The following is a 57,671-nucleotide window of genomic DNA, read 5'->3' as shown; positions in this document are numbered from 1 at the left end:
GCGACGTTCGAGGTACTCGGTGAGGCCAAGGATCTTGGCCACCTCATCGATGGACTTGGCAATCTCGTCCTTGGGCACCTTCCGGATGCGCAATCCGAAAGCCATGTTGTCGGCCACGTTGAGGTGCGGGTAGAGCGCATAGTTCTGGAACACCATCGCCACGTCGCGGTCTTTCGGGGCGACACGGTTCATCGCCCTGTCTCCGATACGAAGCGTGCCGTCAGAGATTTCTTCGAGTCCGGCAATCATTCGCAGCGTCGTGGATTTTCCGCAGCCCGACGGGCCAACGAGCACGACGAACTCCTGCGGTTTGATTTCGAGGTCGATTCCATGAACGACCTCCACGGCACCGTATCGCTTCACGATACCTTCGAGAAATACGCCAGACATCTTTCCTCCCGTCCCGGAGTTGATGCGCGTCGAGCGCGCAAGGGTTACGACCGCCGGACAGCGGCGTTGAGTGTTTCGATATGATCAAGAAGCCCGGGCTGGCGAGAGAGAGTCTCGATCTCGCTTCCGAGGCCGCCGATGTGGTTCAGCAGGGCAGTCTCTGCCGCTGCCGGGTTGCCACCGCAGATGCTGGTGGCGATTTCCCGATGCTCCTCGATGATTGCCGGCCCACGGCGGATCTTGTTGATCCTCTTCAGGTGGCGGATGCGATCGACATCCGATTGCACACCTTTCACCGTCCACCAGACACCGGGAACACCGGCGAGTTCGTAGAAGCTCCGGTGAAAGGCTTCGTCAAGCTCGAAGAAGGCGTCGTAGTCGTCATTGGCGATCGCGGCTTCCTGCTCCTCGATGCTCGAATGGAGGCGTTTGCAATAAGCATCGGGCGTCAGGTGGGCCTTCTGTGCCGCCTTCCGGACGGCGCCGATTTCGAGATTGATGCGGATGAAGCAGGCTTCGAGAAATCTGTCGACGCGAATTGGAGTAACATATGTGCCGCTCTTCGGGACGATGTTCACCAGGCCGGCATCGTCCAGACGTATCAGTGCCTCGCGCACCGGCGTCTTGCTTGTCGTGAGCGCGTCCGCCACTTCCATCTCGGAGATCTGCTGTCCGGGCAGAAGGCGGATTTCGACGATCAGGTTCCTGAGGGCTTCGAATATCTGTGCGACCTTGCTCTCATGCGGCGAGAGCGTGATCCCCGCCAGCAGTTCAGAGACGGACTTGCGCCGCTCCGCACGCATCTGAGTTTGAGTTGCCTCCACGAAGATCCCCCTCCCAAGGGTCTGCTTTGCGGGCAATCTAATATCTCAGTAGCGTTATTTGTCTATATAAATCTTTACAAATTGTGAAAATTGATACGGTAGTTCGGTTCGTGAGGGTCTGGAAGTGTCCTTATTTTCAGCGATTTGAATTGGATTTCAACCGACTTGAGGGGTCCCAGATTTTACACTGGCATATTAGCCCGCCTTGATGGCGCCGGAATTTGCAAACGTTTTCGTGAGGTCTTGCATCTTGCCCGGCGCCATTGCGGGGGCGACTCACTCGCCTTCGAACACCCGCTTGCGGGCGTTTTCGACATGTTCGCGCATGACCCTGCGCGCCATTTCGCGGTCCTGGCGCTCGATGGCATCGACGATTTGGTAGTGCTCGTTCTGCACTAGATCGAGCCGTTGGCGTGTCTTTGTCAGCGACAGGTTCCGCGTGAGACTCATCCCGGTGAGGATGTTCTCCCGCATGGACGCGCGGGCCGCCACGAAATACTGGTTGTCGGATGCCCGGCAGATCGCGGCGTGCAGCATCTCGTCTGCATCCACTCCAAGAAGGTTCTCCCGGATACACCGATCAAGCTCGTCGATCGCCGCGCGAATGGCTTTCAGGTCGTCTTCCGTTCGACGCTCAGCGGCCAGGAAGGCGGCCTCCCCCTCGATCGCGGCGCGGAACTCGAAAGTTCGCTGAATATCCGCGATCGACCCAACCGGGGCAAAATCGAGCGCCGCGCCTTCCGGGCGCCGCTTCACGAAGGATCCCGAGCCTTGCCGGGATTGAATCACGTCGTCTTCACGCAATTGCCGAAGGGCCTGGCGGAGAACGGGACGGGAGACACCGAATTCTTCGCAAAGCGCGTGTTCGGTAGGGAGTTTGCTGCCAACCGGATAGGTATCGTCAGAAATGGCCGACAGGATCCTTTCGTATATCTGATCGGACAGCGTTCCCGGACGCACCGGTCTCGGTGCCGCCTGCTTCGGGGCTTCGCTCATGACATACCTCCCTGCTCCTCCTGCGTGCGCCGCCTCCTTCCGATGGAAAACTCCCAAGAAACCAAGGTGGTGACGCGACGGAAACCGTCCGTCGTTACACGACGCAATCGAGTTGGTAGCACCACTCATGAAATTTGTAAAATTTGTTCACGCTATCGGCACAACTTTTTTCAAGGGGTGCGTGGTGGGGACGAGCGCTGCGTCGGGCTGTCGGCGCGCGGGGGTCGTCCTTGGCTGGCAAAATCGTCTCGGAGATCGAGGCCGCCCAGATCGGAGGAAACGCCTCGCTCTGTAGGTTGGCGAGCCGAACTGATGGATATGGAGTGCGGCGAGATCGGCCCGCCGCCGAGGGCAATCGCAACGAGGGCGGGCGGCGTTCCTGACGCCAGAGTTGTGACGGTTCCGGTGGTTCCGCCGGATGGCCGGTATTTGGACAGGTTGCGGGTAGCTGTCCGCTGCGGTTTGCAAACCGGCGCGTCTAGATGGACAGGTTGGGTGAATACCTCGATGACCGTCGGTGGTTTATGCTGCCGAAGTACTTCGGTTCCGGAAGTCCGGAGCACGATCCTCACGATATGCAACGCTTGGACGTGCGATCCTGTCGGCGACGTCGGAAAGGTCGCGGTGGCGAGGTCGCGGCGCGCTGCGCTGGATCGTGGTCAATCGACTCGATCCCACGGAGTTTCAGGCTCGGATTCGGCGCCAAAAACGTGGCATGGGCTGCGCACAGCCGTGTCGATGCGCAAAGGGATTGCTTCGGTGGTTTCGAGAAAATGATGCGGTTTCAGCGTCTTACCTGCTACGCAACACCTTCCAGTGAGGGTTGAATCTGATATGCCAAAAGTGTCGCACAACTTGATATTGTAAATATTTGTAATGAAGCTAGGGTCGCGCCACCAAATCCTAATGACTGAAGGGAGGATTTCATGGCATTTAGAGGTTTCGGGGCAACCGCCTTCGCGAGCGCAATCGCTCTTGCTGCCGTTGTTGCAGCGCCGATGGCGGAGGCCAAGGACTGGCGTGGTTGGAACATCCACGTCGAAGACTATCCGGTTTCGCACGGTATGGAGGCCTTCATGGCCGAAGTCACCGAGAAGACCGGTGGAGAGATCAAGGGCAAGGTGTTCCACAACGGCGTTCTCGGCTCGCAGCCCGACGCCATCGAGCAGGTACGCCTCGGCATCATCGACTTCGCTGAGTTCAGCCTTGGTCCGTGGGGCCCTGTGGCTCCCGAAGCCAACGTTGTGTCTCTGCCGTTTATCTTCAAGAGCATCGATCAGATGCACCGTGCCATGGACGGCGCGCCGGGTGAGGCACTCGCCGCCGGTCTTGAGAAAAAAGGCGTGATCGCACTTGGTTACTATGACGCCGGCGCGCGTTCCTTCTACAACTCGAAGGGCCCGATCAACACGCCGGAAGACATGACCGGGATGAAGGTTCGCGTCATGAACAACGACCTGTTCGTTGACATGATCGCCGCCCTCGGTGGCAACGCAACGCCGATGGCCTTCGCTGAAGTGTACCAGTCGATCAAGACCAACGTGGTCGACGGCGCCGAGAACAACCCGCCGTCCTACGAGTCGACCGCTCACTACGAGGTCGCTCCTTACTACTCGATCTCTGAACACCTGATCATTCCGGAAGTCCTGGTCATCGCCAAGAAGACCTGGGACACGTTGACCCCGGAACAGCAAGAGATCGTCAAGGAAGCTGGCAAGAACTCGACCATGCTTCAGCGCGAGCTCTGGGCCGAGCGCGAAGCCAAGTCGATGGAAGTCGTCAAGGCCGGTGGCGTCGAGGTCAATATGATCGAGGACAAGACACCGTTCCAGGAAGCCATGGCGCCGGTCTATGAAAAGTACCTGGCCGAGAACCCGGACATGAAAGAGATCGTCGAGCTGTTCCAGAACTTCGAGTGATCAATACCTGAACCTGCGGCGCCCCGGGTCGTTCCGGGGCGCCAGCCACTAAAGAAAGTCAGGGGCATGTCAAACAGCCTAGCCTTCGTGCAGAGGATCGAGGGGTGGCTAGGCCTCCTTTCAAAGCTCTGCCTCATTATCTGCGCCATCGCACTCACCGTCCTCGTTGCCTCCTTCGGTTGGCTCGTCTGGGGACGCTACGTGATGAACGTGACTCCGACGTGGGTCGAGCAATTGGGCCTCCTTCTGGTTGCCTACATCGCCTTCCTTGGAGCTGCCGTCGGCATCCATGAGCAATTCCACCTTGGCGTAACGCTGTTCCGCGACGCGCTCGGACCGAAAGTCTCCGGCTTTCTCCGTTTCATCATCGACATTATCCTCGCCAGTTTCGGAGCCGTCATGCTCTACGGCGGGATCGTGCTGTTCAACTTCGGCTGGGACACCCTGTTGCCGATGCTGAATATTCCCGAGAGCTTCCGGACCCTTGCAATGGTTTGCAGTGGCGGCCTGATCATGCTCTTCGCCGGCTGCCGGGCAGTCTTTCGAGTCATTTACTGGCGGAACGGTGAACGCTATCCCGATCCCGTCCACCACGAGGAGAGCTGAACTATGGGACTTGGCATTCTCCTTGGAATCTTCTTCGGAAGTGTAGTTATCGGTGTCCCAGTGGCCTTCGCCATGGGTATTGCGGCAGCCTCAGCAATGTGGTTCGAAGGGTTCCCGCTTCTGCTGACCTTCCAGCGCACCATGGCTGGGATCAACGTCTTCGCGCTGCTGGCAATTCCGTTCTTTGTCTTTGCCGGCGAGATCATGTTGCACGGCGGCATCGCGATCCGGCTTGTCAAGTTCGCCTCGACCCTTGTGGGTCACATCCGGGGCGGACTGGCGACGGTGAACATCCTGTCCTCGATGCTCTTTGGCGGCATCTCCGGCTCGGCCATCGCCGACATCTCGGCGCTCGGTTCGATCCTGATCCCGGTGATGAAGCAGCGCGGCTACCATGCCGACTACGCCGTCAACGTGACAGTCACATCGTCCATTGCCGGTATCGTAATCCCACCCAGCCACAACATGATCATCTATGCCGTGGCGGCAGGCGGCGGCATCTCGGTATCCAAGCTCTTTCTGGCCGGTGTCGTGCCGGGCGTGATGATGTGTCTGTGTTTGGCCGTGGCGGCCTATTTCATCGCCATCAAGCGCAAGTACCCTGCTGAACCGTTCCCCGGGTGGGGAGAGGTTGCGCGCACGGGTGCAACCGCTGTTCCCGGGCTGATCACTGCAGTGATCATCGTGGGCGGTGTGCTTTCGGGTATCTTCACGGTGACGGAATCGGGCGCTTTCGGAGCGATCTACGCGGTGGTCCTCACTGCCTTCTTCTACCGGACGCTCGGCTGGAAGGAGTTCACCACGGCGCTCACCTCCGCGGTGCGTACAACGGCCATGGTGATGATCCTGATCGGCTTCGCCGGTGCATTTGCCTACCTTCTGGTCATCTATCAGGTCCCCGACAAGCTCTCCAACCTGTTGGTCAGCATCTCCAGCAACAAGATCATGATCCTGCTCATGATCAACATGATGCTGCTGGTTCTGGGTATGATCATGGACATGGCGGCGCTGATCCTGATCTGCACGCCGATCTTCCTGCCCATCGCCAAGGACCTTGGAATGGACCCGATCCAATTCGGGATCATGATGCTGGTGAACCTCGGCCTCGGGCTTTGCACCCCGCCGGTTGGGACCTGTCTCTTCACGGGATGCGCCGTGGGCAAGATCCGGATCGAGGACACGTTGAAGTCCATCCTTCCCTTCTACCTGGCCATTCTCGTGGCGCTGATCCTCGTGACCTACGTGCCGGCAATCTCCATGACCCTGCCGAGCGTGCTTGGTGGGTAACACGGTCTACCCGGCCCGCCACCGGGCCGGAGAAACACCTGCGCCGCATCCGGAAACGGGTGCGGCTTTTTTTGTGGGGGGCAACGTGTCGTCAGCCTTGCCGATCTTCGGAGGTCTGGGACGGCGACCCGCAACACCCGAACGCGCGGTCAAGACGCTTCCACCTGCGGTCGCTCTCTATTCGAGTTCGCCGGTCCTGCGCTTCGGATCTGGGTTGCTGGCTCTCGGCCAGCGTTGACGCAGGCACGTGCGCGCCACGCCATTGGGGGCTTCACCCTCAGAAGGAGAGATCCGGGATGCCGGCCACGCGTCGCATCGCTTGCAGGCCACTGAAGGACCCTGAAACCGCTTTAAAAGTGGCGCCTCAGATCCCCGTGCAACGCAGAACCACACCGGCGGTTTTTGCCAGCAATCGAACGTCATGCGAAAATGACAGGTCGCGTTCATAGGCGGCATCGTAGGCCGCGCGGGCAGAGAAGCTCGTTTCGTGCCGATCCGATACCTGCCAGGGTCCGGTGATGCCCGGCCGCAACCGGCGATAGGCCGTGCCGGGGTAAAGCTCCGTCTGGTCCACCATCATCGGGCGGGGACCGACCAGCGACATGTCCCCGATCAGAACGTTCCAGACCTGCGGCAACTCGTCGAGGGATGTGCGTCGCAAGACCCGCCCGACGCGGGTGATTCTGGGATCGTCCCGAAGTTTCTGGCAGTGATCCCATTCGGCCTTCGCTGAAGGCGTTTGGGCAAGGTAGGCCTCCAAGTGTTCTTCCGCGTCCGGCACCATCGTGCGGATCTTGACCATCTGGAAGGTCTTTCCGTCCTTGCCGATACGTTTCTGACGATAAAATGCAGGCCCGTTCTCAAGACGTACTGCAATGGCGGCGGCGGCCACGATGGGGATGACCACGGGAGAGAACAGGAGCACCGCAAGGATGTCGAACGCGCGCTTCCCAAAGCGGCGGTAGATCGACCGGGAGTGCCTGCTTTCAACGGGATCGGACTCCGAAATCGGGACCCTGTGTCGATTATGTTCTGTCGGATCGTTGGATAAAAACGCCATTGCACCTGACTACGCCGCCGTCGGTCACCACCTGGTTTCCGCAACACGATCCACAGTAGCAGCTTTTGCTGTGGGGGACAGGACAGACCAGTCAATTTTAGTGAAATCAGTAACACTTGGTTAACCGAATTGGCGTTCATTGCCGAGTGTCCGAAGGCGACCGCCGGCGAACGGTGGGACCTTCCTGGCGCCGCAATCGGCGGGGCTTTGGGCAATTGTGACGGCAGGGCCGGTCTCCAGCACTCAGAGGGAGGTTCGGTGTTGCCTCGGTGCGATCGAGAACACGCATGGTAGCTGCCTTGCGCCGTCGCCCCTGATGGAGGCTCTTGATGTCGCAAGACATGTATGCGGGCTACTTCGGATTGTCCCGGCGACCCTTTACTCTGGTGCCGGATCCCGACCTTCTGTTCTGGTCCCCGCAGCACAAGCGCGCCTTCGCGGTACTCGAATACGGGGTGATGTCGCGGGCGCCGATCACTCTGATCACGGGCGAAGTCGGGGCCGGCAAAACGACCTTGTTGCACGCACTGCTCGGACGGATGACGAGCGACCTGCGCGTTGGACTCGTGGCCAATGCGCAAGGCGATCGCGGCGAGTTGTTGCAATGGGCGATGAACGCGCTGGGAATGGACCTGCACGAGGGCGAAAGCTACGTGCAGATGTTCCGCCGCTTGCAGGACCTGTTGGTTGCCGACTATGCGGCCGGGCGTCGGGTCGTCCTGATTTTCGACGAGGCCCAAAACCTGTCCAAGGCCGGGCTGGAAGAGCTGCGGATGTTGACCAACATCAACTCGAACCAGGATGAACTGGTACAGTTGATCCTCGTCGGGCAACCCGACTTGCGCCGGATGGTGACCGACACCGACATGCACCAACTTGCGCAGCGTGTTGCTGCGAACTTCCATCTCGACGCGCTGGACCGCCAATCCACGGTCGCCTTTATCGTGCACCGTCTGAAGCTCGCCGGTGGGTGCGGCGCGGAGATCGACCTGACGGCGGCGGAGATGGCGCATGACATTACCGGCGGTGTTCCACGGTTGATAAACCAGCTGTGCGATCTGGCGATGCTGTACGCATGGAGCGATACCGAGGCGGTTGTCGGCACATCCGTGATGGAGCGGGTTCTGGACGATGGCGTCTTTTTCGGCGGTGGGCTGATGGAATGCGAGGCCGGGTGAATGACTGACCTCAGCTACTACGCCTCCCGATTTGCCCGGCGGTTCCCCTGGTTTCTCATCGTGGCAATGTCGGTCACGACATTTGCAGTCGGGTTGGCGATGACCTTGCCACCGGTTTACCGTGGCGAATTCCGTGTTGTTGTCGAATCCAAGCAGATCCCGGACCGGCTGGCGGAGTCGACTGCCTACACGCCCGCCCCGGAACAGCTTCAACTGATCGAACAACGGCTTCTCACGCGCGGCAACCTACTGGATATCGCGGCGACCCTGACCGCTGTGCGAGATCAGGAGGACCTGACCCCGGGAGAGATCGTGTCGGCGATGCGGGCCAACACGACGCTGAGGCGCTCCTCGGGTCGCGACCTGGCAGCAGTCATGAAGATAACCTACGACGCCCCCACGCCCGAGGCAGCGTCGGCGGTTCTGAACGCCTACCTGACGTTTATTCTGCAACGCGACGCGGAACGTAGGACCGAACGGGCAGTCTCCACCCTGGAATTCTTCGAGCAACAGGTCGCGCGACTTGGCGAGGAGCTGGAAAAGAAAAGCGCGCAGATCCTCGCGTTCAAGACGTCCAATTCCGACAATCTCCCGGAGACGCTGGATTTCCGGATGTCCCGGCTGGCGCGCCTTGAGGAGCGCGTGAGCCGCGGTGAGGCGGAGATTGCTGATCGGCAGACCCAAAGGGATCAGGTCATTCGGATGGCCGAACTTGCAGACAGGCTTGAAAGCAGTGCCGCGATGGGCCGAAGGCAGATCTCACCACGGGAGGCGCGACTCGAAAAGGTGCATGCGGAGCTGGATGCCGCCTTGACGGTCTATTCCGAACAGAGCCCGCAGGTGCAGAGGCTTCGATCCCATATTGCGCAGATCGAGGGCACGTTGGACGCCGAGGCCGCTGTACGCGCCCGGGAAATCGCGTCGGCGACCGGCGCGGAGACCGCAGCATCCGACCCGCTGGTGGCCATGCAGGTCCGCGAGTTCGATGACGAGATCTCGATCCTGTCGACACGAAATGCGGAGCTTGAGGCGGAAGTCACCGCCTTGCAGGCGTCTATCGCGAGGACGCCGGCAAATCGGATCGTCCTCGACGGCCTGCTGCGAGACCTCAGGAACATTCAGGACCAATACAACACGGCCGTGGACAGGGTCAGCCGCGCGAGTACCGGCGAACGGATCGAACTGCTGTCCCATGGGCAGAGGATCACCGTTGTCGAACCGCCTGTCGAGCCGACGAAACCCGTCAAGCCCAACCGATTTCGGCTGGTGCTGGCGGGACTCGCTGCCGGGATCGCGGCCGGTCTCGGTCTGGTGTTCCTGATCGAGTCCATTAACCGGTCGCCCCGCCGACCGGATGACATTGTCGCCCAGTTCGACGTCATGCCGATCGCAACGATCCCCTACATCCGCTCGCGGCAGCAGGCAGTTGCCGACCGCGGCGCGAAACTCCTGACAATACTGGCAATCCTCGTGGGCGTGCCGGCAGTCCTGTACCTCGTGCACGACCGCTACATCCCATTGGAGGTTGCTGCCCAGACGTTCCTCGACCGGTTCGGAATGCATTGGTGAGCAAAGTGTTTGGAAGCAAACCGGAGAACCGTTGAATGGACAGGCTGCAGGCCGCCATCGAAAAGGCGCGAGAACAACGTGCAGAGGTGCTGGGACAGCCTTTGGGCCAACCGCTTCAGCAGCCCACGGGCCTCCTGGAACCCGGCGATCCTCAGCCTGCATCAGGGGCCGTGGATGCCAATTGGAGTCGTTTACCGCCAATTAACGAAAATGCTCCACAACTTGGAAATAACCGGATGATAGCCGTCAAGGGAGGCTCGAGCGCATTGCCATATGACATGCTTCGCACTCGTATTCTCCAGCAGGCGCGACAGAATGGCTGGCGTCGGGTGGGGCTTGTTTCGCCGACTGCCGGGTGCGGAAAGACCACCACCGCCGCCAACCTTGCATTTGCCTTCCGGCGGCAGCGGGACGTGCGGTCGATCATCCTCGATCTCGACCTTCGTCGCCCGTGCCTGAACGTTGTCCTTGGACAAGACGCGAGGGGCAACATCGGTGATGTCATCGAGGGCAGAAAGGACTTCCGGGATCTGGCACTGCGGCTTGGCGACAATGTCGCGCTTGGATTGAACGATAGTGCGACGGAGACTTCCTCGGAGATCCTTCAGAGCCGTCAGGCCCAGGCACGCCTGGCGGAGGTGGAGGCGCAGCTGGACCCCGATATCGTGCTGTGCGACCTGCCGCCGATGATGGCGACGGACGACAATTTCGGGTTCCTGAGCAATGTCGATTGCGTGCTGCTCATGGTGGCCGCCGAAGAAACCCAAACTGCGCAGATAGAGGCGACACTTCGCCATTTGGGAGACCTCACCACGGTGATGGGCATCATACTCAGCAAATGTCGCCACGTGGCGGGTGCCTATGGATACGACGACCAGTACCACTACGCCTAGACGTGTGACGGATGACACGCCTGGGACGCGAAAGAGTCCAGAGGACGCCAGCTAGCCTGGCAACAGTTTCAGAGCTTTGGTGAGAATGACGCATCTAGACTATCCGCGCGGGTACGCCCGCGCGCGGTTGCCCAATGGCAATCGCCAGAGCCCGGCGCACGCGTCCCGAAGCGCTGTTCCCGGGTGGCTTGACCCCGAAGATCGTCCAGTGTTTGTCACGGCACACCCTCCGTACTTTGCCAGGATCTATGTCCCCCCGGCCGGTAAGGGGCTCGCCGGGCACTACGAGATCGGGCTGACACATCAGTCCCGCCGGGATCTTCTGACCGACCTCGAAGCCCGTATCGGTCGTGGGCGCGGGTTTGCCGTCGCTACGCTGAACCTCGATCACGTGGTAAAGTTGCGCCATTCTGCGCGTTTCCGCGAGGCCTATGACGCGCACAGCCACATTGTCGCGGATGGGAATCCCATTGTCTGGCTGGCAAGAATGGCCGGTCAGGACGTCAAACTGACCCCCGGATCGGAGCTTGTCCTCCCAGTTGCGGAGATGGCCGCAAGGACCGGGGTGTCGCTTGGCCTGTTCGGCGGAACGCCGGAGAGCCTAGCACAGGCCAGGACCGCCATCGAAACCCACGCGCCAGATGCTCGTGTGGCGAACTGCCTTGCGCCCCCTGTTGGGTTCGACCCCGACGGTACGGACGCCGAAGTGTTTATTTCGACGATGCAGGAGTCCGATGCCGCGATCTGGTTGCTCGCGCTGGGCGCTCCGAAGCAGGAAATCCTTGCGTCCCGGGCATTTGCGCGGATGCCGGACCGGGGGTTCCTGTCCGTGGGAGCCGGGCTCGATTTCATTGCCGGATGCCAGCGGCGTGCGCCCGGTGTGGTGCGTTCACTGGCGCTGGAATGGGCTTGGCGGATGGCCGGCGATCCGGCCCGGCTCGCGCCGCGCTACGGAAAATGCATTGCGATCCTTCCGAAACTGGCTGAGGCGGCGCTCCTTCAGCGATCGGAGTTGCAAGGAAGATGAGACACGCGGCAGTGCACTCGGCGCGCGAGCGGAGAGGCAATGAAGCGTCGCGGCAGGTGCGACGGTGAACGCTTTCGCCTACGGTGTGCTGCTCCTTTGGCCAGCCGTTGCGCTGCTGGTATTCCGGCGCTTGCCGCTCGGGCCGGGGATTGCGGCGGCCATCCTCGGGGCTTTTCTGGTGTTGCCCGCCGGGGGACACGTCGATCTTCCATTGCTGCCCGTCTACAACAAGTCATTCGCCGGGCTGCTTGGAGGCGTGCTCCTGATCTGGTCCGACGCGCGGTTGCGCCGGCAGTTTCCGAACGGGGCGCGGGCCGCCAGCTATCGCACACCGGGCTGGTTTCCGCGAAGTGTCTGGGTGCGCGTGTGTCTTCTGGCAGTGTTCTGCGGAGTTATTGGCACGGTTGCGGCCAATGGTGACACGTTTGTCGTCGGGCGTCGGGTTCTCAGGGGCATGACGTCATATGACGGCTTTGCCGCGATCCAGTCCCAGATCTTGGTACTGCTTCCGTTCTGGCTCGCATGGAAATACATGGCTGACCCGCAAAGCCAGCGTGGTTTGCTCTACGTACTTGCGATCGGCGCTGCCTTCTACATCATGCCGGTCCTCTACGAAGTTCGAATGTCACCGCAACTCAGCCGGGCAATCTACGGTTTTTTTCCGCATTCCTTTGAACAGCACATTCGCGGGGGCGGGTTCAGGCCGATCGTGTTCATGTCGCATGGCCTCGTTGTCGGCTATGTCCTGATGTTGGGCGGACTGGCGAGCGTCGCCCTGATCCGTCTGTCGAGCGGTGCACGGTCTGTCGGCTTCCTGGTGTTGTCGATCGTCTTCCTGACGACGATCGTCCTGTCCCGGAATCTTGGAGCGACATTGATTTCACTGGTTTTTGCGCCGGTCATGCTTCTGTGTTCACGACGTCTCCAGCTGATCGCCGCATCTTGCGTGGCGCTTGCTCTTCTTTGCTACCCGGTGATCAGAAGCACCAACCTCATCCCGTTTCAATCCTTCGCGAATGTCGTTTCCTCTCTGGACCCCGGTCGCGCAAGCTCGCTCATGTACCGCGTTCATCAGGAGGAACAGCTTCTGGAGCGGGTCAGGGAGCGACCGGTTCTTGGTTGGGGCGGCTGGGGTCGCAACAGGGTCTATGACGCGGATGGCAGGGATGCGTCTGTCACAGATGGTGTCTGGATGCTGTTGCTGGGCTCGTTCGGTTGGGTCGGCTACCTGTCGCGGGTCGGTTTGATGGTCCTTCCTGTCGTTCTTACGACCCTTCGGCAAAGAGCGTTGGCCATCGACGCGACGGCCGTGTCGCTGTGTGTGATCCTTGCCGCCAATCTGGTGGATCTGGTTCCGAACTCCAGCCTGACGTCATTGACCTGGCTTGTTGCCGGGTCGCTGGCCGGTCGGCTCGAATACCGCGCTTCGGCAACGGTGACTCCGGATGTCGATCCCGCCGCTCCGAGACCTGCCTGGAGGCCGGCCAGCGTCACCCGGGCCGCGTCACCCTATATGCCAGTCCCGCGGGACAGAGGGGCAGGGGCGACTCCATCGACAGCGAGAAGTCCGTTTCGATGACCCGCCGCCCAGATCCCGTCCCGGCTGAAATCGCGGTGATAACCGTCAACTACGGCACTGCCGCACTGGCACTGGAGGCCGTCGAGAGCGTTCTGGCTGCCGACCATGGCGGGCGCGGAATCGAAGTGCACCTTGTCGACAATGCCTCTCCCGACGACGATGCGCAGGCCATTCGCGCTGCGGCGGGGCAGCGCGGATGGGGCGACCGGGTCCACCTGTACTTCGAGGAGGAGAACCACGGATTTGCGCGTGGCAACAACCTCGTGTTTCGGGCCTTGGAGCAACGGGACACTCCTCCGGACAAGGTTTTCCTGCTCAACCCGGATGCTCGGTTGGGCAACGAGGCGATGGAGCGCCTTGCGGACTACCTTGATGAACACCCGCAAACCGCAACGGTTGGGGCGCGGATCTCCATGCCTGGTGGACGAGCAGTGACATCGGCATTCCGCTTTCCCGGCATGATCTCGGTTCTGGCCGAGACGGCAAACTTCGGTCCGATCAGCCGGTTATTCGAAAGATATGTCGTGCCCCTGCGTCCGGAGCAGCCGACAGGCCCGGTGGACTGGGTCTCCGGCGCGGCGGTGATGTTCCGCTTTGCACCCATCAGGGAGGCAGGGTTCTTCGATCCCGATTACTTCCTCTATTTCGAGGAGGTCGATCTTCAGTGGCGACTTGCGCGGGCGGGTTGGGGCAGTGCGCTCGTCGCCGAGGCACATGTCATCCACGAAGAAGGGGCCGCGACCCGGATCCGCAGCGACGAGAGCCGGACGGCCCGACCGGACTACTGGTACAACTCTCACCGGATCTTCCTGCGCACGACCCTCGGCCGCTCGCGTGCGGCGCTCACGGCCGCGGCGATGCTCCCGGCGGCTTGGATGAACCACCTTCACAGCGCGGTTCGGGGGCGGACCGTCCACCTGCCCGCCGACTTCATCAGGGATCATTGCCGCGTTGTGCTGAAGCCGTTGCTCCTCGGGGAACGATCAGAACCACCGGGCCGGATTGGCGGGGCGGGGGGCCATGGCTGAGGTGCAATGCGTCGGGGGCGTGGTGATCGGGCGCAATGAAGGTGAACGACTTGAGCGCTGTCTTGCGTCACTCGGTAACGCAGTCGAAAGCGTCGTCTACGTGGATTCCGGGTCGAGCGACGACTCGGTCGCGATTGCACGGCGGCTTGGCGCCGATGTCGTGGAGCTCGACGCTGGAACGCCCTTTACCGCAGCGAGGGCCCGCAACGCTGGTGTTGATCGCCTTGTGGAACTGGGCCTGCCGGAGTTCGTTCAGTTTGTCGACGGCGATTGCGAGATCCTGCCCGGGTGGATCGCGAAGGGATGCGAGGCCCTGCGCGCGGACGGTGGACTTTGCGCGGTAAGTGGCCGCCTGCGGGAACGGGATCCGCAGGCGAGTCTCTACAATCGCTTGCTTGATGCCGAGTGGGATGGACCTGTTGGTCCCGTGCCGGCCTGCGGGGGAAATGCGCTGTTTCGCTGTTCCGCCGTTCGTCAGGTTGGCGGCTTTGATCCAAACCTGATCGCCGGAGAAGAGCCCGAACTCTGTTTTCGCCTTCGCCAATCGGGGTGGGCGATCATGCGTATCGATGCGGAGATGACCCTTCACGATGCCTCCATGACGCGGTTCTCCCAATGGTGGCAACGGTCGCGACGCGCCGGGCACGCCTTCGCCGAAGGGGCAGCGATGCATGGAAGGTCGGGGGAGCACTTCAATGTGCGCGAAACCCTGCGGGCTCTTGCATGGGGGGGGCTGTTGCCGTTCGCGCTGATAGCGCTCGCTCTGCTTTTGAGCCCCTGGTGGCTTTTGGGTGGGCTTATCTACCCGGCTCAGGGCCTGCGGATTTCGCGTCGGGTGGGGGCGATACCGGCAGTATTCATGACACTGGGGAGATTCGCCGAGGCGCAGGGTATCGCCGGTTTCCTTTGGAACCGCCGTCGCGGCACGCGGCAGTCCTTGATCGAGTACAAGTAGCTCTCGGCTAAGGGAAAAGCGCCACTATTCGCTCCGCATGGAGCAGGACGGCAGCTCCGCAAAGCACAATGCCAAGGCACGTGAGCCCGAATTGTGCCACCGGGTCGAAGGCGACGTATTTCCGGCAATAGGAGATTGCCAGAGGCCATGTCCCGAGCGCCGCGAGGCCGGGTGCAAGGATCGCGCCGGCCACGCCCGCCACATGAATTCCGGCGAACAGGATCGCGGTTTGCAGAACTGCGGTGGAGACTTGCAGGATGAGGAGACGCTTGGAATCACCCATCGCCGGAAGCAATGCCTGTGCCGATCGAAGTGTGAGCAGCGGAATCACCGAAAGGCACTGCAGCGTCACAATCGGGCCGGCCAGCGCATAGCGAGGATCGTAGAGGACATCGACGAGTGCCGGCCCGGCAAAAGCCAGCGCGGAGGTGATCGTGAGCGCGCAAAGCCCGACCAGCCGTTGCGCCCTGAAAATGGCGGATCGGTTGCTGGCGGAAGCGTTCGGAGGCGCCATAGAATAGAGGGGAAACAGGATGCGGCCGCCCAGCATATTGTTCAACTGGACTGCAACCGTCGCCAACACGAAGCCGACACTGTAGACCCCAAGCTCGGCACGGGAGATGTAGAGCCCGAGGATCACGCGATCGCCCTGGCTGATCACGAAGGCCGCTGCAGTGCTCAGCAGAATGAATTTGCCAAAGGTGACGATGCTGCGGAGCGCCTCTGGTTCGAGCCGAAGCCTGTTGCGGTTGTCGGGCAGGAACAGGCGGCGGGCCACCAGCAGCAGGATTTCGTTCACAAGGTTTCCGATCACCAGCGCCCAGACCGAGCGCAACACATAGGCGGCGATGATCGTCACGATGATGGAGATCAGTTGAACCGAAAGGCTGATTGCGGTCAACCGACCGATCCGCAGGTGCCGCTCGGCCCGGTGGACCGCTGTCGGCGTAAAACCCGCGACGAAGACCCCCAAGCCGATCACCGGCAGGATCGTCGCCAGTTCCGGAGCGCCGTAGATCTGCGAAACCGGTGCCGCGCATGCAAGGATGACCAGCCACAGCAAGCCGCCTCGGATGATCTGGATCGTCCACGCCGTGTTCAGGAAATCGGGGTCGTCGCCGCGCGCGTTCTGGATGATGGATGCGCGCAGGCCGGTGTCGGTGAAGAGAGCCAATCCAGTGATGAGCGCGTTCACGATGGCCATTGTGCCGAAAGCTTCGGGGAACAACAGCCGTGTGAGGATGAGGTTGGATGCAAGCCTGAGGAGTTGCGCCGTCCCGAACTGGAACGTTGCGAAGGCCGAGCCGCGCAGCGCGCGCGCGCCGCGCCCGTCACCCCTGAACCGTCTGGCCAGCGCTCTCACCGGCGTCTCCTGCCCCGTTGTGGATCGGGCTGGCCCGACCGCATCTGGTTTTCCGTCCGCACGTTAGCGCGATACTCTGCCCGTCGGTGACACTTTTGAATCGATAGATCAAAGAGGCTTGCCCAGCCGCAACAGCGTATGGCGAGTTGCGTTGGCCAGGACGGCGATGTGATCGGAATCGGTCGCCGTTTCGGAGGCCGCGGGGCCTGGGCGCGCAGGTCTCGATGGGTGTGCAGCGGGCGAACCGGTGTCCCCCGGCCAGTCCGCCGGACAGCGTGAACTCTGGATACCGCTTGCCGAACGGAGGTTTGAGGACCGCGCGGTTTTCCCAAGGCGCCAATTAGGCCGAAGGCGTCGGCAAATGACACGGTTCTCCAACCACACTGTTTTCTCTGCCGTGTTGGCCTGGCGCAGCCACGTCGGACCATGGGTCCGGTGAGGGACTGTCGGGGCCTCGGCTGGTCATTGGGGGAATGAAGGGGGAGGCGACGATCCCGCAACGGCGGGGCGACGCGGGAACCAGTGAAGCCGAGACTGCACCTGCGTGGTCGCCGTCGTGCGCGCTCCTGTTTTCCGGCTCTTAAGGGCCGATACCTAGGGGGATAGGCCCTCGAATACGTACATATGGGCGGTGGCTCCCGGCATGTTCGGAACGATCAGGTATGGCAGCGTGTCGGGAACCGTCAGGTCGATCTTCTCGATCCTTGCCTGCTGACCGGCTGCGTTCTGACTGTCGAATTGGCCGCTCATCCGGTAGAAAGCAGCCCTTCCGACCTTTTCAAAGGGCAGTTCGATTGTCACGTCGGTCGTGCCTTTGTCTCCGGGTGCCGACGCGTCCGGCACCTTGCGGGAGATCACCACAAGCGTCAGGCGATCATCATTTCGCGTGGCATAGACTGCCAGCAGGGGACCATTCCGGATCGCTTCGGAATACTTGCGCCTCGGTATGTCGGTGCGCGGCACATCGACCGTCTTGACCTCCAGCATGTCGCCGGTGCCGCTACGGTTGAACTGTGCGAGCCAGTCCCATGCCGGGTAGCTTTGCCCACCTTGGTACCACCGCGCGTGGGAAGCCCAAGTGCGGCCGCGCCCAAACGTGAAAAAGCTCTGAAGCCGAAAACCTGCCCGTGCATTGGCCAGGAAGGTATCGAGGGTCGCCGCACCTGCTGCTGCGCTTTTCATCGCACGATCCTGCGCGTCCGATTCCAGCCGACCAAGGCGGCCCCAATTCGCCCTGGAGAGCACATAGCCAGGACCCGCCTCGTAGGTCCCGGCATGGATTGGCGTGTCCCGCATGCGGGAGAGATCTGCCAAGTCCTTCACCAGGGCCTCCGCGCGAGGGATCGTTGTCCGCAGCACGTTGGCCATGATCGCCGAGAAGCCGAGCGGCGTGGGGGCCACCGGCCCCTCTCCCTCGTCCCAACCACCAATGTAGCTGGTGATCGTCATGTATCGGGATCCGGGCGAGTGTTCCGCGGCCAGGGTGCCGAAGTCGTTCAGGCTCCAGCCACCAAGAACGGGAACCATCCGGGCGGATAGGTCGGTCCAGTGCGGGCTGTCGCGCAGAATGGACAGGACATGGTGCTGGTAGAGCCCATAGACTTCCCCCGGTCGGTATTGGCGCCCTGTGGACGCGTCGTTCATGGCCGGAAACACCCATGGGGCGAAAATGCGGTTCCAGGTTTCGTTACCCAGTTCGAAGAGGATCTTCCGGAAACGGTCTACCGGGCGGCTTTCGCCTCTTGCCGACCGCGCGGCCGCCCAGGGCATGTCGGCGGGGTCATCGGATTGCGCATCATAGCGCGCCGCGAGGTACTCGGCCAACCCCAGCCACTCCTCGCGCGACAGGTGTGGTTCGATCTGAAGCCACGGCTGCGCCCCGACGTGCTCGATAGCGGCGAGGAGCTGTGGCAGCGTGGTGCCGTTCAGCGCGCTGGTTGCGCCGGCCGGCGCCACGAGAGAGCCGATGTCATAAGTCCTGTGACCGGTCTTGATCAGCCCATGCGTCCGCAGTGCCGCCATCGCGGATGCCTTCAGCGCGTCCGCATTTTCCGGCAGGACCGCCATGTAGGCGGTGTCGTCCCGATAGATACGGAAGTTGTCGACGTCGAACTCTCCCGGGCCCGACAGTATCAGGTTCATCCGCCCCACGGCGTCCTCCGTGACCAGTCGCGGCGGGCGGAACGTGAAGGAGTAGCGCTTCCATTCGGGCGTCACCGAAAATCGGATTGGTTTGAGACCCTCGGGTTGCTCCGCGCCGAGTGGACCCGTCACCCGAAACTCCGCCGGTCGGGTTGTACGCCCGCGCATCCAGACCTCGAAACGATAGTCTGCGGCAGGATCGAGGACGCCATACCAGGATTGTGCCGTGCCGGAGTGAACGGCGCGTCCAATCGTGAACGCTTCGCCTTCCTTCAATGTCACACGGAGGTAGGTTTCCCCGGACTCAGGGACCGGTGTGTCAGGCAAGTGAGGTAGCAGGTGCCAGTCACCGCCTCCGACGGCATCCGACCACACCTGAACCCCGCCGGGAAGGAACTGGCGTGCGGCTTCCTGCGCGGCCCAGTTTCCGGGCGCGACCAGGTCCCGCCGGTCCGCCCGGAACAGTCGCTGGCGCAGGATGACGAGGTCGCCTGGCCGGATACGCTCCCCCTTGTTCCGCAGTCGGATGGAGCGAGGCTGCATCCGGTCGGGCGGCAGCGGCGCGCGAAACACCATGTACCCCGCAGCTCCGGGAACCGACGACCATTCCAGAACGCGTTTTCCGGCATCGGTCTTCACGGCGCGGAGGGTCTCGGGTCCGGGCAGATTTCGGGTTTCCTCCCACATGTCCGGCCGTTTGATCAACGCTGGATTTGAGTTTGGCAAATCCGGCATTGGCGCGGGCGGGCTCTTCAGGGCAACACTGGGGGAGGGGGCCGACAGGCGCCCGTGTCGGTCGATTGCCCGTATTCTGAAATGCCACTCCATCCCCCGCTTCAACTCCTTCGCCCAGGGAACCGTCAGACGCGTTGCTTCCGGGGCCAGCATCTTCACGGGGTCAAGAACCGACCGCCAGCCGAGGGCATGGAACCCACCCGGTGCGACCCGGTCCCGCCGGACGCTTCGGAACGCGCCATCCTCGATCCGCAGAACCTCCACATCCGCGCCATCGAAGGCACCATTCCCCCACAGGTGGTTCCCGGTCAGATGGGCGGCCGCGGCCTCGATCCTGTCCCGGGTTCCGTCGCGAGCGGGGAACATCGTGCGCAGGACAATCGGCTCGAAACCCCCGGCACCGGACAGCCCGCGACCGTTGCCGATGGAGGTGATGGTGGCGGCAAACGGGGAGATGTCCGGAACTAGGACCTTGTCCGTGACAACGAAGTGCGCGGTGTCGCCCTTGGCGGCGGGCAGGAGGGGCATGGCAAGCGCGGCTCCGAGCGCAATGGCCCGGGCAAACCGGCGGACTGGCTGTGTCGGAACATGCATCCGTGTTTTTCTCACCAGGCGATTGCCAGATCGGTTCCCAGAGGCCCCAACCAGATGTCGTCGGAGCCGGCATGACACGCGAGGTATTGCGGAAATGTAATGGTTTCGCAAAGCGATATGATTTGCGGGTGACAGGCCTTCAGTTAGCAGACAGTAAGGAAGGGACATGAGGGCCCACGCCATTCCGGGCCCTGCCGAAGGAGGTTTCTCATGATTCACCCGGTAATCCTCTGCGGTGGCTCCGGCACCCGGCTGTGGCCGACGTCGCGAAAGGCCTACCCCAAACAGTTTGCCAAACTCTTGAGCGATGAGAGCCTTTACCAGACAACGCTGCGCCGATTGTCGGGCCCGATGTTTTCCCGCCCGATCGTGATGACCAACGAGCTTTTCCGCTTCCTGGCCTCGCAACAGGCCGGGCAGATCGGCCTGACTGACGCGCGGGTTGTGGTGGAGCCGATCCTCCGGGACACCGGCCCTGCCATCCTCGCGGCTGCGATGATCGTTGCGCAGGATGAGGGCAAGGATGCCTTGATGCTGGTTGCGCCGTCCGACCATGTCATTTCCGATATCCCTTCCTTTCTGGCCTCCGTCGAAGCCGGCGTGAAGGTCGCGGAGACGGGCGCGTTGGTCACCTTCGGCATCGTGCCGACGCGACCCGAGACGGGATATGGCTACCTGGAGCTTTCGGCCCAGCCCAATGGCTCCGGTGAGGCCATTTCGCTCACGAGCTTCCGGGAGAAGCCGGATGCAGCCACCGCGGCGGAGTTTCTTGAGGCAGGCAACTACCTCTGGAACGGCGGGATCTTCCTTTTCCGCGCCGGTGACGTGATCGCGTCTTTCGAAGCGAACGCGCCGCAACTGATTGCCCCGGTCCGCGCAGCTCTGGACCAGGGGGAGGACGATCTGAGCCTTTTTAGGCTCGGGATCGAGGGCTTCGGTGCCGCCGAGTCGATCTCCTTTGACTATGCCGTCATGGAGAAGGCCGACAAGGTCGCGGCGGTCCCGCTCACTTGTCCTTGGTCGGACCTCGGGTCCTGGGACGCTCTCTGGGCAGAGGAGCAACCGGACGCCGAAGGCGTTGCCACCCGTGGGCAGGCGACGGCGGTGGATTGTTCGGACAGCTACCTGCGCTCTGACGACGACAATATCCACGTCGTGGGGCTGGGTCTGAACGATACGGTCGTGGTGGCCATGCGGGATGCGGTTCTGGTTGCCGACAAGGATCGCGCGCAGGACGTCAAGGCGCTGGTGAATACCCTGCGCGAGGTCGAGGCACCCCAGGCAGATGACTATCCCCGTTTTCACAGGCCCTGGGGCTGGTACGAGACGCTCTGCATCGATTCCCGCTTCCAGGTGAAACGGATCATGGTGCATCCCGGTGGCATTCTCTCCCTGCAGAGCCATCACCACCGTTCAGAACACTGGATCGTGGTCTCCGGAACGGCAGAAGTGACCGTGGGCGAAGAGGTGAAGCTGGTGACGGAGAACCAGTCCGTCTACATCCCCGTCGGGGCGGTGCATCGGATGGCGAACCCGGGCAAGCTGCCGATGTACCTGATCGAGGTTCAGACCGGGTCCTACCTCGGGGAGGATGATATCGTACGCTACGAAGACGCATACGGGCGCGGCTGACCCTGCACCGCGCTGATGCGGGGGGCGGGTGAGCGACATGACTCCCATGCCGGACCGCCCGGGGGGCTAGCCGTAGTCGCGCGCACCAAAAATGGCACTTCCGACGCGGACGTGGGTGGCGCCGAGGGCAATCGCCCGCTCGAAATCGCCACTCATTCCCATGGAGAGGCCGTCGATACCGTTGCGTTCGGCGATCTTTGCAAGCAGGGCGAAATGCAGGGCCGGTTCTTCCTCCACCGGGGGGATGCACATCAGGCCAACGACCGGCAGATCCATCGCCCGCGCATCGCGGATGAATGTGTCAGCCTCCACCGGAAGAACGCCGGCCTTCTGCTCTTCTTCGCCCGTGTTCACCTGTATGAACAGCGGCGGGCAGGCCCCGGTTTCTTGGGCCAGGCGCGCCAGAGTGGTTGCCAGCTTGGGGCGATCAAGCGAATGAATCACGTCGAATAGCTCAAGCGCCACACGGGCCTTGTTGGTTTGCAGCGGGCCGATAAGGTGAAGCTTGACACCTTCGAACCGCTCCCTGAGTGCCGGCCACTTTCCCTGCGCTTCCTGAACACGGTTTTCGCCGAAGACACGGTGCCCGGCTTCCAGCACCGCTTCTACCCGCTCCAGGGGTTGGACCTTGGACACCGCAATGAGTGTCGTATCCCCCTCGGGGCGATCGGCGGCCCGCTCGGCCCTGGCGATGCGGTCACGGATTTCTGTCAGGCTCATTTCAGGCAACCCCTTCTCGCTCCAGCGCCTCGATCAGCGGCGCGAGCTCTGCTTCGTACTTTTTCCAGGCCGCGGCGGACGAGCGATAGATTGGCTGTCGGACCTGTTGAACCGAAAGCGTCTTAACCTCACGCTTGGCGGCATGGAAGCTCAGACACTGATCTTCCCAATCGAGTCCCACGGCATCGACAAGCGCCCGGGACCGTGTCTCCGGATCCTCGACCAGATCCTCGTATGCGATCTCGTAAAATCCGCCCGGAAGGGCATCGCGCCAGAAGTCGATGATCTTCACGAAACTGGCGTAGTAGGCAGCGAGATCGGCGAGATCATAGGCATAGCGATGCGTGCCCGGCGCAAAGTGGTTCTTGTAGATCGAGTACAGCAGGTCGCGCGGATCGCGGCGCACGACGACAAACCGCGCCAAAGGGATGGCCTGTTTCAACAGGCCCATGACCAGATGGGACTGGATGCCCTTGTCAGTGACAACCCGGCCGAAGGAAACGGCCTTGCGAATGGCATCCTGGTAGGACCGGCCCAGCCCGGCCAGCGCATCCTCGGTCACCTCGTTCATGGAACGGAAACTGCCGGGCCTGCCGATCACGTCGTAGCTCAGGCGGAGCGCAAAGGGCTGCTCCCCGCCGCCAGTAACCTCCGAGTGGCTTGCGAGGATCTGTTCCACAAGGGTCGTGCCCGATCGCGGCAACCCGGTGACAAAGATCGGCGAGAACTCGTCGCTTGCCGGAAGGGATGGCGTGAAGTCATGACCCGAGAATGCCGCAATCAGGCCGTCGACCTCGTCGCGCCGCTCCGAGATGTCGTAACGATAGGCCGCCTTCGTCGCGCGGTTGGCCGGGGTGAGGTAGGCAAAGACCCGCGCGGTCTGGCCGGTGTCTTCCATGGCTTTCGCCAGCGCAAATTCGAGTTGAACCCGGTTCTCGCCCTTCACCCGTGGATCGGCGTGGGCTTTCTCCATCATGCCGATCAGGGGATCGTCGGCCTTCACCTTCTTGGTGACCATCAGCATGCGGTAGACGTCGCCCCGTAGGGGGGACGCTTTCAGCACACGCCGAAGCTCGGTTTCCGCGCGCTCGAACGCGCCCATGCGCTGAAGCAGGAAGGCCTTGTCGATACGTAGGTTCGAGAGTGTTGGGTTTTTCGCGATGGCCTTGTCGTAGAATTCGATAGCGTCGTCTTCACGACCTGCGGCAGACAGGACCTCTGAAAGCGCGGTGAGGATCTTCGGCTCGGCCGGCTTCAGGCGCAGCGCCTTGGCGAGTTGCCGGGCGGCCTCGTCCAGATCGCCGGTGTCAAAGGCGATGCGGCCAATATGGAACGGAATCTCCGGAAGCCTCGGCGCGACGCGCCCGATGGCTTCAAAGAGGGTTCGGGCTTGCTCCAGTTGCCCGCTGCGCTGCAGAGCAACGGCTCTTTTGAACTCGGCAGGGACCTGGGAAGGGTTGATGGGGAGCATCTATCGATCCGTTTGGCTTCTTCGACAGCTATCGCCCGTAAGCCCAAAAAAGAAAAGAGCGGGCCGTGGCCCGCTCTTTCCGAGATAGATCTGATCGGAGATCAGAAGGACATGGACAGACCCAGCGAGTAGGTGTCGGATGCATCAAAGTCGAAGTCACGGCCACCAGTGGAGAGGGTGCCTTCGGACTTACCGTAGCCGGCCAGAACCGAGAGACCGCCACCGAGGTCGTAGCCCATGGCCAGGCCGTAGCCTTTGGCCTTCAGCTCGCCGCCGGCTTTGCCTTCGAACTTGTGCTCACCGTAGTTCAGGTGGATCGAGAAGGCTTCGTAGGCGTAGCCACCACCGATACCCCAGTAGGAACCCTCGTCGAGCTCATCGCCGGCCCAGTCGGAGTAGACGGCGCCGATGGAGATGCCGGAGTCGGTCACGTAGCCCGCGGACAGAGCCCAGATGCTGGCGTCGTCACCGAGGGCGACGGCGATCTTGTCAGCTTCGTTGTTCTGCGGGATGTAGCCGAAGTTGGTTTCGAGGAACTCCAGGTCGTCCTGGTCCAGGTCGCCGTTCGCGAAAGCCGTCTCAAGACGCTCGGTCAGGTCTGCGCCCTGTGCGTCGGTGATACCCAGCGAAACGATGCCACGGTCCGACTGCTGGTAGCCGAGGCCCAGCTTGAGGGTGCCGGCGCCGAGTTGCGGTGCGTAGGTTGCACCAACGGCCCAGTTGTACTTGTCGGAGTCTTCGACATCGCCGTTGGCATCCGTACGGGCCAGATCGGAACGATCATCCTGCTCGAGGGACACGGCAACGCCGAAGTCACCGGTCTTGTAGTCGTAGCGGAGGATCTGACCGTCGTAGGCGCCGTCCAGCCAGCTGTCCTGACGACCCCAGTGTGCGGTTTCGTCGTCAGCGATCGAACCCGGGTTGCCCCAAGCGTCAACACCAGCAACGGCCCAGTCGAGGGCGCCGTCGGTGTCACCCAGGGTCACGGTGCCGAATTCACCGGACACGAAGATGTCCACACCCTGGTTACAGGTCGTGCAGCCCAGGTTGCCAGCTTCGTCGAGATCGACATTGGCACCGAAGGTCAGACCGGAGTCCGTTTCGCCGGACAGGGTGAAGTCAACATCGACGTCCTGGAAGAACTGGGTTTCGAGGCCATCGCCACCGATTACACCCATTTCGGCCCAACCGCCGAGCGAAACTTCTGCGGACGCGGCGCCGGCAAAGGCGACGAGAGCCGTCGAAGTGAAGAGAACCTTTTTCATCGTTTTCCCTCGTGTATCTCAAGAGTTCACCACAACCCGGGAATCCGAATTGGGTATGGGCAACTGTCTCGCTCTCCGGGGTGCTGATTGCAAGGCGGGTATGGGAATGGCGAGCGCCGGTCTGGAAATTGGTGCAGCTTTGCCACAGTGGCGAAAGCTCGCCTATTCCTTAAAGACTTGTGAGGTAGAGGCCGCTCCGATAGATACGGCGAAAACGTGGTTGAGGGCAAATGGGCATGACCTTCCGAACTGTGATGCGGACCGGTGCCGCTTTCTGCTTTGCGGCGATCCTCGCGGCCTGCGGCGGAGGTGTCACAACTGCGGGCAAGCCATCGAATCTGCCAGACGAGTTCAACCCCTCTCTGGATGAATACGGTCAGGAGCGGGAGACGGTCTGGGATCTGTTCACGAATATCGACGATCCTAACACCACGCTCGAAGTGAACCGCTACCTGTGGAACGCCTCCTTTGACATCCTGAATTTCATGCCGGTTCAACGGGTTGATCCGTTCTCCGGCGTGATCGTTTTTGGCTATGGCGTGCCGCCCGGGGGGCGCACCTCCTACCGCGCGACGGTTCATATCACGGACCCCGCGCTCGATGCGCGCTCGCTCAAGCTGGCGCTGGCCACGAAATCCGGCACCGCCGATCCCGATACCGTCCGGGCGATCGAGGACGCGATTCTCACGCGCGCGCGGCAGCTGCGGATTTCGCATTCGGCGCTCTAGGGGCCGAATCCCGCACTGGACGCTGGCCCGGCCCGCGCTTATCAAGCCGCGGAACGATGGAAATACGTGAGCCGAGGTAGCGCGATGTCCCGCCTGATCCCTTCCGAGATCGAACCGAAGTGGCAAGTGGCCTGGGATGAAGCCGCGTGCTTCGAAGCGGTCCGCGATCCCGCAAAGCCAAAATACTACGTGCTGGAGATGTTTCCCTACCCGTCCGGGCGGATCCATATCGGGCACGTGCGCAACTACACCATGGGCGACGTTATCGCCCGCTATAAATCGTCCTGCGGCTTCAGCGTGTTGCACCCGATGGGCTGGGACGCGTTCGGGATGCCGGCCGAGAATGCGGCGATGGCGTCGGGTGGCCACCCAAAGGACTGGACCTACGCCAACATCGCCGACATGCGAGACCAGATGAAGCCACTCGGGCTCTCAATCGACTGGTCGCGCGAGTTTGCGACCTGCGATGCGGAGTATTACGCCCAGCAACAGCGCATGTTCATCGACATGCTGGATGCGGGCCTGATCTACCGCAAGAACGCTGTGGTGAACTGGGATCCGGTCGACATGACGGTTCTGGCCAACGAGCAGGTGGAGAATGGCCGCGGCTGGCGGTCGGGCGCCCTGGTGGAGCGCAAGGAACTGACGCAGTGGTTCTTCAAGATCTCGGACTTTTCGGAAGAATTGCTGGAGGCGCTGGACGGTCTGGAGGACTGGCCCGAGAAAGTGCGGCTGATGCAGGCCAACTGGATCGGCAAAAGCCGGGGGCTGCAGTTCGCCTTCGACACGGTCGATGCGCCGGAAGGATTCGAGAAGGTCGAGGTCTACACCACGCGGCCGGACACGCTCATGGGGGCGAGCTTCGTGGGAATCTCTCCCGACCATCCGCTCGCCAAGGCGCTGGAATCGGGCAACGGGGAGATCGCGGACTTCTGTGCCGAGTGCCGCCGCATGGGCACCTCGGAAGAAGAGCTGGAAAAGGCCGAGAAGCGCGGCTTCGACACGGGGCTGAAGGTCCGCCATCCGCTCGATCCGGACTGGCAACTGCCGGTCTATATCGCCAACTTCATCCTAATGGACTACGGCACCGGCGCCATCTTCGGCTGCCCCGCCCATGATGCGCGCGACCTTGAGTTTGCACGCAAATATGACCTGCCGGTGGTCTCTACATACGAGCCGGAGGACCGTGCCGCGGACTATGAAGCCCCCGAGTTCGGCGGCGAGGCTTATGTGCCGTTGAAGCCGGAGAAGGTGCGCTACGTCAAAGGGTTCGCTGGCGCCGAGGTGCAGACCGGGGACGAGGGCATTGCCTCGGCCATCGATTTCGCCGAGGCCGCCGGTTGGGGGCAGGGTGTGACCAAGTTCCGGCTGCGCGACTGGGGTCTCTCCCGCCAGCGCTACTGGGGGTGTCCGATCCCTGTGGTCCATTGCGCCGATTGCGGCGTGGTGCCTGAGAACCGCGACAACCTGCCGGTCGAGTTGCCCTATGACGAGGACGGCACGCCGATTGATTTTGCCGTGCCCGGCAACCCGCTTGACCGGCATCCGACATGGCGGGACACCCCTTGCCCGAGCTGCGGAAAACCGGCGAAGCGTGAAACGGACACGATGGACACATTTGTCGATTCGTCGTGGTATTTCGCGCGTTTCACCGCGCCCCACGCTGAAACGCCGACGCTGGCGGACGAAGCGGCCTACTGGATGAACGTCGACCAGTATATTGGCGGCATCGAACATGCGATCCTGCACCTGCTCTACTCGCGCTTCTTCGCGCGTGCGATGCACATCACCGGCCACCTTCCGGAGAAGAGCAAGGAGCCCTTCAACGCGCTCTTCACGCAGGGCATGGTCACGCACGAGATCTACCTGACTCGCGACGAGGCGGATCGCCCGGTCTATCACCTGCCCGAAGATGTCGAGCGCACAGACACCGGCGTGAAGGTCAAGGCGACCGGCGAGGCGGTGGAGGTGGTTCCCTCCGCCAAGATGTCCAAATCCAAAAAGAACGTGGTCGATCCGGTGGAGATCGTTGCCTCCTATGGGGCGGACACTGCCCGGTGGTTCGTCATGTCCGACAGCCCTCCGGAGCGGGACGTGGAATGGACCGCCGCCGGGGCCGAGGCGTCCTTCAAGCATCTGGGGCGCGTCTACCGGATCGCCTGCGAGTTGAAACAGGCCGGCGCGCCGGAGGGCGGGACCGAGGATGTTGCACTGGCGAAGGCCACCCACCGTGCAATCGCCGATGTGACCGACGGGATCGAGGGTTTTGCCTTCAACACCTCTATCGCCAAGCTCTATGCCTTCACCAATACCATTGCGAAATCGAAGGCGAGCGCCGGTGCGAGGGCAGAGGCGATGCGCACGATGGCGCAGCTGATGTCGCCGATGACGCCGCACCTCGCCGAGGAAGTCTGGTCGATGCTGGGCGGCGAAGGGCTCGTGGCCATTGCGCCCTGGCCCAAGGCAGATCCGGCGATGCTGGTCGAGGATACCGTGACGCTGCCGATCCAGGTCAACGGAAAGCGCCGCGGAGAGCTTGAGGTTGCCAAGGACGCGGACAAGGCCACCGTAGAGGCGATGGTGCTGGAGCACGATGCGGTCGTGAAAGCGCTCGCCGGCGGCCAGCCGAAAAAACTGATCGTGGTCCCGGGGCGGATTGTGAATGTCGTTGTCTGACCGCCGAAGCCTCCTCGCAGGGATGTTGGCCACTGGCGCCCTTGCGGGATGTGGCTTCTCCCCGGCCTATGCGCCGGGTGGCAACGGTGATCGGTTGCGGGATCAGATACAGCCGCGCACCCCGTCCGACGAGGACGATTTCCGCTTTGCGGATCAGATCGAACGCCGGATCGGAGGCAGTGCGGCGTCGCGCTACCAGCTGAATTACAGCATCGACACTGACACCGACGGCTTGGCGATCACCTCCGATCAGGAGACGCTGCGCTATCACCTGACCGGCACGGTGAAATACGAGCTTCAGGATCGGACCACGGGCCAGGTCGTGACACAGGGGCAGGTGAAGAACTTCACCGCCTACTCCGCGATTGGCACGACCGTCGCTACACGCGCCTCCCAGACAGACGCGGCGCGGCGGCTGATGGTCATTCTGGCGGACCAGACAGTCACGCAATTGCTGGCGTCGTCCGGGACCTGGCTGCCGTGAAGCTATCGTCCCGGGATGCCAACGCCTTCTTCCGTGCGCCCGACCCGACCCGGGCTGGCATCCTGATTCACGGCGCAGACGCGATGCGGGTTGCGATAAAGCGGCAAGACCTGCTTGCGGCGCTGATCGGACCGCAGGGCGAAGAGGAGATGCGCCTGTCCCGTTTCGCGGGGGCCGAGCTTCGACGCGATCCGGCGATCGTGCTGGATGCGGTCAAGGCGGTGGGTTTCTTCCCCGGGCAGCGGGCGGTGCTGGTCGAGGACGTGACGGACGGATGCCTCGCCGCACTCGATGCGGCCTTGTCGGAATGGCGCGACGGCGATGCGATGATCGTGGCGACCGGAAATGCGCTTCCCGCCCGCTCGAAACTGCGCAAGCTGTTCGAGGGACATCGCAACGCGCTGAGCGCGGCCATCTACGACGATCCGCCCAGCCGGGCAGAGATCGAGGCGGAGTTGAAGCGAGCCGGGCTGGCCAGCGTCGCACCCGACGCGCTGGACGACCTGGACACACTCGCCCGGGCGCTCGATCCCGGCGATTTCCGCCAGACTTTGGAGAAGATCGCGCTCTACAAGATTGGAGAGGTGGCGCCCCTGACCGGCGAGGAGATCGCGTTGCTGGCGCCCGCGACACTGGAAGCGGCGACAGATGACCTGATCAACGCTGTCGCGGAAGGCAAGGTGGAGCGCCTCGGGCCACTCATGCAGCGCCTTGAGGGGCAGGGGGAATCACCTGTCGGACTGGTGATTGCCGCGACCCGGCACTTTCGCGCCCTGCATGCAGCTGTCGCCGATCCTCAGGGACCGGCACAGGCACTTGGCCGCATGCGCCCGCCGATCTTCGGTCCGCGCCGCGACCGGATGGTCCGGCAGGCGGGGACCTGGGATCTCGGGCGGCTTGAGGGCGCGCTTTCCGATCTGGTGGATACGGACCTCGCGTTGCGCTCCGCGGCGCAAACCGCTCCGCAAATGGCGCTTGTCGAACGGCTGTTCATCCGCCTTGCGATGCGTCGCCCGCGGCAGGGCTGATCCCGGCGATCACGATCCTCGAAGTCAGCCGATCCGGCCTTTACGCTCCGCTGTTGCCATGACAGCTTCCCATGAAATGCTGCCGGGAGATGCGAATGTACACGGTGATCGGAAGCGTCAGGAGCCGCGCCATGCGGGTGCTCTGGACGCTGGAAGAGCTTGATCAGCCCTACGAACACGTGGCGGCCCCGCCGCGATCCGACGACGTGATCGCGTTCAACCCCGCGGGCAAGGTCCCTGTGCTGCTGGTGGATGGCACGCCGATCACGGATTCGACTGCGATCCTCGCCTTCCTCGCAGATCGGCATGGCGGGTTGACCTACGCGGCGGGAACGTTGGATCGGGCGCGGCAGGACAGCCTGACGCAATTCCTGCTCGACGAGTTCGATGCGGCGCTCTGGATGGCGGCGCGCCACAGTTTCATCCTGCCCAAGGAACTGCGGCAATCGGCGGTGAAGGACAGCCTGAAATGGGAGTTCGAACGCAGTCAGCGCACGCTTGCGGCGCGAATGGCCGATGGTCCCTTCCTGATGGGGGAGCAGATGACCGTTCCGGACATCATCCTCACCCATTGCGGGAACTGGGCGGATGTGGCGGGCTTCCCGATCATCGAGCAACGCCTGATGGAGTATCTGGAACGGATGCGGGCACGACCCGCGCTGAGGAAGCTCTCCGCCTAGGACACCGGGCCAGGCCCCGGGCGCTCCCGCCCGTCGTCGATGCATCGGGGATGCATCTCCTCCCGTTGGGCCGGGCGCCCTTCGGGCGCGGGCGAGCCGATGGGTTCGCGTGGCCGCTCAGGGCCAGGGCATGCGGCCTGCCCAGTACCCTGTCGCGAGGCAGCCTGTGATCAGGTACCCGCCGGTCGGCGCTTCCCAGTCGAGCATCTCGCCCGCGACCCGCACATTCGGGCGGGCGTGAAGCGACAGGTTGGAGTCGACCGCACCCCACCGGACCCCACCTGCCGTGGAAATTGCCTCGTCCATAGGGCGCGGGCCGATGTGCGGGATCTCCAGCGTCTTGATCACACTGGCCAGTCGGGCCGGAACGGTCGGCAATGGTCGCGCAAATTCGTTCAGCAGGGCGATGCGGGCGGGATCGAGGCGCAGCGCCTTGCGCAACATGTTGGACTGGCTTTGCTTTCCACCCGACCTGCCAAGCCGGTGCGCAACCTGTTCCAGGGAGAGGTCGGGGGCAAGATCGAGAGCCAGTGGCGCCCCGTCGCGCAGGGCCCGGCTCACCGCGTAGATCCCGCCGCCTTCCAGACCGCGTTCCGAGATTACGCACTCGCCCCGGACGTGGCGCGCCCCGGCGATGAGGGCAATGTTCTTGAGGGGGGTGCCGAAATGCCGGGACATGTGATCGCTCCACGCGACCTGAAACCCCATGTTGGCGGGGCGAAACGGCGCCAGGTCGACCCCTTCGGCCGCGAGGATGTCGGCCCAGGTGCCGTCCGAGCCCAGCCGGGCCCAGCTTGCCCCGCCAAGCGCGAGGACCGTCCGAGCGGCGCGAAAGGTCTGTGGGCCATCCGGAGTCTCGAAGGTGGTCTGCGCCCCGCTCCAACCGGTCCACCGCCAGCGGGTGCGGAAATCGACACCGGCGGCGGACAGTCTTCCTGCCCAGGCGCGCAGGAGCGGAGAGGCTTTCATGGTGTCCGGGAATACCCGCCCGGAGGATCCCGTGAAGACGGGTTGGCCGAGCCCTTCCGCCCAGCGTTTCACCTCCACTGGACCGAAGACATCCAGCATTGGCGCGAGATGCGGCGCGGCCTCTGCAAAGGCGTCGAGGAACACCTCCGGCGGTTCATCCTTGGTAAGGTTCAAGCCCGACTTCCCCGCCATCAGGAACTTGCGCCCGATGGAGGGCTTGGCCTCCGCCACGAGGACACGCAGCCCGGCCTCCGCCATCTGCTCGGCGGCCATCAGACCCGCGGGACCGGCCCCGATCACCAGGGCTTCAAGAGGCTCTGTACCCATGTCGGTCCTTGTTCCTGCTTCCTGTCGGGCGCATCATGCTGCACCTGTTGCCTTTGTCCGGACTTCCACCCGTGAACCTGCCGCAAGACGATCCGATCTGCCCGCTGTGTGGGCGCCCAATCCCGGCCGGGGCGCGGCAGAGCCTGCACCATCTTGTGCCGAAACTCCGGGGTGGCAAGGGCGGGCCGACGGTGCGGCTTCACCAGATCTGCCACAACGAGATCCATGCGACGCTCACGGAAACGGAGCTGGCACGGAGCTATGCGACCATCGACGCCCTTCGGGCGCACCCGCGGCTGGCGAAATTCATCGCCTGGGTGGCGCGCCGGCCGCCTGGGTTTCATGCGCGCTCGCCGGGGCCACGGCGTCGGCGGTAGGGGTCAGCCCGGGATCATCCGCTTGATGCCCGCGCGGATCTCCTGCGGCGCGGCGCAGACGGCCTCTGTCAGGGCCGCGATCTCGTCGCCCATGTCGGCGGGCTCCACGATGCGGTCCACCAGCCCCCAATCGAGCGCCGTCGATGCATCGATCTTCTGGCTGGCCATGAGGATCATCCGCGCCCGGGACGGCCCGACAAGCGCGGCAAGGCGTGCTGGGTCGGAAGGCTGCGGCAGGAAGCCGAGCTTCATGACCGGGTAGAAGAAGCTCGCCCTCGGCACCGAGATCCGGAGATCGCAGGCGAGGGCCATCCCGAAGGCCCCCCCGGCCAGCGTTCCATTGAGCGCGGCCAGCGTCAGGCAAGGCATTGCCGCGATGCGCGACGACACCCGTTCCCAGATCCCGTCCGTCGCGAGACCGGCGCGCGCCTCATCAAGGTCGGCGCCCGCGCTGAAGACCTTGCCCTCGCCGGTCAGAACCAGCGCGGCAATCTCTGCCTGCTCCGCTTCCGACGTGGCGGCCTCGATAGCACACAGCATGTCCCGGGTAAGAGAATTGGCCTTGTCCGGGCGGTTGATCCGTATGGTCCAGACCGCACCATCCCTCGCGACGTCGATCATGCAATCAGCCCCACCTTGCGGCGGATGTCCTCCTCGCGGAGCGAGATCTCGAGCCCGACGTAGTCCTCCGCCGCGGCAGAACACATCCAGACCAGGGTTTTCGCGGGCCAGTCGGCGGGGATATGATCGGACCATTCCAACTGGCTCACCGGGTTGATGCCGCTGGCCTTGATCACTTTCTGCATCTCGGTGGCGACGGTGCCGGGCGAGAGCCCCATGGCCCGAATGCCGGCGTCCCGGTACTCCTTGTCCAGCGTGCGCGTCAGCATCGCGGCACCGGCCTTGGACGTGCAATAGGCGCTCCATGCTTCCACCGGTCCGTGCGCTGCACCCGAACTCACGGTAAGTACCGTGCCGCTCCCCTGGGACAACATCACCGGAAGTGCCGCCCGCATGCCATGGAAGACACCCTTGACGTTGATGTCGATGGTTTGCCCCCAGGCTTCGGGATCCGCCGTCGCCATATGCGTGATCGGATCGACCACGCCCGCATTGTTGACCAGCACGTCCAGCCGCCCGAAAGTCTGAACCGTTGCATTTACCGCGGCTTCCACCTCCCAGTACCGGCTGACCTCGCAGGGGATCGCCAGCGCCGCCTCTCCGATCTCACCCGCAAGGGTTGCGATGGCATCGTTGCTGCGCGCCACGAGCGCCACCCTGGCACCTGCCGCTGCGAACTCGCGCGCGGCCTCGGCCCCGATCCCGCGGCTTGCGCCCGTGATCAGCACCACCTTTCCCGTCATGTCCGACATCGGCTCATCCTTCTGTCATCTCCACCTTACCGCATGCCGTTTTTTTGGGGCCAACGGAAGGGGGGATCACGCTATTGCCTTGACCCCACCTGTGACCGTGGCAGAGGATCGGCGCGAGGAGATTTCCAACAGGAAGGACGTTTCACCATGAAACAATGGATTCTCGGCGGCGTGTCCGTCACAGCGATTTTGACGAGCTCGGCAGCAGGCTGGAGCCTTACCGCCCAGGAGGCCTGGGACAAGTGGAAGGCTGGCACCGAAAGCTACGGGATGGAATTGAAGTCCGGCGGCGAGCAGACGATGGACGGCAAGCTCACCGTGAGCGATGTCACTTTCACCTATGACGTCGAGGACGTCTTCATCTCCGGATCGATCGAGCAGATCGAATTTGCCGAGCAGGGCGATGGATCGGTCGCGATCACGATGTCGGAATCCATGCCGATCACGATCTCGGGGGAAGGCGAGCCGGGCGAAAAGGTGGATGGCCGCCTTGATGTGATCCAGGCCGGTCTGAAGATGACCGCGGCGGATAGCGACGAGGGCACGACCTTCACCTACACGGCGGATCAGACGACCGTCACCATCGCCGAGTTGAAGGTGAACGGCGAGGACATGCCGATGTCCGTCAACGCCGTGATGAAGGGCTTCGATGGCACCTATTCGATCGACAACCGCAGCCCGGCAGGCATCGACTCCAAATTTACGACCAGCGGCATGGACATGTCCTTCGATGCCATGGACCCGGAGGGCAGCGGCAAGATGGCGATGACGTTGAACCTGTCCGATCTTTCGTCCTGGACCAAGGGCCAGGGCATGGACATGGCCAACATGGAAGACATGTCGAAAATGCTCGCGGACGGGTTTTCCACCGAGGGTGGCGCCGAGTACGGGGCCGTCGATTTCAAGATGGACTTCGAGGAGGATGGCACGACCGTTCAGGCCGAGGGCAAGCTGTCCGGCGGCAGTGCGGAAGTCGAGATGAACGCCGACAAGTTGCGCTATGGCGTGACCTACGAAGGGCTCGACGTGACCGTCACCGGAAACCAGATCCCGTTCCCGGAGGTGACCGCACAGGCCGGGCAGCTGACCACGCTGTTCGATATCCCGGTGGCCGAATCCGACACGGCGAGCCCCTTCGCGATGAAGTTGGTTCTCGGCGACCTTGAAGTGGGCGAGCAGATCTGGGCGATGATCGACCCTGGCGCCGTTCTGCCGCGTGACCCGGCAACGCTGATCTTGGATGTCGCCGGAAAGGCACGTTGGATGGTCGATATCTTCGACGAAGAGGCAATGATGGCCTCTGCCATGCCCGGCCAGGTGGAAAGCGTCGATCTCAACGAGCTGAAACTGTCAATCGGCGGGGCAGAACTGACCGGAACTGGTGGGTTCACCTTCGACAATTCCGATCTTGAGACTTTTGACGGCATGCCGCGCCCCGAAGGTAACGTGCGGCTTGTTCTGAACGGAGGCAATGGCCTGCTGGACAACCTGACCAAGATGGGACTGGTGCCGGAGGATCAGGCGATGATGGCTCGGATGATGACAGGTATGTTGGCCAAGCCGGGCGACGGCGACCAGCTGATCTCTGAGATCGGTATTGGTGCGGATGGCCAGATCAGCGCCAATGGCGCGCCGCTGCCGTTCTGATCAGACCCACATGAGACGCGAAGCGGCCGGGATTCCCCGGCCGTTTTCCATTTGGAACGCCAGAAGGTCCGTTGCATCTGGGTATGCCGAAAGATCTGTCGAACGACGGCGGCGATGGAACGGCACCATTGCCGCCGATCCGGTGTGCTTGGTGTCAGTTTCAGCGGCCGCGGCGCGGGCTCAGTGCCGCCCACCTCTCCAGATCGAGTAGATGAGCCAGAACCCGCCAAGCACGGACCCCGCAAAGCCAAGCATCGCGAACACCGAAAGGCCGACCGGCATCTGGTTTCCGGAAAAGCTCATGACGATCGACGATCCCATGATCAGGGCTGCGATCACGATCGCCATGGTGATCCGCGTGACGGACCGGTCGATCCGGTCCATGTAGTGCTCCATCCGCACGACATCGACGCCGAGGCTGAGTTGCCCGCGCTGGGCCATCTGCAGCAGTTTCTTCAAATCTCTGGGGAGACCGGTGACAAGGTCGACCCCTTCCGCAGCCCCCTCGCGGGCCTTCCGCGCGATGCGATCGGGCGCGTACCGACGCAGGATCTGCCGTTGCAGAAAGGGGCGGGCCACCTCGACCATGTCGAAATCGGGGTCAAGCTGCCGTCCCATGCCGTCAAGCGAGGCAAAGGCCTTCGCCATCAGCGTCAGGTCGGAGGGCAGTGCAAGATTGTGGTCCCGCATGGCGGAGAAGAGGTCCCGCGTCAGCGCGGAGATGTCGAGTTTGTCGAGCGAGACGCCGTGCACGCGGTCGATGAACGCATCGATCCGGCTTTCGAGGTTCAGGTTCTGGCGGTCGTCCGTATCAGCCCATTTCAACAGGATTTCGGTGACCTTGTCGGCGCGCCGCTCGACCATTCCATAGAGCAGATCCACCATCTCGTCCCGACGCTGGCGCGAAAGCTGCCCGACCATGCCGAAATCGATGAACGTGATCTTGTTTCCGGGCAGGTAGAAGACATTTCCCGGATGTGGATCGGCATGAAAAAAGCGATCCTCGAACATCATTTTGAGCACCGCGTTGGCGCCCCTGAGCGCGATCAACTTGCGGTCGAACCCACCAGCCTCCACGGCCTCCATGTCGCTGCCCGGCACCCCGTCGATGAACTCCTGCACGTTCATCCGTTCGCTGGTGAAATCCCAGAAAACCCTTGGCGTAGCGATGAACGCGTCCTCGGCGAAGCTCCGCGCGATGGTTTCGGCATTGCGGCCCTCGATCGCGAAATCGAGCTCGTTGTGGATGGAGTTGGCGAACTCCTGAATGATCGATTCCGGATGAAACCGTGCGACATCCTCGAACTGACGGGAGGCGAACCGCGCAATGCGTCCGAGCAGACGAAGGTCGGCTTCGATGGTGCGCCCAATGCCGGGCCGACGGATCTTCACCACCACTTCTTCTCCGGTACGGAGTTGCGCACGGTGGGTCTGGGCGATGGAGCCTGCGCCAAGCGGCTCGGTGTCCAGCCGGTCAAAGACCTGCATCAGTGGTCGCCCCAGCTGCGTTTCGACTTCGACCACCAGCTCCTCGTAGGGCAGCGTGGGGACATGGTCGCGCAGCTTCTCCAACTCCCGGATGTATTCCGGCGCGAAGAGGTCGACACGGGTCGACAGGATCTGCCCAAGCTTGATGAAGGTCGGCCCCATCTCCTCCAGTGCCCGGCGCATCCGGATTGGGGCAGGGGCGTCAGTGGCGGCCCCGTGATCCTTCCAGCGGAGGATCTCGCCGGCCTTCTCGACCAGGTGGTCAACGCCGGCATACCGCAGCAGATCGCCAAAGCCATAGCGGATCAGGATCGTGGAGAGCTCGGTCAGGCGTTTCAGTTCGCTCGGCGAGCCAGCAGGGGTGGACACAGGGGAAGCCTCCAGCAAACGCGGGGGGTCCGGCGACAGCAGGATGGCCGGACGTCCGGCCCTTGCTACCCCCTGTTGTGGCGCGCGTCCATCGCATCGCCGGTCGCAGCTTGTCTGCCGTGTCGGCGGACCAACGCTACACGGTCACCACGTTCAGCCAGTGCCATCGGAAGCGTGGCCGGACCTGAAACCACAGGGCGATCAGGGTTGCCCACAGAAAGCGCCCTGTTGCATCATGCTGGCGGACCGGGTGATCGCGTTGCACAGGACGGGCGCACAGCAGTTGGTGTTCAGTCCCCATGGCATCGTCGAGGGAAAGGAAAACAGATTCAGCTCGTCGAGTCTGCCGCCCCCTATCGACCCGGTGACAAGGTTGGCTGTGCCCGGCACCAAAGGATCGCGGGAAACTCTCGAGGAGACCGGCTCTGCGATGCCGAAGATCCCGGCCTTGGCGACCGGGAGTGCATCGTCGCTGAGCCCCTCGTCATAGGTCACCACCGCCGCTTTTGCGGATGTCACGAATGCCCAGCCGATGTGTCAGGGCGACACGCATTGGAGCACATGGCACCTTCACTCCAGGAAAAAGCAGTTCCATCTGCCGACACCCCGGGGAAACCGTTTGGAACCCGAAACTACCAAGCTCCAACTAGGGCAACTGAGCCACGGCAAACTGTGTCAGTCGCGAACCCTGAGCCGTAGGGTCCGGTTGCCGCGCCCGATCTCAAGGTCCCAGATCCGCCCACCGTCGTTGATGATCCGCTCCAATGTCTCAAGGGTGTCGATGCCCTGACCATTCAGGCCGCGGAGAACATCGCCGGGCCGCAGCCCAAGCCGGGAGGCATATCCACCGGTGCGCACCACGATCACGCCAGTGGCTGATAGCGGCAGGTCCAACGCCTCGATCAGCCTGGGGGTGACCTCGGCAACGGTCAGGCCCGCAAGCGGGGAGCGGCCGCCGATCTGCACCGGGCCGGCGCTGTCGTCCGGTGCCTCGGGAACGGCGACGGTGATTTCCTCAAGGCTGCCGTCTCGCAGCACACTTACCACGACATCGCTGCCGAAGCCGAGTGTCAGCAGGCGGTACTCGAATTCCTCGTTCCCGTTGACCGGCAATCCTCCGGCGGACAGGATCACGTCACCCGCGCGGATGCCTGCGGCAGCGAGCGGGCTCTGCGGGTGCAACTCCGTGACCAGCACGCCACGCGGGCGATCCAGTTCGAGCGCCTCGGCCAGGCCGCTGTCGACGGGTTGAACGGAAGCGCCAGCCCAGGGGCGGGAGAAGCTGTCGCGGCCGTCCAGCGCCTGTTCGACATATCGGGCCACGAGGTTCGAGGGGATGGCGAAGCCGATGCCGTTCGACCCTCCGGAGCGGGTCAGGATCGAGGTGTTCAATCCCACGAGGTCGCCGTTCATGTCCACAAGCGCGCCGCCCGAGTTACCCGGGTTGATCGGTGCATCGGTTTGCAGGAAGTACCCGGCCTGTCCGCGGTCCACGGCCGCAACACGGGCCGTGGCGGAGATGATGCCACTCGACACCGTCTGGCCGACGCCGAAGGGATTGCCGATAGCGAGGACAAGATCGCCCACCTCCGCAGCCTCCGAATCCGCGATGTCCAGCGCCGGGAGATCGCTGGCGCCCTTCAGGCGGATCACCGCGATGTCTGTGTCGCGGTCGCTCAGCAGCACCTCGCCATCATACTCGCGGCGGTCGGCGAGCACGACGCGGATGTCGGTGGCTTCCTGCACGACGTGGTAGTTGGACACGACGATCCCGCTCTCGTCGACGATCACGCCGGAGCCCAGCGAGTTCTGCATTCGAGGGACCCCTTGCCCGAAACCCTCGAAGAACTGGGAAAAGAACGGATCGTTGGCGAAGGGGCTGGCACGGCGTTCGACGATCCAGGTGGCGTAGATATTCACGACGGCCGGGGCAGCGGCGCGAACAACCGGTGCAAACGACAGCTTCACCTCCGCCTCGGTGGCAGGGACGCGGGACTCTGCCGTGGCTGCGAGCGGGCTGATCAGGAGGAGCGCGAGGGCAATCGGAACGAGACGTCGCATGGGCGGGTGTCCTTCTGGAAGGTCGGTTTATTTGGCGGGCGCGAACAGTGGCGCCGCCACGCCGCCCTCGGCCATGGGCGGAGCGCGTGAGGGCGCGGCGGCTCGGACAACTGTTCAGGCAGGCATCGCATCGCCCGTTAGATAGGGTGCCAGCACCGCCAGGTTCAACCTCCCCGGCGACCGTCAAGCCGCTTGCGCCCGGGGCGGTTCCGACCTAGCTCCTTTGGGGCAGGACCAATGTGAGGATTCCCGATGGAGCAGTCTCTGGACACACTCACCGATGCGCTTCTGGCCGCCGCCGCGAAGGCCGGCGCCGAAAGCGCGGATGCTATGGCAATTGCGGGCACGTCGCTGAGTATCGACGTGCGCGGTGGTGCGCTTGAGCAGGCGGAGCGCTCCGAAGGGGTCGAGGTCGGGTTGCGGGTCATGATCGGGCGCCGACAGGCCTGCGTTTCGGCCTCCGAAACCTCGCCGGAGACCTTCGCGGCCATGGCTGAACGGGTCGTCGCCATGGCCCGGGAAGCGCCGGAGGATTCCGGCGTCGGGCAGGCCGATCCCGACCGGCTGTCCAGTGTACGGGATGCAGACGCGCTCGACCTGGTCGATCCCTCGCCAGAGCCGAGCCCGTCGGACCTCGAATCCGCAGCGCGGGCGGCAGAAGCGGCCGCGCTGTCGCATGACGGCATCGCGCGGGTGGACACCGCAAGCGCGGGCTACGGGCGGCGGCAGGTCCACCTTGCCACCTCAGGCGGGTTTTCCGGCGGCTATGCCCGCAGCGATTCCGGGCTCTGGGTCGTGGCGATCACCGGCGAAGGCACGGAGATGGAGCGAGACTACTATGGCGAAAGCCGGGTCTACTATTCCGACCTTCCCAGCCCTGAGACCGTCGGCAACCTTGCAGCGGAACGGACACTCGCCCGCGCCGGGGCACGCCGACCCGAGACCGGAGCCTTTCCGGTTCTCTACGACGAGCGCGTGGCGAGCAGCCTGATCGGGCACCTGCTGGGCGCGATCAACGGCTCGGCAATCGTGCGCGGTGCGTCTTGGCTTCGCGATGCGATGGGCGAGGACGTGCTGCCCCGAGGGATGTCCCTCGTCGAGGATCCGCTACGTCCACGCGTCGGTGCCTCGCGGAGTTTTGACGGCGAAGGGCTGGCGACGGCCCGGTGCGAGATCGTGGCTGATGGCGTGCTTCAGGGCTGGGTGCTCGACCTGTCGACGGCGCGCAAGCTGGGGTTGCAAAGCACGGCAAACGCGGTGCGCGGGACCTCTGCCCCGCCGTCGCCGTCGGTCTCAAACGTGGCGCTTACGCAAGGCACGCAGAGCCGCGAGGATCTGATGGCGGAGATGGGGACCGGGCTGCTCGTGACCTCCATGATCGGCTCGACGATCAATCCCACGACCGGGGACTACTCCCGTGGCGCCTCCGGCTTCTGGGTGGAGAATGGAGAGATCGCCTACCCGGTCAACGAGTGCACCATCGCCGGCAATCTTCGCTACATGCTGAAGAGCCTGCGGCCTGCGAACGACGCGCGCACTTACCTGTCGCGGGTGGTGCCTTCCCTGTTGGTGGAGGGGATGACGATTGCCGGGGAGTGATCTCGCCCTTCTTGTCGATGTGGCGCGTTCCGCGGGCGAGATCGCCTGCCGACACTGGCAGGAGGACCATGCGGTCTGGGACAAGGGAGCCGGCCAGGGCCCGGTGACCGAGGCCGACCTCGAGGTCGACTGCATGCTGGAGGACCGGTTGCTGAAAGCGCGGCCTTCCTATGGCTGGATGTCGGAAGAGAGCGCGGACAACACGGCCCGGCTGAAATGCGAACGGGTCTTTGTTGTCGATCCAATCGACGGAACGAGGGCCTTTACAGAAGGGCAGAAGACCTGGGCGCATTCGCTTGCGGTCGTGGAGGACGGCGTCGCGGTGACGGCAGTGGTCTACCTTCCACTGCTCGACAAGCTCTACACGGCAGAGCGCGACGTCGGCGCATGGCTGAACGGCGAGCCGATCCGGGCCAGCGACCGCACGGATGTGCGCGGCGCCGAAGTGTTGATGGCCAGGGCCGCGATGGAGCCGCACCATTGGCCGGGCGGCGTGCCGGATCTGAAACGGCGCTTCCGCAGTTCGCTGGCCTACCGGCTCGCTCTGGTTGGAGAGGGGCGGTTCGACGGAATGCTCACCCTGCGAGAGAGCTGGGAGTGGGATATCGCAGCCGGCGGCCTGATCGCGGCAGAGGCAGGCGCCTTGGTGACCGATCGGATCGGACGACCGCTCGCTTTCAACTCACTCACGCGGATGTCCGTTGGTGTCGTATGCGCCGCCCCCGGTGTGCACACCGCGTTGATGGCCGGATTGACAGGCCGGGGGTGATTTCTGGGCGGACGGGACGGAGTCGCTCATCCACCTGCGCGTCGATGCGGGTAAGCCCGTGAAAGCGCGGCAAGCCCCCTTTGTGTCCTCAAGGTCAGGTGCCAGATGCGTCCGCCAGGGAATGCGCATGAAAAAAGGCGGCAGGAGAGCCTGCCGCCTTTGATGTCTCGATCCGGAGAGGCGGCTTACGCGCCCTCTTCCTTCTTGGCTTCCTCGCCGGTCTCCTGATCCACGACCTTCATGGAGAGGCGGACCTTGCCGCGATCGTCGAAGCCCAGCAGCTTGACCCAGACTTCCTGACCTTCCTTGAGAACGTCGGAGGGGTGGTTCAGACGGCGGTTCTCGATCTGGGAGACGTGCACGAGGCCGTCACGCTTGCCGAAGAAGTTCACGAAGGCGCCGAAATCGACGATCTTCACGACCTTGCCCTTGTAGACCTTGCCCTCTTCCGGCTCGGCCACGATCGAATGGATCATGTCATAGGCCTTCTGGATCGACTCGTTGTTCGGCGAGGCGATCTTGATCACACCGTCGTCGTTGATGTCGACCTTGGCGCCGGACACTTCCACGATTTCGCGGATGACCTTGCCGCCCGAACCGATCACTTCGCGGATCTTGTCGGTCGGGACCTGCATGGTCTCGATCCGCGGTGCGTGGGCGGAGAACTCCTGACGGCCAGCGGACAGGGCTTTGCCCATCTCGCCGAGGATGTGCATCCGGCCATCTTTCGCCTGCGCAAGCGCCTGCTTCATGATCTCGGGCGTGATACCCGCGACCTTGATGTCCATTTGCAGCGAGGTGATGCCGTTCTCGGTACCCGCAACCTTGAAGTCCATGTCGCCGAGGTGATCCTCGTCGCCGAGGATGTCGGTCAGCACGGCGTAGGAGCCGTCCTCTTCGAGGATCAGGCCCATGGCCACACCCGCCACGGCAGCCTTGAGCGGCACGCCTGCATCCATCATCGACAGCGAGCCGCCGCAGACGGACGCCATGGAGGAGGAGCCGTTGGACTCCGTGATCTCCGACACGACCCGGATCGTGTAGGGGAAGTCCGTCGGTGCCGGCAGAACGGCCTGAAGCGCGCGCCATGCGAGCTTGCCGTGACCGATCTCACGACGGCCCGGGCCCATCACGCGGCCAACTTCACCGACCGAGTACGGCGGGAAGTTGTAATGCAGCAGGAAGTTGCTGCGGAAGTTGCCGTGAAGGGCGTCGATGATCTGCTCGTCTTCGCCGGTGCCCAACGTGGTGACCACGAGGCCCTGGGTCTCGCCACGGGTGAAGAGCGCGGAGCCATGGGTCCGGGGCAGAAGACCGGCCTGAACGTTGATCGGACGGACGGTCGTGGTGTCACGGCCATCGATCCGCTTGCCGGTCTTGACCACGTCGCCGCGCAGGATCGAGCTTTCCAGCTTCTTCAGGGCGGAGCCGAGGTTGGCGTCCTCAAGCTGTTCCTCGGTCAGCGCCTCGGTGATCTTGGTGCGCGCAGCGGCGATGGCCGAGGTGCGCTCCTGCTTGTCGGTGATCGCGAATGCGGCGCGCATGTCGGTTTCGCCGGCAGCTTTCACCGCTTCGTAGAGCTCCGAATAATCCGGGGGCTGGAAATCGAACGGCTCTTTCGCGGTATCTTCGGCCAGGTCGATGATCAGGTCGATCACCGGCTGGATCTGCTCATGCGCGAAGGTCACGGCACCGAGCATCTCTTCTTCCGAAAGCTCGTAGGCTTCGGATTCGACCATCATCACGGCGTCCTTGGTGCCGGCGACGACAAGGTCGAGACGCTGCTCGGGGTTCAGGCGGAGCTGATCCATGTCCTGAACTTCTGGATTCAGCACGTACTCGCCATCGACGAAGCCGACGCGGCAGGCACCGATCGGGCCACGGAACGGCACGCCGGAGATGGTCAGCGCAGCCGAGGCGGCGATCATGGCGACCATATCGGGGTCATTGACGAGGTCGTGGCTGAGCACGGTGCACATGACGAGCACTTCATGCTTGAAGCCGGGGACGAAGAGCGGGCGGATCGGGCGGTCGATCAGGCGCGCGGTGAGCGTTTCCTTCTCGGTGGGCCGGGCCTCACGTTTGAAGAAACCACCCGGCACCTTGCCGGCAGCGTAGTATTTTTCCTGGTAGTGCACCGTCAGCGGGAAGAAATCCTGACCCGGCTTCGGTTGCTTGGCAAAGGTCACGTTGGCCATGACGGAGGTCTCGCCCAGTGTGGCGATCACGGAACCGTCTGCCTGGCGGGCAACCTTGCCGGTTTCGAGCGTGAGGGTTTCTTCGCCCCACTGCATCGACTTTTTCACTTCATTGAACATCTAGCGTATCCTGTTAGGGAGCCCTCCCGGGCGTATCCCGGGTCTCCCGTTTGAATGGCGGCCCCATTGCCGCCGACCCTTTCATCCTCTTGCACGCGCCCAGGGCCATAGGCGTCACGTCTCAGATGCGGGGCGCATACAGGACTTGGGCCACGAAGGGAAGGGTGTGCAGCGGAATCCGCTGGAGGCATTGATGTACCAGCCGAGCCCATCTGGCGTTGCGATCTCCGAACCGACGTTCGGCAATATCGTTTCGCACCGCACTGCAACAGGACGCGGAAGCGCCGCCTGCCATGGACAACTTCCTACGCTGAGCCTTCCGGAAGGGCCGCCCGGTCGGCGGTCTCGCATCCTAGCGATATGCGCGTAGCTCCTGATTCCGCTGCAAGGTCAGGCGTTCCATACAGTCCCAGTAGAACATGGCCGCCGCGCTCCCGTCCGAGTTCCGTTCCGGTTCACATGTGGCATCGCGCTTCTTCAACCACGCGCGCTGCTTGTCCAGGAGAGCCTTGCCGGTGCCGCGCGCGTCCGCCCGGGGTTTTACCTGTTTCCAGATCCGGTTGAGTTCCTTGTCTGCAATCTCCCATTTTTCCTTTGCGCAGAAATTGGCATCGATCTGGGTCTGCCCTTTGCAATGCGACTGCGCCATGCCCATCGCCGGACACAGGGTGACAGCAAGAATACAGAAAAAACGTTGCATGGAATGCCTCCACATCAAGGTGGCACCATACTATCACGGCACATCAAGTTGGAGAATGGCACTGCGATAGCCGCGAGGTGCCAGTCCCTGCACCCGATTGACGCCCGGCTCCGAAACGAAAAACGCCCGCTCCTTTTCGGAACGGGCGCTTTTTAAGTCCTGAACGGACCCGAAATCTTAGCGGCGGATGCCGAGGCGCTTGATGAGGTCCTGGTAGCGGGCCTCTTCCTTGCGCTTGAGGTAGTCAAGCAGTTTACGACGCTGAGCGACGAGCTTCAGAAGACCACGACGGGAGTGGTTGTCCTTCTTGTGGGTCTTGAAGTGCTCGGTCAGGGTGTTGATCCGCGAGGTCAGGATGGCAACCTGGACTTCGGGCGAACCGGTGTCGCCGTCCTTGGTCGCATATTCCTTGATGACGCGGTCTTTTTCTTCAACGGTGATCGACATCGGGGTCTCCTTCGGTTTGAGGTTCATGGCGCAAGCCGGGATGTCGTCCAGCAGGGCCCTTGGAGAAGCTCCACCGCGCGAGTCGGCGGCAGATGGGTGCATGTAGGGGAAAACCCTCCCGATGGGAAGGGGGTTTCTCGGCCGCCCCAACCACCCCCGGCCCGTGTGGCGGCATGCCATGAACACGAAGGGGCGGAGGTCAGCATGCCCAGGAACATTCTCTTCATCATGTGTGACCAGCTTCGGTACGACTACCTGGGCTGCACGGGTCACCCGCATATCCGAACACCGAACATCGATGCGCTTGCGGCGCGCGGGGTGCGGTTCGACCGCGCCTATGTGCAATCGCCGGTCTGCGGGCCGAGCCGGATGAGCTTCTACACCGGTCGCTATGTGCGCTCTCATGGTGCGGCGTGGAATGGCTTTCCATTGCGGGTTGGCGAGTGGACGCTGGGCGATCACCTGGCCGAATGCGGGATGCGAAACGTTCTGTGTGGCAAGACCCACATGGCCGCCGACGTCGACGGAATGAAACGGCTCGGCATCGATCCGGATTCCGAGCGTGGGCGGTGGATCGCCGAGGGCGGGTTCGAGGTCTGGGACCGGCTCGACGGGTTGCACCCGACCGGTGGCAAGCAACCGTCGCACTATCAGGACTACTTGCGGGCGCGCGGCTACGATGGGCCGAACCCCTGGCATGATTGGGCCAATTCGGCGGAAGGCGCGGGGGGAGAAGTCCTTTCCGGCTGGTTGATGGAGAATGCGGACAAGCCGGCGCGCGTCGCCGAACCGGACAGCGAGACGCCCTATTCCACCACGCGGGCGATGGAGTTCATCGCGGAGGCGGGCGCCGAGCCCTGGTGCCTGCACCTGAGCTATATCAAACCGCACTGGCCCTATATCGTGCCGCCGCCCTACCACGACATGTACGGGCCGCAGGACGTGCAGCCGGTTGTGCGCAGCGACTTGGAACGGCGGGATCCGCACCCGATCCATGGTGCCTACATGGCAAACCGGTTCAGCCGGGTTTTCGCGCGCGATGGCGTGCGGGAACGAGTGATCCCGGCCTACGTGGGCCTGATCACCCAGATCGATGACCAGATCGGCCGGCTGATGCGCTTTCTCGATGAGCGTGGACTGACGGAGGACACGCTCATTGTCTTCACCTCGGATCATGGCGACTACCTGGGGGATCACTGGCTGGGCGAGAAGGAGCTGTTCCACGACGCCTCGGTCCGGGTGCCGTTGATCGTGGTGGACCCCTCGCCCGAGGCTGAGGCCACCCGTGGCACCGTCAGTCCGGCGCTGGTGGAGGCGATCGATCTTGCCCCGACCTTTGTCGAGGCTGCGGGCGGCGACGCGCGGCCGCACATCCTTGAAGGCCATTCGTTGCTGCCGCTGATCCGGGGGGAGGTCGAACGCCTGCGAGAGGTGGTGATCAGCGAATACGATTATTCTTCCCGCAGGGCCCGGCGGGAGCTTGGCCAGCCGATCCCGGATTGCCGCATGGTCATGGTGCATGACGGGCGTTGGAAATATGTCCACGCGCAGGGCTTCCGCCCGATGCTCTTCGACCAAGAGACGGACCCGGAGGAACTGCACGACCTCGGCGCGGATCCCGCTTTTCAGGCGGAGCGCGACCGCCTGCACGCGGCCTTGGTCGAATGGGCGCTGGAACACCACAACCGCACAACCATGTCCGACAGCCGGATCGCGGAGACCACCGGCAACGAGTGGGCGCAGAAAATCTACATCGGGTTCTGGGATGACGCGGATCTGGAGGAAGCGGCGCTCGAAGGGGCCAGTGGCAACTGAGCGGCTGTCAGGCCTCAGCCGGTGCCAAGCATGCCCAGAAGCGATTCCTCGATCTGTCCCGCGCAATAGAGCGCCATCGCGTTGGCATCATGTTCGGCCCGCATTGCAGAGATTGCGGGCGTTTCGGCGATCCGGTGCGATAGCGCGGCGACTGCGGGGGCATGTTCCCGGAGCAGCGGCGCAAGCGGCGGGAGCTTGTCCGTCATCGTGTGCCAGAGCGCGGACGTGGCAAGATCGGCGATCCCCGGTACCTCGGTGCCGAGCATATGGCCGGCGCGATCGGTGAGCCCGTTGGCGCGGCCCAACGCCTCGAACATCTGCATCCAGCGGGGGAGGCGGGCCGAAACGAAGGTGTCCCACGCCGGCCGCGTCCACATCATGGCGCCACAGGAGCAGGTAAGCTCCTGCAGCACATCGGTGCAGTCGCCCAGGACCTTCACGGTCATTGCCCGGCCTGCCGAACTCTCGGGTACAAGCCCGTGTTTCTCCCCGAGATAGAGCAGTATCGCCGCCATCTGGCTGAGCCAGAGATCGGCGCTCCGATCGTGCAGGAGCGGTGGTCCGACAAAGGGCAGTGGCTGTTCGGCGGGCGGAAGGTCTTTCAGGCGCACCAGCGCGTCCATGCCGGGCTCCTCCCATTGCGCCCCGACATGCGCCAGAACGAACCGTGGAAAATGCCCTCGGAAGGGAATGTTCCAGTAGTAGAGAGTGTAGGTCACGAACGAAGTCGCACGGCGATGTTCTTGGTCTGGACGTAGTTCATGAGCGCCTCCCGCCCTTTCTCGCGCCCGTAGCCCGACTTGCCGTAGCCCCCGAAAGGCGTCTCCACGCCACCGGCGTACCACTCGTTGACAAAAACCTGCCCCGCCCGGAGTTTCGCGGCTGCCCGCATCGCGCGATCGAGATCCCGCGTGTAGACCCCGCCAACGAGCCCGTAGGGCGTCCCGTTCGCGATATCGATGGCGGTGTCATCGTCGCTGAACCGGAGGACAGACAGCACGGGTCCGAAGATTTCCTCCTGTGCGATCTTCATGTCCGGCGCGACGTCAAAGAGCACGGTTGGCCTCAGGAAAGCGCCGGAGTGGTCCTTCGGGCGCTGCCCGCCGGTGGCCAGGTTGGCTCCGGCGCTGATGGCCTCCGTGACCATGGACTCGGCCCGGTCCCGCTGCTGAAGGGAGATCATCGCCCCCATGTTCGGGCCGTAGTCGCGTCGATCGATGCCGGGACCGACGGAAAGCGCGCCCGCCATCTCCGCGATGCGCTCCACCAGTTCGTCATGCCGGCTCTCGTGCACGATTACCCGGCTCATGGCCGAACAGACCTGCCCGGCATTGTAGAAGATCCCCCAGCGTACATCGTTCACGAAGGCATCGAGGTCGGCATCGGAATGCACGATGGCCGCCGATTTTCCACCGAGTTCCAGGATGGTCGGAACCACGGTGTTTGCGGCGGCCTTGGCGATGGACGTGCCGGTGGCGACCGAGCCGGTAAAGACGATCTGGTTGACACCCGGATGGGCCGCCAGAGCCGCGCCTGCCTCGCGCCCGTATCCGCAGATCACGCTTACCGCTCCCGTGGGCAGACCGGCGGCTTCCGCGGCTCGGGCGAACCACGCGGTGGAAAGCGGGGCGAGTTCCGGCGACTTGACCACTACGGCGTTGCCGGTGGCCAGCGCCGCGGAGAGCGAGCGGGCGGTCACTTCCAGGGGGTAGTTCCACGGGATGATCTGGGCGGAGACGCCAAATGGTTCGTGAACGGTGAAATCGAAATAACCCGCCCCAAGCGGGATCGAGCGGCCTTCGACGGTCTCTGCCTGATTGCCGTAGTACTCGAAGTAGCGCGCGGCGCCGTGCACTTCGACCCGTGCTTCCCAGAGCGGCTTGCCCTGTTCAAGTGTCAGCAACTCGGAGATCTCGTCGACATGTTCGAGCAGGTATCGCCCCATTGCCTGCACCATTCGGCCACGGTCGACAGGTCGCAGGCCGGAGAACTCGCCAGCGAGGTGCACCTGCCGGGCCGCCTGCACGGCATGGTCCACGTCACGGGCATCGGCCAGTGCCTGGCGGGCCAGCACCTTGCCGCTGGCCGGGTCGGTGACGTCGATCCAGCCGGCCCCGCCGTCGACCCATTCGCCGTCGATGTAGTTCTGCCAGGTTTCCTTGAGTTCGGTCATTGGGGCCTCTGGAATGAAGGAATGCTACCGAATGTCGTAAAGCGGAAAGCTCCCGGCGTGAACCTCTTCCGGTTTCCTGCGGTTTCGGCCACGTCAGAATGCCGGCTGGATTCCGATGACCGGTCCGTGAAGCGCCAGCAGACCCGCATAGGCGAGTGCGCCGATCCCAAGGCGCAGCAGGCCGGATCCGGTCGGGTGGAACATGCGGCGCGTGCTGGAGAGTTCCTGCCACCTGACCGCCCCGAGATCGTGGCGTTTTCGCCGGTCGATAAGGCGCATCCCCAGAAGGCTGAAGCCGGCGAACGTGCCAAAGAGCAGCACATGTGCGAGCGCGCCATTGGCTGGCAGGTGCGCAAGAGACCAGAGCAGTAGCGCCAGCAACAAGGGGTGTCGATGCCAGCCGACAATGCCGGGATGACGTGGATCGAACCGCTCATCATGGGCGCCGCCTAAGGAAAGTGGATTGGGCCGGCCGATGGCGAGGGCTGCGATGGCAATCGCTAGCGCCATCAGCGTAAAGGCGACATGTGCCTGCCAGGGGGCCGGTGACCAAAGCTCGACATAAGGCGCACGACCGGCGGCGCGGATGAGCCAGTAGAGCATGCCGAGAGAGAGCAGCGAGTATGCGATCGTGAAACCGGCCGGGCCCAAATAGCCCTGCAAGCGTTTCTTGACGGATGGGCGGGTCGGGATCGAATGGCTCAGCAGGAACGCCGCAAAAACCGCGATGAACTCTCCCCAACCCTGTGACTCAACCATGTCAATCTCCCGTTCGCGACCGTCCCCGGGTTAGGGAATTCCATGTCTCCGGACAAGGGATCGCCCCCGCGACGCAACGCCCCCTGTGCGGTGTGGCCCGGGGGTGCTTGGCCATCCGCCGCCCGACGTGCATAAACGCGCCAGTCACATTTCATGCAGGGGGTCCGCATTGCGACTGGGCTGTTTCAAGAGCTACGATGTCCGGGGGCGGATTGGCGAGGATCTCGACGAGGATCTCTGCCGCAGGATCGGGCGCGCCTTCGTGGCGGTCATGACGCCGGGCAAGGTCGTCGTGGGGCACGATTGCCGCGCCAGTTCCGAGGCGTTCCACACCGCCGTGATCGAAGGGCTGCTGGAGAGCGGTGCCGATGTGCTCGACATCGGGCTGTGTGGCACCGAGGAAGTCTATTTCGCGACCGATCACTACGGTGCCGGTGGCGGAATCATGGTGACCGCCTCCCACAATCCGATCGACTACAATGGCATGAAGCTGGTCGGGCCGGGGTCGCGGCCGATCTCGCCCGAGGGCGGGTTCCAACAGATGCACGACCTCGTGGCGGACGGTATCGCGGCCGCCAATGTCCCGCCGGGGACGCGAACGCGGGTCGACCATCGAGCGGCCTATGTCGACAAGGTGCTGTCCTTCGTCGATCCCGCTGCGCTGGGGGCGTTCAAGGTCCTGGTGAATGCCGGCAACGGCTCGGCCGGGCCGACCTTCGATGCGCTGGCCGACGCGCTGGCCAGACGTGGGGCGCAGCTCGATTTCGTGACCCATCACCATACACCTGACGGCACCTTTCCCAACGGGATCCCCAACCCGCTCCTGCCAGAGAACCGCCCCCAGACCGCAGAGGCGGTGATTGCAGAGGGTGCCGATATCGGCATCGCATGGGACGGTGACTTCGACCGGTGTTTCCTTTTTGACGAGGGCGGTGCCTTCATCGACGGCGAATACCTGGTGGGGCTTCTGGCGGAAGCCTTTCTTGCCAGGACGCCGGGCGCAAGGGTCGTGCACGATCCGCGTGTCCAGTGGAACACACTGGACCTGGTGGCGCGGGCAGGTGGCGAGGCCGTCGTTTCGAAGACCGGCCATGCCCACGTGAAGGGAACCATGCGAGAGGCGGATGCCGTCTACGGCGGCGAGATGTCGGCGCATCACTATTTCCGGGATTTCATGTATTGCGACAGCGGGATGATCCCTTGGTTGCTGGTGCTGGAGCACATGGCCAAGACAGGGAAACCGCTTTCTGCCCTGATCGGCGACATGCGCGACGCCTATCCCTCTTCCGGGGAGATCAACTTCAAGGTTTCCGACGCCGCCGCGGCGATGGAGGCGATCGAGGCCGCGCTTGTCGACGACACTTGCGAGATCGACCGCATGGACGGCGTCAGCCTGAGCTTTGCGAACAGGCGGCTGAACCTGCGGCGATCCTCGACCGAGCCGGTATTGCGGTTGAACGTGGAAACACGAGGCGACCGCGCCCTGCTGAACGAAACGACGGCGCAGGTCGTCGAGATGATCAAGCCTTTCGAAGCCTGACGCCATCGGAACGGTGCCCATGTGGCCTGAGGGCAGAACCGGAGCCAGTTCCCTTCGCGAGCCGGGCGCGGAAGGGTGCCGAGGGTCGTATTCAGGTCGCGGGCAGGGCCACGAGGTGATTGTCCCAGGCCCAGTCTCCGGTCACAGGGATGAACCTGCTCTGCACCGAGGTGCCGATGCGCACCCCGCCTTTGACGGTGATGGCCACGCCTTCCGCTGTCGTGGCGGCGCCGCTGGCGACATCCCATGACCGAACGGGGCCGGGGGCTCCTGTGGTGGCGTCGAAGAACAGCACCCGATTTCCCTTCGGGCCGGTCAAGGCGATCTCGGAGCCGTCAGACGACACCGCGATCGAGCCCGCATAGTGTTTTAGCTCCGCCATCTGAGGGTGGGTGACGAACCGCAGCGGTTCTCCGCGCTGGTGGCGGGCGATCAGCGGGACCTGCGAAAACGGTGCGCCCTGCCATTGCAGGGCAATCGCCACCTGCCCCGAGCGGTCGGCCGCGAGGTGCCGGATGGAGTTCCGGCGCAGATCCTCTGGCGGCGTCACCTGCTCCAAGATGGCCCCTTCGGCATCGACATAGGTCAGGTTCGGTTGCATCGCCGGGATGTTCAGCTTCTTGCGGGCGAAATCCGGATGCGTCTGTATGCCCCCGTTCGCAATCGCGAAAATCCCGTCCGGCAATCGGATCACCTCGTGCGGGCCAATGCCACCGGAGGGGAACTCGCCCAAGCGGGCATAGCCTTTCTCCGCATCCCAGATGCCGATGCGCCCGTCGGGTATGTCATAGGCGTTCTCGGTGGTCAGGAGAAACCGACCATCCGCCGTGAACGCGCCGTGGCCATAGAAATGGCGGTCTGCCGGGCTGTCGAGGCGTGCGATTTCCGTGCCGGAGGAGCAATCGATAACCACCGCGAAACGGCCGGGACGACGGGCAAAGGCGACGGCCTCCGCGCGCTCGGGGTGCACGGCGGCTGCGTGACCCCGTCCTGGCACCGGAAAGGCAAAGGGCACTTCGCCGGTGGCTGTCAGCCCCACCAGCCATGTGCTGTTTCCCGGTCTTGCCCCGGCAGCGATGAAATCCGCAGGCGGAAGGCTGGCCCAGGCAGGTGCGGTCAGGAGTGCGGCGCTTCCGGCGGCGAGGAAATGACGTCTGCGCATTGGGGGCCTCAGAGTGACTCCAGGAAAGCGATCAGGGCCTCGCGATCCTCTGCCGGCATGAACCGGACCGACTCGCGCGCGGCCTCCGCTTCTCCGCCATGCCACAGAACGGCTTCCAGAAGCGAGCGGGCACGGCCGTCATGCAGGAACATCGTATGGCCGGAGACGTCCTCGGTTCGCCCGATCCCCCAGAGCGGGGCGGTGCGCCATTCCCGGCCCGAAGCCGCCGCTTCCGGCCGGTTGTCTGCAAGCCCCTCGCCCATGTCATGGAGCAGCAGGTCACTGTAGGGCCAGATCAATTGGAAGCTTTGCTCTGGCTGACCGTCGAGGCGGTGGGTGACGAACTTCGGTTGGTGACAGCTGGCGCAGCCGCTATCGTGAAAAATCTGCTTCCCGCGAAGTACCTGCGGGGCGTCGACCTCCCGACGTGCCGGCGGCGCGAGGTTGCGCGTGAAAAAGGTCACGAGGTCCATGCCTATAGAGGGGATCTCCAGCCCCTCATCATTCCCGGACTGTCCATGAGGAGCCGTTCGGCAAGTCTCCTGCGCCTCGGTGCAGTTTCCCCAGGGCGCGCGATGGATCGGGGTGGAAATCCCGATGTCGTTGAAGAATGCATCCGAACCCTGCTGCGCGAGCGTGGGTTGCCCGGCCTTCCAGCCGAACCGCCCGAGCATCCACTGCTGGAATTCCAGCGACCAGACCCTGTTGGGCCTGCCCGATATGCCGTCTGCATCGCGGTCGTCGGGATCTGCCAGTGCAAGGATATCGGCCTCCGGGACTGCCTCAAGTAGTCCAAGGCCGATCATCGGGGGCGCCACTCGTGGGCTGATCTGAAGATCCGGGTGCGGCGTGCCGTGCCCGGGGGCGCGAATGGTATAGGCAGGCTTGCGCAGCTCGATCACCGTTCCATCGCCCAGTTCCACCGGCAGTGGTTCATAGGCGATGGCGACACGACCTTCGGCGGGGATCCCGGCAACGGTCTTGTCCTGTAGTTGCGTGCCGTAGACGGGCTCCGGTGCGACGCCGATCCGAGCGATCGCCCCGGCATCGAGGGATGAGGCCGCGACGGGAATGGAGAGGCGCAGAACCATCGACACGCCTCGATCCTCAGGCCCCTCGGGCGGATGCCCGCGACCGTCGCGGATGTGACAGGACTTGCAGCCCCGCCCGTTGAAAAGCGGTCCCAGCCCGTCACTGGCGGTGGTCGCCGATGGGGCCGCGACCCAGAGTTTCCTGAAGAAGCCGTTGCCGACCCGGAAGTCGAGCCCCGTGTCCGGCTCCATGTTGGCAGAGGGCAGGGAGAACGGCGTGCGCGTCGCGAAATCGAAATGTGTCGTGGCGCCACCGGGGCGAGCTTCGTAGGGCTCGGCGGAGGTGAAATCCTCCGGCGCTCCGGTGACGGCCTCGACGCGCGCGGCTTCTTCGGCGCTGCGCGGCACGACAGGGAGGTGCGGCTCCCCCCAACCGGCCAGATCGCTTGCGGAACTGGCCGGGATGGGGAGGCCCAGGAAGATCGCCGCGACCGCGGCGCGCCAATGGCAGGTACTACTCTGCCGAGTCCATCGGGCTTGCATTGAGCTGGGCATATTTCGCGGCGCCGAGCTTCTCGTGCAGGTCGAGCTGGGTCTCAAGGAAATCGATATGGCCTTCTTCATCCGCCATCAGCTCCTGGAAGAGCTCCATCGAAACGAAGTCGCCGACCGACTGGCAATAGGACCGCGCCTCTTGATAGAGCGCACGGGCCTCCTGTTCGGCGGCCAGGTCGCATTCCAGCGTTTCCTTCGGGTCCTGCCCGATGCGAAGCGGGTCGAGCTTCTGCAGGTTCGGGTGTCCTTCGAGGAACAGGATGCGTTCGATGAGCTTGTCCGCGTGGTTCATCTCCTCGATGCTTTCCTCGCGGCTTTTCTTGGCCATATGGGCGAGTCCCCAGTCATCCTGGAGGCGATAGTGCAGCCAGTACTGGCTCACTGCCGTCAGCTCGCTGCGCAATGCCTTGTTGAGGTACTCAATGACCTTCTTGTCGCCTTTCATAATTGAATTCCTTTGCTTTTCCGACTCTCAACGAGCGGAGGGGGGCTGGGACTTCCATGTTGTCATTGCGGCGCATCGTGGACAAGAACAATGGCATGCAGCCGCCGCAATCCGCGGTCTTTCCGAGGGCGCGGTAGATCTTGCCGGGGGTGATGATCGTGCTGTCATCCGCAGCGCGCATCCAGTCGATGGCGGCATCGATGTCCCGGTCGGTGATGTTCTGGCAATGGCAGACGATCATCTGGCTGTATCCGTGCGAATGGGGGCGCTCCAGCGGAACGCCCCTTTGGGGGTTACTGGAAAACCGCGTTGGGGCTGTCGAGGCTGTCGGAGCCTTCGAAGTCGATCTTTTCGAGGCCGATGGCGGTCACGGCGCGGTCGATGTTGCGGGTCTGTGCCACCAACGCGTCGATGGCGTCCTGAACCAGCGCATTGCCGTCCTCGTTGCCAGCAGCGATGAGCTGGTCGTAGGCGGTGCCGGCCTCGGCGGAGGCTACGATTGCACCGAGTTTCTCCATCGTCGTTTCGATGTCGGCCTTCAGCGCGTCGGCCAAATCCGCGTCCTTTTCCTTCACGACGTCGTAGAGCGACGGCCCCTCGATCATCGAGCCATCAATACGCGTGTAGGTGCCGAGGTAGACGTTCTGGATGCCCTGACCGTCGTAAAAATGCGACGCGTGGGTGTTGTCGGAGAAGCAGTCATGCTCTTCCTCGGGGTCGTGCAGCAGCAGCCCCAGCTTCATCCGCTCTCCGGCCTGTTCCCCGTAGGAGAGCGAGCCCATTCCAGTGAAGGCCATGACAAGCCCCTGCGCCGGATCCGCGGTCACTTCGTTGCGGCCTTGCCCACCCTCGCTCCACAGCACGACAGCCTCCTCAAGATCCGAAATCAGCAGATCGGCGGCGGAAAGAAGATACTGGATGCGGCGTTCGCAATTGCCGCCGGTGCAATTGGCCGGGTCGAAATCGGTCACCGGGCGCGTGCCGGCGCCGGCCTCTGTGCCGTTCAGGTCCTGCCCCCAGAGCAGAAACTCGATGGCATGGTAGCCAGTCGTGACATTGGCCTCGATCCCGTCGATCTCGTGCATGGATTGCAGAAGCTCGGGCGTGATGGTTGCCGCGTCCACCTTGGTGCCGGACACGTCCAGCGCCGGGTTGGCGATCACGTTCGCGTCCGAGAACGGGTTTTCGTCGTTGAGGCCAGCGTTGCCCGCGACATAGTCGATCAGACCCTCGTCGAGCGGCCATGCATTGACCTTGCCCTCCCACGCATCGACGACCGGGTTGCCGAAGCGGAATGCCTCGGTCTGCTGGTAGGGAACGCGTGCGGCGATCCAGGCGGCCCTGGCGGCGTCAAGGTTGGCCGCTGTCGGTGCGGCGACGAGGGCGTTGAGCGCGCCCTTGAGCGTCTTTGCGGTTTCCAGGCTGTCCTCGTACCCGGCCAGCGCGATGTCGGCATAGTTCGAGAGGACATCGGAGGGGGCCGCTGCATGGGCGTGAAGTGCCGTGCCGGAGAGCAAAGCGGCGAAGGCGGTGGTGCGAAGAATCATGACTGTCCCTGTTCGCGAATGTGCAATTGTTCTGGTGCCTGATTACCATATAAAAACACTCAGACAAGATGTCGTCGAGTAAAATACTCGGAAATATGTCGGCAGGTTGTCTCCCGGCCGCCAGTCGTCCAGTCTCGCTGCGCTGAAGGTCGCGCAGGAAGCGCGCCAGAACCGAGAGGATGTCATCGTGATCGACAGTCTGGATCGGCTGCTGCGAGCGGCGATCGCGGAGGGGCCATATCTCAATGGCGCCGTTTGCCTGATTGACCCGGACGGTTGGGAAGTACCGCTGGTTCACGGGATCCTTGCGCCCGAGAGCGAGGGCAAAGCGGACCCCTTGACCGATCCCGGCCTGCGAATGCGCATGGCCTCGATCTCGAAGGCGGTCACGGCGCGTATCGCGTGTGAACTGGCCGCGCGCGGAGATTTGGATCTGGACACCAAGGTTTCAGATGTCCTCGACGCCGGAGAGGGAGGTGCCCGGGTAGAGGGCATCACTGTGAAACACCTGCTCAACCACACTTCTGGTCTGACCGACCACGCCGGATACATCTTCGAGCCGCCGACATCGCCGTTGGAGTACCTCGTGGCACATGCGAATCGCGCTGTCAGCGGGCACCCGCCGGGCGGCTGGTTCAAATACGCCAACCTAAATTACGTCTTGCTGGGCAGCTTGCTCGAAGCGGTCACCGGTGATCGGTTCGATCACCTCGCGCGCGACCTGGTTCTGGGGCCGGCGGGGATACAGGGGGGCTTCAACTGGGCCGGGGTCTCCCCGAAGCGTCGGGATCGACGGCTTCAGATCTACCAGCGATTCGGCGACCGGCTTGAATGCCAGACCGAACCCGATGGCGCAGACTGGAATGCGGATATCGTCTGGGGGGACGGGCGGGGTATATCCTTCGCCGATTATGTCCCGGTGCGCGATACGTTGCTGTTCTCGCCGCATGCCGGTCTCCGGATGAACGTGATCGAGGCTGCCCGACTTGGCCGGTTCCTTGGCGCCGATACGCCGGGCGGACGTCTGCAACGGGAAGCAACGTGGAAATTCAACCCGTTGGCGCCCAATGGAACCGATTGCGATGGGCTCTACGGAGAGTTCGGGCTTGGGGTGATGGCCTACCGGGATACCCCTCGGATCGCAGGGCCGCTGGTGGGGCACGCGGGTCACGCGCTGGGGTTCACCGGCGGTGTCTGGTTCAACGAATCGACCGGTCGCGCGCTCGCGATTGCCCTCACCGGGTCGGCCGACCTGACCGATGGGTGCGACGATGAAGTCTTCTATGCCGCGCCCGAACTGGCACTTATGAAGTCTATCTGACAACGGTCGATTTCTGCCTTCTGCGCAATCCCGCACACGCGTGACTTGAG

General features: G+C 63.4%; 49 protein-coding genes (1 of these 49 only partly in view). 23 read left to right on the top strand and 26 right to left on the bottom strand.

All coding sequences use genetic code 11. From position 1 onward, the window contains the following. The 3 genes from CLV78_RS09765 to CLV78_RS09755 form a co-directional block, all read right to left on the bottom strand. Positions 1-390, bottom strand: the beginning of a protein-coding gene (locus tag CLV78_RS09765; RefSeq protein WP_106204626.1) for an ABC transporter ATP-binding protein. Its footprint begins 705 nt before the window's first position; only the first 390 of its 1,095 coding nucleotides appear in the window; it begins with the start codon at positions 388-390; its stop codon lies beyond the left edge, outside the window. 44 nt (positions 391-434) lie between these two features. After that, positions 435-1,214 carry a GntR family transcriptional regulator gene (locus tag CLV78_RS09760; protein WP_146136674.1) on the bottom strand — a complete coding sequence of 260 codons (780 nt, stop codon included), beginning with the start codon at positions 1,212-1,214 and terminating at the stop codon, positions 435-437. 276 nt (positions 1,215-1,490) lie between these two features. Then, on the bottom strand, positions 1,491-2,210 hold the full coding sequence (locus CLV78_RS09755; RefSeq protein WP_106204624.1) for a FadR/GntR family transcriptional regulator: 720 nt from the start codon (positions 2,208-2,210) through the stop codon (positions 1,491-1,493). 926 nt (positions 2,211-3,136) lie between these two features. Between CLV78_RS09755 and CLV78_RS09750 the strand changes: the two genes are divergently transcribed. The 3 genes from CLV78_RS09750 to CLV78_RS09740 all read left to right on the top strand — a co-directional run bounded on the left by CLV78_RS09750 (position 3,137) and on the right by CLV78_RS09740 (position 6,022). Further along, positions 3,137-4,129, top strand: coding sequence for a TRAP transporter substrate-binding protein (locus CLV78_RS09750; RefSeq protein WP_106204623.1), 993 nt, complete (start codon positions 3,137-3,139; stop codon positions 4,127-4,129). A gap of 66 nt (positions 4,130-4,195) precedes the next feature. Continuing rightward, positions 4,196-4,735, top strand: a complete 540-nt coding sequence (locus CLV78_RS09745; RefSeq protein WP_106204622.1) for a TRAP transporter small permease — start codon at positions 4,196-4,198, stop codon at positions 4,733-4,735. A gap of 3 nt (positions 4,736-4,738) precedes the next feature. After that, positions 4,739-6,022: a TRAP transporter large permease gene (locus tag CLV78_RS09740; RefSeq protein ID WP_106204621.1), complete on the top strand. Its 1,284-nt coding sequence runs from the start codon at positions 4,739-4,741 to the stop codon at positions 6,020-6,022. Between the two features lie 364 nt (positions 6,023-6,386). Here CLV78_RS09740 and CLV78_RS09735 read toward each other — a convergent pair whose 3' ends face one another. Continuing rightward, on the bottom strand, positions 6,387-7,082 hold the full coding sequence (locus CLV78_RS09735) for a sugar transferase (protein WP_106204620.1): 696 nt from the start codon (positions 7,080-7,082) through the stop codon (positions 6,387-6,389). A gap of 329 nt (positions 7,083-7,411) precedes the next feature. Between CLV78_RS09735 and CLV78_RS09730 the strand changes: the two genes are divergently transcribed. The 7 genes from CLV78_RS09730 to CLV78_RS09700 all read left to right on the top strand — a co-directional run bounded on the left by CLV78_RS09730 (position 7,412) and on the right by CLV78_RS09700 (position 15,311). Beyond that, on the top strand, positions 7,412-8,260 hold the full coding sequence (locus CLV78_RS09730) for an ExeA family protein (protein WP_106204619.1): 849 nt from the start codon (positions 7,412-7,414) through the stop codon (positions 8,258-8,260). Continuing rightward, complete coding sequence (locus CLV78_RS09725) at positions 8,261-9,829, top strand: GumC family protein (RefSeq protein WP_106204618.1); 1,569 nt, start codon at positions 8,261-8,263, stop codon at positions 9,827-9,829. It begins immediately after the preceding gene. A gap of 236 nt (positions 9,830-10,065) precedes the next feature. Continuing rightward, positions 10,066-10,722 carry a CpsD/CapB family tyrosine-protein kinase gene (locus CLV78_RS09720; protein WP_211300970.1) on the top strand — a complete coding sequence of 219 codons (657 nt, stop codon included), beginning with the start codon at positions 10,066-10,068 and terminating at the stop codon, positions 10,720-10,722. A gap of 208 nt (positions 10,723-10,930) precedes the next feature. Further along, entirely contained in the window at positions 10,931-11,749 is an 819-nt protein-coding gene (locus tag CLV78_RS09715) for a WecB/TagA/CpsF family glycosyltransferase (RefSeq protein WP_245924920.1), read from the top strand. Positions 11,750-11,813: 64 nt separating this feature from the next. Beyond that, positions 11,814-13,328: a hypothetical protein gene (locus CLV78_RS09710; protein WP_106204615.1), complete on the top strand. Its 1,515-nt coding sequence runs from the start codon at positions 11,814-11,816 to the stop codon at positions 13,326-13,328. Beyond that, positions 13,325-14,356 carry a glycosyltransferase family 2 protein gene (locus CLV78_RS09705; protein WP_106204614.1) on the top strand — a complete coding sequence of 344 codons (1,032 nt, stop codon included), beginning with the start codon at positions 13,325-13,327 and terminating at the stop codon, positions 14,354-14,356. The genes CLV78_RS09710 and CLV78_RS09705 overlap by 4 nt, the downstream gene beginning before the upstream one ends. After that, on the top strand, positions 14,349-15,311 hold the full coding sequence (locus CLV78_RS09700; protein WP_106204613.1) for a glycosyltransferase family 2 protein: 963 nt from the start codon (positions 14,349-14,351) through the stop codon (positions 15,309-15,311). The genes CLV78_RS09705 and CLV78_RS09700 overlap by 8 nt, the downstream gene beginning before the upstream one ends. Positions 15,312-15,318: 7 nt before the next feature. On the opposite strand, the gene CLV78_RS09695 is transcribed toward CLV78_RS09700, so the two are convergent. Next, positions 15,319-16,674, bottom strand: coding sequence for an oligosaccharide flippase family protein (locus CLV78_RS09695; RefSeq protein WP_106204612.1), 1,356 nt, complete (start codon positions 16,672-16,674; stop codon positions 15,319-15,321). Positions 16,675-17,268: 594 nt separating this feature from the next. After that, on the bottom strand, positions 17,269-20,145 hold the full coding sequence (locus tag CLV78_RS09690; protein ID WP_106204611.1) for a carbohydrate binding domain-containing protein: 2,877 nt from the start codon (positions 20,143-20,145) through the stop codon (positions 17,269-17,271). Between the two features lie 210 nt (positions 20,146-20,355). On the opposite strand from CLV78_RS09690, the gene CLV78_RS09685 reads away from it, so the two are divergent. Next, positions 20,356-21,777: a mannose-1-phosphate guanylyltransferase/mannose-6-phosphate isomerase gene (locus tag CLV78_RS09685; protein WP_106204610.1), complete on the top strand. Its 1,422-nt coding sequence runs from the start codon at positions 20,356-20,358 to the stop codon at positions 21,775-21,777. 66 nt (positions 21,778-21,843) lie between these two features. On the opposite strand, the gene CLV78_RS09680 is transcribed toward CLV78_RS09685, so the two are convergent. From CLV78_RS09680 to CLV78_RS09670, 3 genes are all read right to left on the bottom strand, one after another. After that, positions 21,844-22,497 carry a YggS family pyridoxal phosphate-dependent enzyme gene (locus CLV78_RS09680; RefSeq protein WP_106204609.1) on the bottom strand — a complete coding sequence of 218 codons (654 nt, stop codon included), beginning with the start codon at positions 22,495-22,497 and terminating at the stop codon, positions 21,844-21,846. Position 22,498: 1 nt separating this feature from the next. Beyond that, a complete protein-coding gene (locus CLV78_RS09675) occupies positions 22,499-23,968 on the bottom strand; it encodes a tetratricopeptide repeat-containing sulfotransferase family protein (protein WP_106204608.1) in 1,470 nt (489 codons plus the stop codon). 101 nt (positions 23,969-24,069) lie between these two features. Continuing rightward, complete coding sequence (locus tag CLV78_RS09670) at positions 24,070-25,233, bottom strand: porin (RefSeq protein ID WP_106204607.1); 1,164 nt, start codon at positions 25,231-25,233, stop codon at positions 24,070-24,072. Between the two features lie 236 nt (positions 25,234-25,469). Here CLV78_RS09670 and CLV78_RS09665 point away from each other — a divergent pair, with 236 nt between their 5' ends. From CLV78_RS09665 to CLV78_RS09645, 5 genes are all read left to right on the top strand, one after another. Beyond that, positions 25,470-25,961 (top strand): DUF3576 domain-containing protein, encoded by a 492-nt coding sequence (locus CLV78_RS09665; protein WP_106204893.1) that lies wholly within the window; start codon positions 25,470-25,472, stop codon positions 25,959-25,961. A gap of 84 nt (positions 25,962-26,045) precedes the next feature. Further along, entirely contained in the window at positions 26,046-28,637 is a 2,592-nt protein-coding gene (gene leuS / locus CLV78_RS09660; RefSeq protein WP_106204606.1) for a leucine--tRNA ligase, read from the top strand. After that, on the top strand, positions 28,624-29,121 hold the full coding sequence (lptE, locus tag CLV78_RS09655) for an LPS assembly lipoprotein LptE (protein ID WP_106204605.1): 498 nt from the start codon (positions 28,624-28,626) through the stop codon (positions 29,119-29,121). Before leuS ends, lptE begins: the two co-directional genes overlap by 14 nt. Beyond that, positions 29,118-30,149: a DNA polymerase III subunit delta gene (gene holA, locus CLV78_RS09650; protein WP_106204604.1), complete on the top strand. Its 1,032-nt coding sequence runs from the start codon at positions 29,118-29,120 to the stop codon at positions 30,147-30,149. The genes lptE and holA overlap by 4 nt, the downstream gene beginning before the upstream one ends. A 95-nt stretch (positions 30,150-30,244) precedes the next feature. Then, on the top strand, positions 30,245-30,829 hold the full coding sequence (locus CLV78_RS09645; RefSeq protein ID WP_106204603.1) for a glutathione S-transferase family protein: 585 nt from the start codon (positions 30,245-30,247) through the stop codon (positions 30,827-30,829). A 117-nt stretch (positions 30,830-30,946) separates the two neighbouring features. Here CLV78_RS09645 and CLV78_RS09640 read toward each other — a convergent pair whose 3' ends face one another. Then, positions 30,947-32,125, bottom strand: a complete 1,179-nt coding sequence (locus CLV78_RS09640; RefSeq protein WP_106204602.1) for a TIGR03862 family flavoprotein — start codon at positions 32,123-32,125, stop codon at positions 30,947-30,949. A gap of 77 nt (positions 32,126-32,202) precedes the next feature. Here CLV78_RS09640 and CLV78_RS09635 point away from each other — a divergent pair, with 77 nt between their 5' ends. After that, a complete protein-coding gene (locus CLV78_RS09635; protein WP_245924971.1) occupies positions 32,203-32,502 on the top strand; it encodes an HNH endonuclease in 300 nt (99 codons plus the stop codon). A 3-nt stretch (positions 32,503-32,505) separates the two neighbouring features. Here CLV78_RS09635 and CLV78_RS09630 read toward each other — a convergent pair whose 3' ends face one another. Together CLV78_RS09630 and CLV78_RS09625 are read right to left on the bottom strand one after the other, a co-directional pair. Continuing rightward, positions 32,506-33,123: an enoyl-CoA hydratase/isomerase family protein gene (locus CLV78_RS09630; RefSeq protein WP_106204601.1), complete on the bottom strand. Its 618-nt coding sequence runs from the start codon at positions 33,121-33,123 to the stop codon at positions 32,506-32,508. Then, complete coding sequence (locus CLV78_RS09625; protein ID WP_106204600.1) at positions 33,120-33,875, bottom strand: SDR family oxidoreductase; 756 nt, start codon at positions 33,873-33,875, stop codon at positions 33,120-33,122. Before CLV78_RS09625 ends, CLV78_RS09630 begins: the two co-directional genes overlap by 4 nt. 147 nt (positions 33,876-34,022) lie before the next feature. On the opposite strand from CLV78_RS09625, the gene CLV78_RS09620 reads away from it, so the two are divergent. After that, positions 34,023-35,522, top strand: coding sequence for a DUF2125 domain-containing protein (locus tag CLV78_RS09620; protein ID WP_158263500.1), 1,500 nt, complete (start codon positions 34,023-34,025; stop codon positions 35,520-35,522). A gap of 180 nt (positions 35,523-35,702) precedes the next feature. Here the strand turns inward: CLV78_RS09620 and CLV78_RS09615 are convergent, their stop codons facing one another. The 3 genes from CLV78_RS09615 to CLV78_RS09605 form a co-directional block, all read right to left on the bottom strand. After that, the gene (locus CLV78_RS09615; protein ID WP_106204598.1) at positions 35,703-37,379 is read right to left on the bottom strand and encodes an ABC1 kinase family protein; all 1,677 of its coding nucleotides are present in this window, start codon (positions 37,377-37,379) and stop codon (positions 35,703-35,705) included. Positions 37,380-37,580: 201 nt separating this feature from the next. Beyond that, positions 37,581-37,898 carry a hypothetical protein gene (locus CLV78_RS09610; protein ID WP_146136673.1) on the bottom strand — a complete coding sequence of 106 codons (318 nt, stop codon included), beginning with the start codon at positions 37,896-37,898 and terminating at the stop codon, positions 37,581-37,583. Between the two features lie 156 nt (positions 37,899-38,054). Then, on the bottom strand, positions 38,055-39,440 hold the full coding sequence (locus CLV78_RS09605) for a trypsin-like peptidase domain-containing protein (protein ID WP_106204596.1): 1,386 nt from the start codon (positions 39,438-39,440) through the stop codon (positions 38,055-38,057). A 252-nt stretch (positions 39,441-39,692) separates the two neighbouring features. Here CLV78_RS09605 and CLV78_RS09600 point away from each other — a divergent pair, with 252 nt between their 5' ends. Further along, on the top strand, positions 39,693-41,039 hold the full coding sequence (locus CLV78_RS09600; protein ID WP_106204595.1) for a TldD/PmbA family protein: 1,347 nt from the start codon (positions 39,693-39,695) through the stop codon (positions 41,037-41,039). Further along, entirely contained in the window at positions 41,026-41,808 is a 783-nt protein-coding gene (locus tag CLV78_RS09595) for an inositol monophosphatase family protein (protein WP_106204594.1), read from the top strand. The genes CLV78_RS09600 and CLV78_RS09595 overlap by 14 nt, the downstream gene beginning before the upstream one ends. Positions 41,809-41,993: 185 nt before the next feature. Here CLV78_RS09595 and pnp read toward each other — a convergent pair whose 3' ends face one another. The 3 genes from pnp to rpsO all read right to left on the bottom strand — a co-directional run bounded on the left by pnp (position 41,994) and on the right by rpsO (position 45,273). Continuing rightward, a complete protein-coding gene (pnp, locus tag CLV78_RS09590) occupies positions 41,994-44,126 on the bottom strand; it encodes a polyribonucleotide nucleotidyltransferase (protein WP_106204593.1) in 2,133 nt (710 codons plus the stop codon). Positions 44,127-44,478: 352 nt separating this feature from the next. Then, positions 44,479-44,826 (bottom strand): lysozyme inhibitor LprI family protein, encoded by a 348-nt coding sequence (locus CLV78_RS09585; RefSeq protein ID WP_158263499.1) that lies wholly within the window; start codon positions 44,824-44,826, stop codon positions 44,479-44,481. A gap of 177 nt (positions 44,827-45,003) precedes the next feature. Next, complete coding sequence (gene rpsO, locus CLV78_RS09580; protein WP_106204591.1) at positions 45,004-45,273, bottom strand: 30S ribosomal protein S15; 270 nt, start codon at positions 45,271-45,273, stop codon at positions 45,004-45,006. A 204-nt stretch (positions 45,274-45,477) separates the two neighbouring features. Here rpsO and CLV78_RS09575 point away from each other — a divergent pair, with 204 nt between their 5' ends. Further along, entirely contained in the window at positions 45,478-47,088 is a 1,611-nt protein-coding gene (locus CLV78_RS09575) for a sulfatase-like hydrolase/transferase (RefSeq protein WP_106204590.1), read from the top strand. A gap of 14 nt (positions 47,089-47,102) precedes the next feature. Here CLV78_RS09575 and CLV78_RS09570 read toward each other — a convergent pair whose 3' ends face one another. The 3 genes from CLV78_RS09570 to CLV78_RS09560 all read right to left on the bottom strand — a co-directional run bounded on the left by CLV78_RS09570 (position 47,103) and on the right by CLV78_RS09560 (position 50,020). Further along, positions 47,103-47,807 carry a glutathione S-transferase gene (locus CLV78_RS09570; protein WP_146136672.1) on the bottom strand — a complete coding sequence of 235 codons (705 nt, stop codon included), beginning with the start codon at positions 47,805-47,807 and terminating at the stop codon, positions 47,103-47,105. Then, a complete protein-coding gene (locus CLV78_RS09565; RefSeq protein ID WP_106204588.1) occupies positions 47,804-49,261 on the bottom strand; it encodes an aldehyde dehydrogenase family protein in 1,458 nt (485 codons plus the stop codon). Before CLV78_RS09565 ends, CLV78_RS09570 begins: the two co-directional genes overlap by 4 nt. Before the next feature lie 93 nt (positions 49,262-49,354). After that, on the bottom strand, positions 49,355-50,020 hold the full coding sequence (locus CLV78_RS09560) for an NnrU family protein (protein ID WP_106204587.1): 666 nt from the start codon (positions 50,018-50,020) through the stop codon (positions 49,355-49,357). Between the two features lie 169 nt (positions 50,021-50,189). On the opposite strand from CLV78_RS09560, the gene CLV78_RS09555 reads away from it, so the two are divergent. Continuing rightward, the gene (locus tag CLV78_RS09555; RefSeq protein WP_106204586.1) at positions 50,190-51,560 is read left to right on the top strand and encodes a phosphohexomutase domain-containing protein; all 1,371 of its coding nucleotides are present in this window, start codon (positions 50,190-50,192) and stop codon (positions 51,558-51,560) included. A 91-nt stretch (positions 51,561-51,651) separates the two neighbouring features. Here the strand turns inward: CLV78_RS09555 and CLV78_RS09550 are convergent, their stop codons facing one another. From CLV78_RS09550 to CLV78_RS09530, 5 genes are read right to left on the bottom strand one after another with little or no spacing between them, the layout of a single operon-like run. Then, the gene (locus tag CLV78_RS09550) at positions 51,652-52,722 is read right to left on the bottom strand and encodes a DUF1513 domain-containing protein (RefSeq protein ID WP_106204585.1); all 1,071 of its coding nucleotides are present in this window, start codon (positions 52,720-52,722) and stop codon (positions 51,652-51,654) included. A gap of 8 nt (positions 52,723-52,730) precedes the next feature. Continuing rightward, on the bottom strand, positions 52,731-54,296 hold the full coding sequence (locus CLV78_RS09545) for a di-heme oxidoreductase family protein (RefSeq protein ID WP_106204584.1): 1,566 nt from the start codon (positions 54,294-54,296) through the stop codon (positions 52,731-52,733). After that, the gene (gene bfr, locus CLV78_RS09540) at positions 54,268-54,753 is read right to left on the bottom strand and encodes a bacterioferritin (protein ID WP_106204583.1); all 486 of its coding nucleotides are present in this window, start codon (positions 54,751-54,753) and stop codon (positions 54,268-54,270) included. Before bfr ends, CLV78_RS09545 begins: the two co-directional genes overlap by 29 nt. Continuing rightward, a complete protein-coding gene (locus tag CLV78_RS09535) occupies positions 54,728-54,994 on the bottom strand; it encodes a (2Fe-2S)-binding protein (RefSeq protein WP_106204582.1) in 267 nt (88 codons plus the stop codon). The genes bfr and CLV78_RS09535 overlap by 26 nt, the downstream gene beginning before the upstream one ends. Before the next feature lie 52 nt (positions 54,995-55,046). Continuing rightward, positions 55,047-56,300 carry an imelysin family protein gene (locus CLV78_RS09530; RefSeq protein WP_106204581.1) on the bottom strand — a complete coding sequence of 418 codons (1,254 nt, stop codon included), beginning with the start codon at positions 56,298-56,300 and terminating at the stop codon, positions 55,047-55,049. 187 nt (positions 56,301-56,487) lie between these two features. Here CLV78_RS09530 and CLV78_RS09525 point away from each other — a divergent pair, with 187 nt between their 5' ends. Further along, positions 56,488-57,621 (top strand): serine hydrolase domain-containing protein, encoded by a 1,134-nt coding sequence (locus CLV78_RS09525; protein WP_158263498.1) that lies wholly within the window; start codon positions 56,488-56,490, stop codon positions 57,619-57,621. The last annotated feature ends 50 nt before the right edge of the window (positions 57,622-57,671 follow it).

Origin of the sequence: Aliiruegeria haliotis, assembly GCF_003003255.1 — a bacterium.
In the GTDB taxonomy this organism is placed as follows: Bacteria; Pseudomonadota; Alphaproteobacteria; order Rhodobacterales; family Rhodobacteraceae; genus Tropicimonas; species Tropicimonas haliotis.
The sequence above is the reverse complement of the archived record's forward strand: the minus strand, read 5'-3'. Positions and strand labels throughout refer to the sequence as shown.

Excerpts from the sequence above, each read along its gene's own strand:
- CLV78_RS09585 (WP_158263499.1), bottom strand. The coding sequence starts at position 44,826 with ATGCAACGTTTTTTCTGTATTCTTGCTGTCACCCTGTGTCCGGCGATG.
- CLV78_RS09600 (WP_106204595.1), top strand. The coding sequence starts at position 39,693 with ATGGAGCAGTCTCTGGACACACTCACCGATGCGCTTCTGGCCGCCGCC.
- CLV78_RS09665 (WP_106204893.1), top strand. The coding sequence starts at position 25,470 with ATGACCTTCCGAACTGTGATGCGGACCGGTGCCGCTTTCTGCTTTGCG.
- CLV78_RS09730 (WP_106204619.1), top strand. The coding sequence starts at position 7,412 with ATGTCGCAAGACATGTATGCGGGCTACTTCGGATTGTCCCGGCGACCC.
- CLV78_RS09670 (WP_106204607.1), bottom strand. The coding sequence starts at position 25,233 with ATGAAAAAGGTTCTCTTCACTTCGACGGCTCTCGTCGCCTTTGCCGGC.
- CLV78_RS09755 (WP_106204624.1), bottom strand. The coding sequence starts at position 2,210 with ATGAGCGAAGCCCCGAAGCAGGCGGCACCGAGACCGGTGCGTCCGGGA.
- CLV78_RS09690 (WP_106204611.1), bottom strand. The coding sequence starts at position 20,145 with ATGCATGTTCCGACACAGCCAGTCCGCCGGTTTGCCCGGGCCATTGCG.
- CLV78_RS09680 (WP_106204609.1), bottom strand. The coding sequence starts at position 22,497 with ATGAGCCTGACAGAAATCCGTGACCGCATCGCCAGGGCCGAGCGGGCC.
- CLV78_RS09535 (WP_106204582.1), bottom strand. The coding sequence starts at position 54,994 with ATGATCGTCTGCCATTGCCAGAACATCACCGACCGGGACATCGATGCC.
- rpsO (WP_106204591.1), bottom strand. The coding sequence starts at position 45,273 with ATGTCGATCACCGTTGAAGAAAAAGACCGCGTCATCAAGGAATATGCG.
- CLV78_RS09725 (WP_106204618.1), top strand. The coding sequence starts at position 8,261 with ATGACTGACCTCAGCTACTACGCCTCCCGATTTGCCCGGCGGTTCCCC.
- CLV78_RS09735 (WP_106204620.1), bottom strand. The coding sequence starts at position 7,082 with ATGGCGTTTTTATCCAACGATCCGACAGAACATAATCGACACAGGGTC.
- CLV78_RS09640 (WP_106204602.1), bottom strand. The coding sequence starts at position 32,125 with ATGGGTACAGAGCCTCTTGAAGCCCTGGTGATCGGGGCCGGTCCCGCG.
- CLV78_RS09565 (WP_106204588.1), bottom strand. The coding sequence starts at position 49,261 with ATGACCGAACTCAAGGAAACCTGGCAGAACTACATCGACGGCGAATGG.
- CLV78_RS09685 (WP_106204610.1), top strand. The coding sequence starts at position 20,356 with ATGATTCACCCGGTAATCCTCTGCGGTGGCTCCGGCACCCGGCTGTGG.
- CLV78_RS09750 (WP_106204623.1), top strand. The coding sequence starts at position 3,137 with ATGGCATTTAGAGGTTTCGGGGCAACCGCCTTCGCGAGCGCAATCGCT.
- CLV78_RS09630 (WP_106204601.1), bottom strand. The coding sequence starts at position 33,123 with ATGATCGACGTCGCGAGGGATGGTGCGGTCTGGACCATACGGATCAAC.
- CLV78_RS09605 (WP_106204596.1), bottom strand. The coding sequence starts at position 39,440 with ATGCGACGTCTCGTTCCGATTGCCCTCGCGCTCCTCCTGATCAGCCCG.
- CLV78_RS09675 (WP_106204608.1), bottom strand. The coding sequence starts at position 23,968 with ATGCTCCCCATCAACCCTTCCCAGGTCCCTGCCGAGTTCAAAAGAGCC.
- bfr (WP_106204583.1), bottom strand. The coding sequence starts at position 54,753 with ATGAAAGGCGACAAGAAGGTCATTGAGTACCTCAACAAGGCATTGCGC.
- lptE (WP_106204605.1), top strand. The coding sequence starts at position 28,624 with ATGTCGTTGTCTGACCGCCGAAGCCTCCTCGCAGGGATGTTGGCCACT.
- CLV78_RS09575 (WP_106204590.1), top strand. The coding sequence starts at position 45,478 with ATGCCCAGGAACATTCTCTTCATCATGTGTGACCAGCTTCGGTACGAC.
- CLV78_RS09625 (WP_106204600.1), bottom strand. The coding sequence starts at position 33,875 with ATGTCGGACATGACGGGAAAGGTGGTGCTGATCACGGGCGCAAGCCGC.
- CLV78_RS09550 (WP_106204585.1), bottom strand. The coding sequence starts at position 52,722 with ATGCGCAGACGTCATTTCCTCGCCGCCGGAAGCGCCGCACTCCTGACC.
- CLV78_RS09620 (WP_158263500.1), top strand. The coding sequence starts at position 34,023 with ATGAAACAATGGATTCTCGGCGGCGTGTCCGTCACAGCGATTTTGACG.
- CLV78_RS09705 (WP_106204614.1), top strand. The coding sequence starts at position 13,325 with ATGACCCGCCGCCCAGATCCCGTCCCGGCTGAAATCGCGGTGATAACC.
- CLV78_RS09645 (WP_106204603.1), top strand. The coding sequence starts at position 30,245 with ATGTACACGGTGATCGGAAGCGTCAGGAGCCGCGCCATGCGGGTGCTC.
- CLV78_RS09700 (WP_106204613.1), top strand. The coding sequence starts at position 14,349 with ATGGCTGAGGTGCAATGCGTCGGGGGCGTGGTGATCGGGCGCAATGAA.
- CLV78_RS09545 (WP_106204584.1), bottom strand. The coding sequence starts at position 54,296 with ATGCAAGCCCGATGGACTCGGCAGAGTAGTACCTGCCATTGGCGCGCC.
- CLV78_RS09720 (WP_211300970.1), top strand. The coding sequence starts at position 10,066 with ATGATAGCCGTCAAGGGAGGCTCGAGCGCATTGCCATATGACATGCTT.
- CLV78_RS09560 (WP_106204587.1), bottom strand. The coding sequence starts at position 50,020 with ATGGTTGAGTCACAGGGTTGGGGAGAGTTCATCGCGGTTTTTGCGGCG.
- CLV78_RS09740 (WP_106204621.1), top strand. The coding sequence starts at position 4,739 with ATGGGACTTGGCATTCTCCTTGGAATCTTCTTCGGAAGTGTAGTTATC.
- CLV78_RS09530 (WP_106204581.1), bottom strand. The coding sequence starts at position 56,300 with ATGATTCTTCGCACCACCGCCTTCGCCGCTTTGCTCTCCGGCACGGCA.
- leuS (WP_106204606.1), top strand. The coding sequence starts at position 26,046 with ATGTCCCGCCTGATCCCTTCCGAGATCGAACCGAAGTGGCAAGTGGCC.
- pnp (WP_106204593.1), bottom strand. The coding sequence starts at position 44,126 with ATGTTCAATGAAGTGAAAAAGTCGATGCAGTGGGGCGAAGAAACCCTC.
- CLV78_RS09745 (WP_106204622.1), top strand. The coding sequence starts at position 4,196 with ATGTCAAACAGCCTAGCCTTCGTGCAGAGGATCGAGGGGTGGCTAGGC.